A 55,515-nucleotide genomic window follows, 5' to 3' on the forward strand; every position below is an offset into this window, starting at 1 on the left:
CGGCGACATCACCTATCTCCCGCTGGAGGGCGGGAAGTTCCTCTACCTGGCCACCGTGATCGACCTCGCTTCGCGCCGTCTGGCCGGCTGGGCGATCGCGGATCACATGCGCACCGATCTCGTCACCGACGCTCTGGCCGCCGCCGAACGCACCCGCGGCAGTCTCGCCGGGGCGGTCATGCACACCGACCACGGGGCCCAGTACACCAGCCGGGCCTTCGCCGACGCCTGCCGCCAGGCCGGCGTCCGCCAGTCGATGAGCGCGATCGGCTCCAGCGCGGACAACGCACTTGCCGAGTCCTTCAACGCGACGTTCAAACGCGAGACGCTCCAGGGCCGCAAGCACTGGTCCAGCGAGCGCGAGGCCCGCCTCGAAGCGTTCGGCTGGCTGCACCGCTACAACACCCGACGCCGTCACTCCCGCCTCGGACACCGCAGCCCGATCGCCTACGAAGCAGCGTCCCGAACAACACCAACTACGCTGACCTCAGCCGCATAACCCGTGTCCAGGACTCGGGGTCAAGGCCCCGGTTCGCGGATCGGGGTCAGGAGGCCGTTGCCCTGGTCAGCCGGACCGAAGTGGTTGCCGCAGTGCGCGATGCAGTTGAACGCGAAGAGTGGGCTGAAGCTCTCGTTGCCTCATACGTGTGGGGCCAGGGAAGAACGGCATACGGGCCCCATCGCCTAGAGGACATCTTGGCGGCCGCTGCGGTCAACACGGTCATCGCGCGAGCTGTGGCAGCACTGCTCGAACAGGACGCGGTCGCCGCGTACAGAACCATGCGCGGAGCGGTTAAAGGCCTTGGCCCGGCGTTTTTCACCAAGCTCCTGTACTTCCTCGCCCTGGCGCTGCATAGTTCCCACCCACCTTGCGCGCTGATTCTTGACCAACGGGTCGCGAGGGTCGTGCGAACTCATGCAACCCAGGTCGGGATGGGTATGGGCCTTCCCACTCCTGCGGCAACGGCGGCGTGGATTTGGTCGGACTGGGGCTGGACGCCACACCGGTATGCCGTTTACCTGCGGTGGATGACCGCGGCAGCCGGCCAGCTTGTCTCGACCGGGGTCAGGTGGCCCGATTCGCTGAGTCCGGACCTGCTCGAGCTGGCGCTCTTCAGTGGAGTCTGGGATCCAACCAACTGAAGACCCGTTCTTTTTTCGCCCTTGGGACGGCCCCCCTTAAGCGGCTCCGGGGCGACGGTGCAGGTCTGCTCCACGCAACGTCGGGGATGGCCCGTGAACGACATCAGGCCGAACAAAGCCTGCATCCTGCTCCCCGCACACGCGGGGATGGTCCCGCGGCGCTGGCATGGGCGAGGTGGTGCCCTGGCCGCTCCCCGCGCACGCGGGGATGGTCCCGAACCCACCCCGGATGAGTGGCGTGAGATCTTCTGCTCCCCGCACACGCGGGGTGACCCCTCGGGCGGGTCGACGGGCGTGGGTGCCTGGCTCTGCTTCCCGCACACGCGGGGATGGTCCCCAGGCCGCCAACTTCGCCGACGGCAGCAAGGACTGCTCCCCGCGCATGCGGGGATGCTCCCGCCTTCATGTAGCGGGCGAACAGGTCGTCGGTCTGCTCCCCGCGCACGCGGGGATGGTCCCTTCGGTGAGGAGGGCGCGATGATGATGTACGGCTGCTCCCCGCGCATGCGGGGATGGTCCCCGGCCCTCGAAGCGCCGGACGACTTCGCCGAGCTGCTCGGCGCGCATGCCCTGACCTGCACAAACTGCTCCCCGCGCGTGCGGGGATGGCCCAACGACGACACCTTCTGCGGGCGCCAGGTCACCTGCTCCCGCGCATGCATGGATGGTTCTTGCTGGAGGGTGAAGGTGATCGTCTCGGTGCGCTGCTCCCCGCGCACGCGAGGATGGTCCCAGGTCGAAGCGGCCGAGGACCTGGTGATCGACCTGCTCCCCGCGCACGCGGGGATGGCCCCGAGCCACCCATGCACATGGTGGGGCGCGTCATCAACTGCTCCCCGCACATGCGGGGATGGTCCCCACCGCAAGGAGGCGGCCGTGGCCCAAGGAGTCTGCTCCCCCCGTATGCGGGGATGGTCCCGCGGACTCCTCCACGCCCGCAACTGGGCCGCCCTGCTCCCCGCGCATGCGGGGATGGTCCCAAGCGGGAGCGGCACAAGGCGCTGCGCATCGCCTGCTCCCCGCGTACGCGGGGATGGTCCCGCGGCGGACTACTGCGCTGAGGTCGTCCAGCGGGCGGGCGGCGAGCTCGGGCAACAGGTCCGTCCACGGCGCGGGCACGGCCGCCTCGGTCCGGACCGCCGCACGCTCGCGTAGCTGCTCCAGCCGAGCGGCCAGCAGGTACTGGGCGGTGCGCTCCCGGGCCGCGTCGGCGGCCTTGGTCGCGGCGGCGACGGCGTCCGCGCCGTGCGGGTTGTGCTTGTACCAGCGGCGCCCCTGCTCGGTCTTGTACGCCCGCCGCGCCTCCGCTTCGGCTTCCTCGGTCCGTCCGAGCCGTCCGAGGGCGCGGCTGCGGTACTCCGGCAGGGCCTGCTCCACGGCCTGGAGGGCGGTGAAGGCGAGCGCGGACGCCGACAGGACCGGGTCCGCGTCCAGCGCGCCGGGCTCCATGAGCTCCAGGAACTCACGCCGCGCCCGCTCGATGTCGGCCTCCAGCGATGCCCGGACGTGGGCGGCGACGGCGGCGACGTCGCCTGGGTCGTCCAGGTCGGCCGACCAGGTCGCGGCGATGAGCCCGGCCTCCACGATCGCCGCCTCGGTCCGGCGCCTAAAACCGCACGCCTCGCACAGGCCGGCCGACCGCTGAAGCTCGCAGTCCTCGCACGGCAGGGCTTGGCGCACCGCGTCGGCGGCGGCCGCGGCCTGGCGCTCGCGCTCCGCCTGCTCCTGGGCAGCCGCACGGGCCGCATCACGGCGGGCCTGCTCCGCGCGGGCCTGCTGACGCCGCCACACGAAGTCCTCCGCCTCAATGGCCGCCTGCTCCCGCAGCCGCTCCTCGAGGACCCGGCGGCGCTCGCCCTTGGTCAGGCCGGGCAGCTCCCGGTCGACCTCCGCCGCGATCTTCGCTCGCCGGGCCCGCCGGATGTGCACCACGTTGCAGCAGTTCTCGCACTCGCCGCCCGTGTCCAGCCGGATCCCGTCATCGCACCGGCGGTCCGAGCACGCCTGACGCTGCACCAGTCCACGCCGCATCAGCCATGGGAACGGGCGGTCGACCAGGGCTTCGCCGCCGGTCTCCCCCAGCCGGTCGGTGAACCGGTCGGCCAGCAGCCGCGGCGCCATCTCCGGCCGCTCCAGCATGCCCGCCAGCCGGGTCAGCTCCGCCTGAGCGGCCACCTCCACCTGGCCCTGCTGCCAGCCCGACAGCCGCTCCCACAGCCCCGCGACCGGCCCCAGAGCCACCCGCAGACCAAGATCAGCCGGAAGGCCCACCCTCCGCTGCTGCTGCGCCTTTTCCCAGCCCAAGGCCTTCGGCCGGTCACCGACCCCAATCCCCGCAGCTGGCCGCCGATTACGCCCTTCGACCAGGGACTCCTTCGGCTTTTCCCCGCGCAGCGGGCCGTCCTCGGCCACCGCTGGCGCCAACTCCGCAACGGCCCTCCCCCCGTCGGCGGCCTGGTCCTCGCGCACGCACGCGCGCTCCGGCCGACGGCCTTCAGCCCCACGGCCTTCGCCGGAAAAACCACAAGAGAGCTGCGGGGGACCTACGGGAGTAACCACAGAAGCGTGGTCTGCGTGGAGCTCTGCACCATCGGGACGCTCCTGATCCCCGGCCTTACCCGCCTGCTCAGCACCGCCGATCCCAGACGTACCAAGGGCACCAGCAGCACCGGTCAGACCATGATCTCCGACTGCACCACCAGGACGCTGCGAAAACACCGCTCCATGGCCCGAAACGGCCTCCGCAGAGGTCAGAGTGCGGCCGTAGGCGCGTGCCACTGGCAGCAGCATCACCTGGCCCCGACCGCGCATCCGCGTCGCCGTCGCCTTGTGCTGCCGCGCCACGACACCGGCCTCCGTCAGCCGCGCCAGGACCTTCCGCGCCCCCGAGGGCGAGCAGCCCAGCAGCCGAGCCAGGGTCGCGGCCCCGCGGCCTTCCCTCGCCTTCACCGAGCCGCTGCACAGCTGCAGCCAGCCCGAGGCCCGGGTGTTCAGCACCATCAGCAGCAGCCCGAGCCGGTCGGTGGCCGCACCCTTGCCCGTCCGGCCGGCCAGCAGTCCGGCCGGGATCGGCGCCTTGTCCTTCGGCGTCCAGCCCGGTCCGAACAGCACCTCACACAGGCGCAGCAGCGTGGCCAGCTCCGCCTTGTTCAGCGCCAGCGGGTGAGCGGCCCCGCCGCTCTTACGGGCCCTCCACAGCGGCATGACCAGGCAATCCAGCCCGGTCGGGTGCCCCTTTGCGTCCGTCACCACCCTCGTGTGCACGGCATCGGACTTCCGCAGCGGGGCCAGCACGTAGCGGTGGACACTCGACTCGCCCACCCCCAGCCAGCGGCCCAGCTCCGCCGCCCAGATTGACGTCTGGTTGTCGTTCTTCTCACCCTTCGGCGCCCGCGACTTCGCGTACAGCACCACGGCCGCCAACTTCGGCGCGTCCTTCAACCCGGCGATCGACGGGTCCGCCAGCAGCGCCTGGACCGCGGCGAGCAACCGCAGCCGCATCGCGCGACCAAGACGCAGCGGGTCCTCGGGGCCCTTGCTGTCCGGCTTCCCGGAGGCTGGCACGGACCGCAGCGCGGTCCGCTGCCCGGGAAGGACTGGAACGTCGACCAAGGCGTCGTTGATGGATTCCGGCAGCGTCGCGGCCGCCGCTGCGAACGCGCTCACCGTGGGCTCCGAGTCGTGCTCAGGGAGGCTGCGTCGGCACGAAGTGCCGTAGATGACAGGGCCCAGAAGTCGCGAAATCGAATCAAACGGGCGTAGCTGGGCTGGAAAACGGCATGACAGTCCTGCACAATGACTCCTGTCGTGGAGGCATCGCCAAAACGGCATGACGAAGCCCCCTAGAGGTGCTTCGTGGTTCTGGGAGAACCAGTACGAGTGTTCGGATCCGGCTGCTAACCGGTCCGGACGACCCCTTCGACCGGGGCTGCTAACCCGGTCGGTGACATTGGGGGCGCTCAGCCGAGGTGCGGCTAACACCTCGAGGACTGGGCGTCCCGGCGGCTATGGGTCCCGCAGAGGGCGCCGCCACGCATCACGTGGCTACGACGATTCGGCCTCCCGAGCGGAGATCTGCCCCTGCTGCCCACCAGCACGGAAGGCGGAGTGCCCGAAGGGCCAGAGGCCGCTCCGGAGCAGGGCGGTCACGAGGCCGCTGCTGGAACGCGGGCGCCCCCCCGGAGCGACGCGTGTGGGTCGCTTCAACGGCGGGGTGGTGTGTGTCCGCGTGCGGGTCCGGGTACCCTTCATCGCGCGACCTCCTTTCTCACCAAAGGGGGTTCGCCGGGCCGGGATCTCCCGGCCGAGAGCCCTCGGGACTTGCTCAAGGTCCAGGGGGCTTTTTCTGTTGCAGTTGATCAGGTCCAGGGACACCCTACTCCCCCTGCGTACCACCGGGTGACGGTACGTGACGACGTGTCGGGCGCGCTTGTGCGAGATCACCACACGGACGGGACGGGCAGCAGCATCGCCAGGAAGGTACGGTTCCTGCCCGTGGCCCGACTCGCCCTCTTCGACCTCGACAACACGCTCGTCGACCGGCAGACCGCCGTGAGTGACGCCATCGCAGCCCTGTGCCTCGCGCACGGCTACGGCACAACCATCGAGCAGCGGCTGCGCGACGAGTTGGCCGACCGTGCGAACCCAGGCGACTTCGTCCGGCTGCGCGCCGCCTTCGGTCTGAAGGAAGCCGCCGAGCGGCTGTGGCAGGAGTACGTCGACCTGATGGCGGCCGCCGTCACCTGCCCCCCGGAGGTCCTCAACGGCCTGGTGCACCTGCGCGAATCCGGCTGGACGATCGGCATCGTCACCAACGGAGCCTCGGACATCCAGCGCGCCAAGCTCACCGCAGTGGGCCTTGCCCATCTGGTCGACGGCGTCGCTGTGTCCGGCGACCTCGAGATCCGCAAGCCCAACAGGGAACTCTTCGACCTCGCGGCAACCCGCTGCGGCACGAACCTTCTTGATGGCGGCTGGATGACTGGCGACAACCCGGCCGGTGACATCGGCGGCGGCCGCGAGGCCGGCCTGCGCACCATCTGGCTCCGCGGCCGCCCCTGGCCTGACAGCCTCCCGCCCGCGGACCATGCCGTCGACGACGTCACCGACGCCATCAATATCCTGCTCAACGAGACCTCGGAGTAGCACCGTGGCCGAACCGACCGTCGGCATCCTCCACCCCGGCAGCATGGGCGCCGCCGTGGCGGCCTGCGCCGCGACGAACGCGGCCAGGGTTCTGTGGTGCTCGCAGGGCCGCAGCCCCGCCTCGGCGGCGCGCGCCGAGCAGGCCGGGCTCACCCCGGTATCCACGCTCCACGAACTGCTGGACCAAAGCGGCATCGTCATCAGCCTCTGCCCGCCGGCCGCCGCCGAAGACCTGGCCCGCGAAGTCGCCGGGCACGCCTTCGACGGGACGTACGTGGAGGCGAACGCCATCAGCCCGGACAGAGCGGAGCGGATCGCCAGCCTGCTCGGGCCGAACACGACCGCCGTGGACGGCGCCGTCGTCGGCTCCCCACCCGTACGCGGCAAGACGCCGACGCTGTATCTGTCCGGGCCGACCGCCGCGACGACCATGGTGGAAGCTGTCTTCGTCGGTACGGCGGTCCGCACGAGGGTGCTCGGAACGCAGGTCGGGCAGGCGTCCGCGCTCAAGGTGTCGTACACCGCGTTCCAGAAGGCGTCGCGCGTGCTCGCGGCGCTCGCGACCGGGATGGCACGCCAGTACGAAGTCGACCAGGAGCTCCTCGAGGTCGCCGCCCGGCGCAGCACCTCGTACCTGGCCGAGCCCGAGTACATCCCCAAGGTGGCGGCGCGCGCCTGGCGCTGGGGCCCGGAGCTGGAGGAAGCCGCCGACACGCTTGCCGCGGCCGGCCTCCCGCCGGAGATGCTGCGCGCGGCCGCCTCCACGATGGCACGGTGGCACGACGCCAAGGACGACAGCGACCTCAGTGTCGCTGACGCCCTGGAGCAGCTCGCCGAGCCGTAGCCCGCGCTCATCCCGTCGCCGCTCCTGCCCGCCGGACCAGTTGGTCGATGAGCCGCGCCGACTTCTCCGGCGCGGTGTCCGACGTGTCCACGTTCAGGTCCCAGGCCATGTCCGGGTGCGCGTCCAGGTCCTCGCGGGTCGCGTCCCACGCCGCCAGGCGCGCCGTCGTGTCAGCGTCGCCCCGGCCCTCGGACCGTTGTGCGGTCACCTCGCGCGGGCACCACAGCAGCACCACCGTCCAGTCGGCCGGGTAGCCGTCGACCAGGGCGCGGATGCCGTCGACCTGCCCGAGGTGCACCACCGGCACCCCGGCCGCGAATGCGTCGTCCAGGCCGGGACGGTCGATGACGTAGGTGTTGCCGTACCGGCTGTTCACGTAGACGACGTCGCCCGCGGCCTCCAGGGCCGCCAGCTGCTCGGCCGTGCCCATCCGGTAGCCGACGGCTCGGCCCGAGCCGACCTTGAGTCGCGCGAACTGCCCGTACCGCTGGTCGAGCTGGGCGAGCGCCGCGGTCACGGTGTCCTTGCCCGCCGCCGGCGGTCCGTACAGGACGACTCCCTTCAGCTGGCTCACGCGTACATCGCCCCCATCGCCTGCCGGGCCTGGTCCGCGAGCGAAACCGCGGCACCCATCCGGTTGTCGACCACCAGGTGCGGCACCGCCGGACGCAGGTCCAGGTCGATCGTGGACATGTACTCGTCCCAGCGCTGGAGCTTCCAGGCGTCCCGGGCCGCAGAGCGGAACGTGATGTATTCGCGCATCGACTCCTGGTCGCAGCGCACCCACACGGGGAACACATCGACGCCCATGGACGCCGCCCGGTTAGTCAGACGCTGCATCCAGGCAGGGTCGGTCAGCTCCGCAATGAAGGGAGCGCTGAGTACGGTGCTGATCCCACACCGGACGTTGGCCATGGCGGACTGCATCAGACAGTCGTACTCCAGCGGGCGGACCTCGTTCCGGTACAGGTCGGTGTGCCTGTCATTCGGGTCACCACCCAGCGCGATCAGCAATTTCTCCACCAGCGGGCGGGTTAGCGGGTCCTTGTCGAGCAGCGGCCAGCCGGTGAGCTGAACGAAGAACCTCGCCAACTCCGTCTTCCCCGACCCGGCGAAACCGCCGACCACGATCAGGACGGGGCGGTGCGGGTCACCGCCGGTGTGCCGGCGCTTCCACGCGTCGATGATCCGCTGCTGCAACGCGAAGTGATCGGCGTCCTCAGTCCCCGGCGCGATGCGATGGATCGCACGCTCCACCGCGAGAACGTGGTTGCTGGTCAGGCCGGCGTCGAGGGGGGTCACCTTGAACGATGTCTCCTCACCCGGCAGCGCATTGCGGAAGCCCAGGTCGGGCTCCGTGGCCCGGTAGAGGAGGCAGTAGGCGCGGCGGTAGTGCGGGCCCGGGTAGACCTCGCCCTGCTCGTGCTGCCACAACGTCTGAGGATTCGCGGCGGGGATGCCCTTCAACTGGGCCCGCTCGGCGACCTCACGGAGACGCTCGCCGGCCTTCTCCAAGGTCAGGCCGTGAGCCTCACGCTGCTCTCGCAGCCGGTCCGGCCTCCACCCCGCTCGGTGCTTCCCCACCCTGGCTCCCTCCGTCGTCGTCATGGCCGCGAGCCTAGGGCTACGCCCCGAAAACCCGTGTGTACGCGGGTGTTGAAAACCTGTGTACGACGCCGTGCACGGGCTTCGACAAGCCGCTGTGATGTTCCGTTCTCGCCGGAGCGAGTGTGATGGCCCCCACAAAGCGACGCATTGAGGGGGCACAGCACGGTGGAACGATCGAGCGCCACATCAGACTACTACCTTAAGTCGCTGGCGCTTAAGGTTTCGAGTGAAGGTTCTCGATCTGATGGGGACCGTGTGGCAGCGCCTTCAGGGAACCTTGACGGTGTATCGCATGCGGTACCGGTGGGCGGCCTTGGCCAGCAACGAGACTTCGATCGGGCGCTCGTTGTTCGAGTACACGACGCGGAATGTCATCATCACCGGCATGTCCTTCGGCAGCTCAAGCGCGACCACCTCTTCTTCGGTGGGGATCTCCGAGGAGACCTCGTCGACGAACGAGACGGGCGGGTAGCCGAGACCGGCGAGCAGGGTGGGGGTCCCACCTCTGATCTTTCGGCGCTCCATCATGGCCGTCCCCTCCGCCAGCTCAAGCGGGTAGTACGACCGTGTCAGCTCTGTGGGCTCGTCGTCCAGGAACAGGATCTGCTTGCGAAGCAGGGCCTGGCCGTCGTCGTCGAGGCCGAGGGCCTGGCGAACTTCGTATGGCGGCAAAACGGTCTCGACGTCCAGCAGCGTCACGGATCCCCGCTGCGAACGCTTCTCTGCCTCGCTAATCCAGCGGTACGGCTGTCCCTCGCCCGCAGGAGCCATGTAGACCTCGGGCGCAATGGATCGCTGGGTGCCGCCCCGCACGAAGACGCCTTTGCCCGGCTGGCCGACCAGGAGCTGCTCCTCCTTGAGCATCTGCAGCGCCTTCTGCACCGTGGTGCCGGCGACGCCGTACTCCTCCATCAGGGCTGGCGTCGAAGGCAGCTGATCTCCAGGGCGCAGGTCCCCCCGCGTGATCTGCCGCCGCAGTCTTGCCGCGATCTTTTGGTGAGCCGACCTCGGGTCTGTGAACGGCCTCGCCATATCTCAGCTCGCCTCCTTCCTCTGTCGGTAGCGGAGATGCCGCGTCATCGTCATGACGCTCACCTCCATGGGCTCTCCGGTGGTGGACCTGGTGAAGCGCGTCAAGATCAGGACGGGCGAACCAGGTCGCAGGCCCAGCGCCTCGCAGTGGCTGGGAGAGGCGATTTCGGCAGCAACATCCTCAAGCGGGCTGTCCTCCGGGATGAACCCCATGCTCGCCAGAAGCGTGATGGCACCGCCCCGGATCTTTTCGGCCTCGGCGAGCTGCGTGCCGCGGGCAACGCGCGCCGGGTAGTAGGAGTCGGCCAGCTCGACCGGTTCGCCATCCAGCAGGATCAGTCGGCGTCGGACTACTGCCTTTTCCTCCGGGCCCATCTCGAAGAAGTCACGCACGGCATTCGGGGGGTCAACCTCTTTCACTGCGAGCAGCCGCTGGGTGCCGCGGCGTCCGCGCGCAGCGGCTTCCGAACTCCAGGCGTCACGTTCCCCCTCCCGGCGGGGCGTGAGGTACGGCTGGGCGTCCCCGATCCACGCATCATCGCTGCTCACGCTCATTCCTCTCAGCCAGCCGACCTGTGCCAGAACCCTAATGCTCTGCGACTTGAACCAGCACGGTGCACCGTAAGCCTAGCCACCTTAAGGCTTATCGCCTTATGGTCTCATGCAGGTCGACCCGGAAGGGACAGGCCGCCGGGAGGCGCTCGTTCCGCCTGCCTTAGCGCACCTGAACGACGGTGTCCTGCCCTACGGCGGACCCATACCGAAAGGAGCACCGCACCGTGAAGATCACCCGCCGCCCCACCGCTGGCCTTGCCCACGAGGTCTTCGACGCCGAGACCATCGCGCTCCTGAACGCGCTCGAGGTGGAGCTCCCGGACTTCGGCAACATCGACCTGGACGTCGCGTTCGGCACGCCGCTGGAGATGTACGAGGCCGGAGTCCTGCCCCACGAGCAGCTGGACGGCCTGGACATCTACGCCGCGATCGAGGCGATCGAGGCCCGCGAGAACCGACTGGCCGCCGCCCGCGACATCGCCACCGACGCGGCCGTCACCGCCCTGGTCCGCGAGCGCCTGGTCGACGTCCTCGTCCCGTACGCCGCCCAGCTCAACCTCACGAACACGGACGTGTCCGCTTCCCGCGGCATCGTGACCGCCGCCCCGCTCGCCGCCTGACCACCCGCCGCTCCGCCGAACCGAGGGGACCCGATCGCGATGCAGACCCCGGACGCTTTCCGCGCCGCGCACGGCGACGTCACCACCTGGTCCGCCGCAGACTTCGACAGCTACGAGCACTCGCTGGAGGCCACGAGCCCGGCCTTCGCCGACGCCATCGCCACCGGCCGGTTCGTCCTCGGTCGTCACGCCGAGGGCGACCAGGTCGTGGTCGACCTCGCCACCGCCGAGGACCTGGCCCAGCATCGCGACGTCGGCACCCTCCACCACCTCATCGGCGGCACCGCCCGCAGCGACAAGACCGGCCAGGCCGTGCTGTTCGCACAGATGCGGCGCCTGGCCAGCTGATCGTTCGACGCCTTCTATCGGGGCCGCGCCGCGGCACGGCCCCGGTGGTGGGCGCCGGACCTCACGGTCCCGCAGCTCCTCAACTTCATACGTCTGGCTGTCCGTGCTTACACGCAGGCCGGGGTGACGAGTACGACGCGGTCCCCCGAGAGCAGCAGCCAGTTGCGCCACCCGCAGCCGTTGCGCTGCCTGTCCGTCACAGACCGCCCGCCTCCGCGGGGACGGCCTGCGGCGGGCGGAGAACGCAACAGCAAGGGAGACGAACATGCGTCACAACGGACGTGCCCCCATCCCGGCCAGCCAGATGCGGCCCGAACACCTCAGCCTCCGCGAGAACGAGCCGGTCCTCGTTGTCTGCCCAGACTGCGACACCTGGCACCGCCTCAAGAGGTCGATGATCCTCCCCCACCGCGACGGCACCCCCGTCGAGAAGACCGAGCGCCGCTACCTCGGCGACAAGCCCTTCGGCGGCCGCCGCTGCGACGGCAGCGCGCAGCGCATCATCATCGACATCACCTCCGAGGAGTGGACCGAGCGCCTGCTCGCGGCCGAGACTACGGCCGCCGGCCGCCGCACCACCCGCCCCATCCGCAAGCCACGCCCCCAGGCCCCGCCCGCGCCGGTCCAGATGCCCGCCGCCACCCGCCCGTTACGCGAGCAGCTCGCCGAGCACCTGCAGAGCGACTGCCCCCGCTGCCGCGCCGGCCGCTGCGCCCGCGTCATCGAGCTGCGCCAGCGGATCCGCCGCACCACCCAGATCGCCACCGCCCCACCCGCCCCGATCTACGGCCAGCTCCGCACTGCCTTCCGGGAGCACCACGCCTCCTGTCCGCCGTGCAAGAGCGGCGCAGCGTGCGACGCAGGGCGCAAGCTCGCCGCCCGGATGACCAGCATCGCTCGGGGGCAGCTGGCCCGTACCGCCTGACCTCGGACGATCGCCCACGGCCGTCCCCACCTTGTCTCCTTGGTGGGGGCGGCCGTGGCTGCTCGTATGACAGCCAACACGACGACAGCCCCGGTGACTTGGAACCCCCCGGGGCTGTCCAGGACCTGACTGGAGGACCTGATGCAGCACAGCATGGCACGCTCCGTGCCGCAGCCGTTGGGCGGGATCATCGACGACATCGAGCGCGAGGACGACTCGAAGGGCTATGAGCCCGAGGACGCAAGCCATGTCGACGTCGCCCTGGTGTTCCTGGCCGCCACCGCTCCGGCGCTCGCCGGTTGGGAGGTGGCCGCGTGATTACCAGCCTGACCGACGCTGAGCGCGAGAACCTGTCGAAGAAGAACGCGGAACAGAACAAGAGGTCAGAGGCCAACCGCCGATGAGCGCCCGCCCGACCGACGACCTGTTCGTCCGCTACACGCAGTCGTCCGAGGACTCCACCAAGCACACCGCCGACTGCCCGGCCTGCCAGGGCGAGACGCCGTGCGCGGAGGGGGCGCCGATCCATGATCGGTTCGCCCGCCTCCAGGACACCTACACCGCACGCCCGCGCCTTCCCGGCCGGGGTCGGCGGAGAGCGCCGGGAGCTCCCGCCCGCTCCGGCCGTCAGGCCGCCACAACACGCAACAGCCCCGGGGTGGCCTCCCCGGGGCTGTCTTCTCGCTCTGGACCTTCTGGGAGGCCCCTGATGAATCGCACGTCCATCGTACGCACCAGCTTCGCCCCCTCCGCCGACCTGCCGGTCAACACCAACTGGCGGGAGGACAGCGCGTGCCGCGAGGAAGATCCTGAGCTGTTCTTCCCCGTCGGCAACACCGGCCTGGCGCTCCTGCAGATCGAGGAGGCCAAGGCGGTGTGCCGTAGGTGCCCGGTGCTGGAGCGCTGCGCCTCCTGGGCGCTGGAGATGGGCGAGGCTCACGGTGTCTGGGGCGGCATGAGTGAGGACGAGCGCCGCCGCATCAAGCGCCGCGCCGCCCGCAGCCGCAAGGCTGCCTGATCCGCTCTGACGGCTGCCTGATCCGCCCGCACCGGCCCCCTGCACCACGGCGGCCGGTGCGGGCGGTGACGGGGAGCCGGACGGCCCGGACCGACAGTCGAGGGAGGCCCTCATGGCTACGACGATGACCCCGCTCCAGCCCGGCACGCAAGCCGCCGCCCAGGCGTGCGCTTTCGCGATCTTCGGCAGCGACATCCCGCCGATCGAGCCGGAGGACTGCAAGGGCAGCTGGCGCACCACCCTCCACGTCATCGCGCAGGAGTTTCGAGCCCGCCCCGTGACGCTTTGCGAGACCGGTCGGCCTCCCCGGGCCGCCGGCCTTTTCTTGCGCGCGGCGCGGGTAGAGCCGGTGTCAGTTTCGTGATCAACCGACCGCACGACCGTCGCTTCGGGGACGCACCGCGGTGTTTCGGGAGCAGCCCCCGCCGTTTCGCGCACGCCTGGACGACCACCTCCGGAGGCCCTGATGACCCTCACCGACTGGCCGCGCACCGCGGCTGAACCCGACCCCGAGACGGCTTCACCGGCCGCCGTTTCGGGAACGCCCAAGCCGGTTTCGCGCACACCTGGCATCGTTTCGGATGCGCCGGAGTTCGTTTCGGGGACGGAAAGCGGAACCGGAACGGAAGACTCGCTGGCGAAGCTGACCGGCACCCAGAAGTGGACGGCCGGAGCGATCGTCGTCGCCGCGCTCGCTCTCGCGGGCATCGGCCTGTACCTGTCCTTCGAGCACGTCGCGGAGTTCGCCTTCAAGGAGCTGCGCTTCGGGTCGCTGGGCAAGGGCCAGCTGTTCGCGGTCGGCGTCGACGTCGGCATCATGGTGATGATCGCGGTCGACCTGCTGATGGCCTGGCTCAAGCGCCCCATCAGCTGGATCCGCTACCCGGTGTGGCTGCTGACGGCCGCGACCGTCGTCCTCAACGCCGCGTCCGGCGCCCCGGAGGGGGCCTGGAAGCTGCTCGACTACGTCGCCGCCGGCGCCCACGGCGTCGTGCCGGTCCTCTTCATCATGGTGGTGGAGCTGGGCCGCACCTCGATCGACCGCGTTGTCCGGCCTGACCAGGAAGAACGCGACTCGATCCCGTGGCTGCGCTGGATCCTCGCCCCTGTCGCGACGGCCCGGATCTTCCGCCGGATGCGACTGTGGGGCGTCACCTCCTACCCGGAGATGATCCGCCGCGACCAGCAGCTCATCGCCTACGAGCAGTGGCTCAAGCGCAAGTACAAGGGCGACATCGCCCAGGCCAGCGAGGACGAACTGCTGCCGATGAAGATGGCCCCCTATGGCTACACCGTCGACCAGGCCCTGGCCATGCCCGATGAGCAGGAGCAGGCAGCCCAGGAGCGGGAGGAGGAAGCTGAGCGCCGGCGCCTGGACGCGGAGACGCGCAGCGAGGTCGCCAAGGCGGAGTCCGAAGCGGAGCGGCTGCGCGCCAAGGGCAAGGTGGAGGCGGTCCGCGCAGAGGTCGACGGCCAGACCGGCCAGGCCCGGGCCCACGCCCGAGCCCAGGTCAGCGCCGCAGAGCGGGCCGCTGAGTTGGAGGAGGCGGCGCTGGAGACGGCCGTCATCGCCGAAGCCCGGGCCCGTGAGGCGGAGGCGGAGCGCAAGGAGGCCCAGGAGCGCGAGGCCAAGGCCGAAGCGGACCTGCGGGCAGCCGAGCTGGAACGCCAGGCAGCGGAGAAGCGGAAGGAAGCGGCGGAGGCCGACCGGGTTGCCACGGCGGAGGCGCAGGCGATCGAGACCCAGACCATCGCTGAAGCCCGCGAGGCTGCTGCCGAAGCGAACCGGCGTGCTGCCGAAACGGAGAGGGCCGCTGCCGAAACGCAGCTCGCCACTGCCGAAGCCGCCCGGAAGAAGGCGGAGGAGGAGCGCCTTGCGAAGGTCGCGCTCGCCGATGCCGCGCGTGCCGAGAAGGAAGCCGCTGAAGCCGAGCGGGCTGCTGCCGAAACGCGGCGGGCCGCTGCCGAAGTCGAGCGGCGCGCGGTCGAAGCCGAGGACGTCGCGAAGCTCAAGCCGCGCGAGCGGGCGGTCCGCCGGGTCGCCCGGATGATCCTCGTGGCCGGCGGCGATGCCGACCGGCTGCCGCTGGCCGACATCCAGCACGAGTTGGCGGTCACCTCGCCCGGCACCGCCTCGGAGTACCGCCAGGAGGCAGCCGAGTTGCTCGCCGGCGGCTACCGCCCCTGATCCACCGTCCGGCACACATCAGTGAGGGCCAGCCCGAAGGAAGCGGGCTGGCCCTCGCTGCGACTGCCGGAAGCAGTCACAGCCCCACCCGTACACCAGGAGGGAATCCCCGCCGTGAACAGCAATGACGACCCGAACTACTCCCCTCTGCGTGACGTCGCGCAGAGCCCGGAGGCAACCGCTCGGTACCTGGCCGACGTTCAGCGGGTCCTGCTGGACATCGGCAAGAATCTGGAGACGCTCGCGCACGAGACCCGCGTGCACCTGCGCGACACGCACGTGGAGGGCGACCGCTGGTACCACGCCAGGCTGCGCGCGATGCCCGTCGAAAAGGCCCTCGGGAGCGTGCTCAAGAACCTGAACAACCTCACTGTGGGCCTGGAAAAGAGCGCCTATAAGCGCCGCGCTCACGACGAGGTCGTTGTGAATACGGCACAGGGAAGGAAGGAAAAGGAGCTGGAAAGGCAGCGTAAGAAGAATCCGCAGCTGCTCCAGGCCGCGCCGAATCCGCCGCAGCAGGGTTCGCAGAGCCAGAATGTCGGCTATGGTGGTCCCACGTCGCTTTACGACATGGGTCGGGAGTCGGCGTGAACCGCCCCCTCAGCAGCGCCGAACGCTCCGCGCAGCGGCGCCAGAACTGGCTGAAGGAAGAGGCGACGAAAGCCCGCGAATCTCGCGGCGAGGCAGGGCAGATGGAATTCTGGCTCCGCCTGGCACGATCCCGAATGGCCAAGGACGTTAAAGCCGGTCGCGGCGACGTCTACTCCGGATTCGCGCTGATCTGCCGCCTGTTCATCGCGGCGATGGACGAGCGCGTGGTGGGCAACGGACGGATCTGGAACGACCTGCTGCAGTACGCGGAGCAGGTCGTGGCGAAGTACCCCCCGCGTCACTGAACGTCAACAGCGAAGGCCCCGCCGGGCTCCGGCGGGGCCTCGCGCGCGTAAAGCGTGCACACGTGCACGTGCACACGCGTGCACACAAGACCCCACGCTCTGTCAAGTCCCAGGAGGGAGGCGCACCGTGTCCGATGAGGACGGCACCGGGACCTTGGTCCAAGGCCCCTGGAGCGGTGATTCCACGTACGTGCCACCGCCGATCCCGGATTACGGCGACACCATTCCGCCGCCGGAAGACATTTCCCCGGCACCCCCGGAATCGCCGGAAGAGACGACAATGGAACTGCCGACGATTCCGGCTGCACCGGACCCGTCGACGGCCTTGCGTTCCGAAGGAATTGCGGCGCCGGAAGCCAGTGAAGATGACGGCGAATACGAGGAAGGCGAATACGGGCAGCCTCGTTCTCTCGCTGACCGTCTCGGTGACTGGCTGGAATTCCGGCTGGAAAGGGCGCGGGCGCTCCATGAGGGCGAAGCGCCTTTCCGTGAGGCCGAAATAGCGCGGAAGGCTGCGCTGCTGGAGGGGCGAACCGCGCAGGAAGTCGCGATGATGGAGCAGAACGGAAAGCTCCACGCCGCGATGATGAAAGCGAAGGGCGACAAGGCGGCGGCGCGCGGAAAGTCGGACGCCGACCGCGCGAAGTCGTCCGCTTCCGGCCTGGGGTCGGACAAGGGCCGTTCAAAGGCCGGCGGCGGGGGCGGGTCCTTGCGCGGCGGTGGTGGCAGCGGGCCGTCCCGCACCAACTCCGGCTCGGGAGCGAACCGGTCCGGGGCGTCGCGCGGCTCCAACTCCGGCGGCCCCGGCGGTCGTTCTGGCTCTGGATCGATCGGGGGCGGCGGAGGCGGCAAGGGCGGCGCGAAGGGCTCTCAGACGGGCTCTGGCGGCCGTGCAGCCGGTTCCGGGCGCAGCGGTTCGTCTGGGGGCTCGAAAGGCTCTCAGACGGGCTCTGGCGGCTCCGGCCGCGGCGGCTCGAAGGGTGACGGCGGCCGGACGCAGCAGGGTCCGGCGTCCGGCGCTCGTGCCGAGCGGGCCCGCGGCCGCCAGGAGCGGGCCGGGGTCCGGCAGGCCGGGCGGCAGGAGCGGCGCAGCGCCGGGCACGCCGCCGGCGTCGCGGACCGGTCCAGGGACCGCGACCAGGCCCGCGCCCAGCGGCAGCAGGCGTGGGAGGACCGCCGGGCCAAGAAGGCGGAGCGGGCGGAGGCACGGAAGGCGAAGCGGGAAGCCGCGGCGTCGGCCACGCCGGGCCGCACCACGTTGGGCCAGGCCGTGGGCGAGGAAGCCCAGCGCCGCTGGGACAAGCGCCGCGCCGACGCGGAGGCAACCAAGGCCGCGAAGGAGGCGAAGGCCGGCACCGAGAAGGTGAGCCTGTCCAAGGACAAGGACTCCAAGGACAAGGGCACCGACGGCAAGGGCGGAAAGACCGCCAAGGAAGGCTCCGACGGGGCCTCCAGCGCCGCGAAGGACGGCAAGGCGACCGATGAGCCGGGCAAGGAGCCCACGGCCGGTGACGGGGCGTCTGACGGCTCGAAGAAGCGGCGCCGGTTCCGTCGTCGGCGTACCGGAGCGGGCCGGACTGCACGCCGCGGACGCGCCCGCCGCACCGGACGCGACGGCCGGGCGGGACGCAGTCGTACGGGCCGGGCCGGTCGGCGCGGCCGTCCGGCGGACAGCCCGTTCGGCGAGGAGGACTCCACCCCGACGGTGGAGTGGCCCGAGCACGACACCCGCCCGCCCAAGCGCACCGCGAAGGGCGAGGACGACATCGTCGACGCGGACATCGTCCCCGACGCGCCCGCGGCCGTGACCACCGGCGTGAAGGGGCTGCCGCCCGCGCCGGAGAAGCACACCGAACGGCCCGGCACCAGCCGACCCACCAGCACGGAAGGGAGCAGCGTGAGCAGCTCGGAGGTCAGCAGGCCGTCCGGCGCGAGCGGCCTCGCCGCCCAGCACCGCACGGACATCACGTTCGACCAGTACCTGATGGAGATGGCGAACATCGCCATCAAGGCCGCCTCCGACCAGGAGCGCGCCGAAGCCCTGATGGAGGCCCTCGCCAAGGTCGCCGACGCCCTGCGGGAGATGGCCGCCGACCTGGTCGGCGACCACAACATCTCCACCGCGGTGACCGACCTGATCGCGGACCTGGCCGACTCCGCGGCCCGCATGAAGGCGCAGGCCGAACGGTGTGCCGAGCAGTGCGGCATCGCCAAGGAGGCCGCCAAGCTCGCGGCCGTGATGGTCGCCCGGATCTACGGCGAGGACATGGCCGCCAAGGAAGACGCCGGCCTCAAGCACGCGTCGGCCGCCGCCCACCACGACTGAGTACGGGAGGAACCCCGCGATGAGCAGCGACCTCGCACCCCGCAACGGCAGCGCGGCACCCGCCGTGGCCGATGACGACAACCGGTACAAGGCCGTCCAGGCCAAGCTGGACAAGCTCGGCCAGGCCATGGACGACGCCACCCTCGAACTCGAGGGACTGCGGCGCAGCATGCAGGCCAACGCCAAGCACACCGACGGCGTCGCCACCGACATCGAGAACGCCGACCTGGACCCGAAGTTCGTCGGCCTCACCGCCAACGTGGCCACCGCCCTGGACGGCGCCGCCCGGGAGGTGAGGACGCTGTCCGACACCGCCCAGGAGACCGCCGACCTCACCCACGAGACCCGGCGCACCCACGCCAAGCTCTACGGCGCGCTGGACGACATCCGCTCCAACCGGCGCGAGAAGACGCCCAGGCCGGGCTTCTTCAACCGCTGACCCCACTCCCCCACCCCGCCACGGGCGGCCCCGCAGCTTTCGCGGGGCCGCCCGTGCCCGTTCCCGAAGGAGAAGCCGGTGACCACGCCGCGCAGTGTCGCGCTCGAACGCCTCGCCTACACCCTCGCCGCGCCCGTGCTGGCCGTGGCCCCGAACCTCTACCCCGACAGCCCCGTCAACTCCGTCGTGCAGCTGGCCGGTGCCGCCGGGATCGGCGGCATCTTCCTCGCCGCCAAGGGCGACGAGACCGGCGCCGGACGCAAGATCCTGCGCTGGACCCCGCTGGTCCTGGCCGCCGCCGTCGACGTCGCCGCCGGGCACACCACCGGCTTCGGCCCGTACTGGCTGGACGGACTTCTCGCCGCCGGATGGGCAGCGGCCGGCTCCTTCGTGCTGCCGTTCTCCCGGCACACCCGCCGCCGTCACCGCCCCGCGCTCGCCGCCCCAGCCCCGCAGCCGGCGCCCGCCCAGGCCGCGGAGCCGACCGTGGCGCAACCGGACGACGGAGCCGACCAGCTCACCCGCGAGGCGCGGATGCTGTGGGAGCGCGCCGGGATGCCCGCCCGCACCCACGTCGTCAAGGCCACCCGGCACACCGCCATGCGGCACGACCTCACCCTGCTGCTGCGCGCCTCGGAGACCGGACGGCCGATCACCGGCCTCTCCCCCGAGATCGTCGGAGCCGCGTTCGGCGTGTCCGCAGCCGACGTCACCCTCGCGGACGTCGCCATCCAGCCCGGCCGCCAGGGCGGCCCCGGCTGGATGGAGGCCCTCATCACCCCGGAGGCCAACGCCCGGCGGCGCACCAAGCCGACCGACGCCGAACGCTGGGTGGACCGAGTGGCCGGCCCCAAGGGCGGCGCCCCCGGCTCCGAGCTGGTCCACAAGACCCGCGACAACGAGCGCGGAGTGACCTTCTACCGGGCGAAGATGAGCGACTCCACCGAGACCCCGCGCATCGACCTGCCCAAGGTCTGCCGTGCGCTGGACCTGCCCGAGGACGACTCCTGCGTGTTCGTCCTCATCGACGGCTCGGAGTTCCTGATCAGCGCGTTCGACACCCCGCCGCTCAGCGCGATCTTCCCCGCCACCCGCGAGCTGCTCACCCCGGACGCCAAGGGCATGTACGTGTGCGGGTTCACCATCACCGGACAGCCGGTGAAGACCATGGTGTACCAGCACGACAAGAACGCCCCGGCCCACGGCCTCACCCTCGGGGTGTCCCGCTCCGGCAAAACGCAGTTCTTCGCGATCAACATGGCCGCCCAGTCTCTGGACGGCCACGTGGTGTGGCTGTCCACCGTCCGCAAGGACGAGAAGACCACCGCGCTCGGCCGGTACATCGACCGTCAGGGCTCCAACGCGTTGTGGATGGCCCGTTCCCTGCGGGCGGCGAAGGCGCTGTGCGAGATCCGGGCGGAGATGCCCTGGCCGCACGACGGCCAGCCGCACGACTACAAGCCGGGCGACACGCGCTGCCCGTACCGGCAGCTCAACGTGTACGCGGATGAGTTCATGACCGCCGCCCAGGACTCGGACTTCGGCGAGTTCATCCAGAAGGACGGCGAGGACCTCACGGTCACCGGGCTGAAGTACGGCATCGGCTTCAACCCGGCCGGACAGAGCCCCTTCGCGCACAACGGGTTCTCCACGGAGATGAAGGACAACCTGCGGCAGAACAGCCGCCCGGTCATCTTCAACATGGGTTCGCCCGGCGCCACCCGCAAGGCGGCGGAGGGCACCATGGAAAACCCGTACGACGTGCCGACCATCCCGGCCCGCTACTCCCGCAGCGAAGGCTCCGCGATCGAGCGGGCCATGCGCGGCGAGGCCGACCCGGAGAACGGCGTCAGCACGGGCGGCGTCGCCGTCATCGTCCTCGACAACGGCCGCGCCGTCCTCATGCGGTCGCTGTACGCGGACTTCGACGCCGACCTCGCCGACCTGTTCCCCGACGAGGTCAACCGGCTCACCGACTACGAGGTCAGCGAGCTGGAGAAGCGCGGCCTGTGGTTCGACTGGAACGAGCCCGTGCGGCCCGGCGAGTTCTGGCCCGAGCCCGACGAGGACGACGAGGGCGAGGGCCGATCCCGCCGGCGCGGCGGCGGAGGCGGCGGCAAGGGCGCAGGCGGGCGCGGCTCCAAGAGCGGCAACCGCCGCTCCGAGCAGGTCGCCTCTCCCCGCCAGGCGCTGGAGGCCATCAAGAGCCTCACCGACGCCTGATCACACCCACCCATCCCCGGGGCCGGCCTGCCCGAGCGCGGCCGGCCCCACCGGACCCCTCGTGAAGGAGCACCATCACCGTGGCCCTGTCCATCTCCGCCGCCGTGCTGCTGGGCATCATCGTCTTCGTCCTGGTCAAGGGCGGCTACGTCCGCGTCGGCTCCGCGCTGGCCTGCACGTTGTTCGGCTTCACCCTCGCCGCGACCGGCCTGGCCCCGACCATCAACAGCGGCCTCGCCTCGCTCGCCGGGCTGATCTCCAGCCTCTGACTACGCCTCCGTCCACGGCGGGTCAGGGGTGTAGTTGAGCCCGTCGCAGAAACGGCAGTCCCACTCCGAGGGCACTTCCCACTTGTCGACCCAGAAGCCGACCTGCTTGCCCACGAAGTAGTTGTCCCCGCCGCACCACCCGCACTCGAAGACGAACTCCACTCCATCCCCTTCCCCGCGCCTGATGGTCCGAGGATGCCCGGGACACGGGTGCGTCGACACCCAAACGCCCACTCCACCCGCTACACAACGCCGAAGGGCGCCGCCGGAGACCACAGCCCGGCGGCGCCCTTCGGCGTCCGCTGCCTGGAGTCCCGATGTCCCATGCCTCGCTCTCCCCCGCCATAGACCACCCCGCCCCGACCACCCCGGCCGCGCCGCTGGCGGAACTGACCCTCGAGGAACGCCTCACTCTGGTGAACGCGGCGATGACCGCGCGCCTGGACGAAGCGGCCGTCGCCTACGAGGTCAACACCGCGCACATCCCCACCGAGGCCGTGGACCTGGGCGACGTCGTCACCGTCCCGCTGACCCCGACGCTCCAGCCGCCGCCGGAGTCCTACCCGACCCCGGTCGCCGCCATGCTGCAGCGCGCCCATCACCGGCTGCTCACCGGCGGCTGGTGCTCCGGCGCCCTGGTCGACGAGGACGGCGCCCGCTGCATGCTCGGAGCCATCCGAGCCGAGGCCCGCGGCGACAGAGGTCTGGAAGCCAGCGCCGCCTCCGTGCTCCTGGACGCGATCCGCCGCAAGTTCGGCGAGGTCGAGTCCGTGCCGTCCTTCAACGACGCCCACGGATCGGCCCGCGTCCCACTCCGCATGGTCGAGCAGGCCGCCAGCCTTGCCGACGCCCGCGGCCTGTAACCGCTCCGGGTCCCCTGCCTCGCGCCCGAACCTCGCCTGTCCGGGGGCCGGACGCGGGGGCAGGCCGACCGGCCGGACATCCACCACGCGCACCACCGGCTTCCCAGACGAAGGAGCGACTGCACCATGTCCCACAACGACAGGCAGATGAACGGTCAGCACCGCCCGAACAGCATCCTCGACCAGTTCGAACTGCCACCGGCCAAGAAGGGCAAGCAGCGCCTGGCGCGGCTGCGCACCGTGTGGCGGGAGTCCTGGGAGGAGGGCGGCTTCCTCCACCAGCGGTGGGAGGAGGTCTTCCAGGCCCGGCACGCCAGCTGGCACGAGGTCGCCGTCTGGATCAAGACGGCCGCGCTGTTCGGCGGACTCAGCCTCGTCGTGATGATGCTGGACGCCGCCGGCGACATCACCTCCGCCGCGCTCAAGGGCCTGTCCGACGTCCCGGCCACCAGCGCCAGCGACGGCAGCGGCCTGTGGGGCACGGTCGACCACCCCGTCCGCGTGTTCCTCGCCGACCAGGCCGCCCACCTCGCCGTCGCCCCCGCCGCCCTGTACGCGTTCTGGCAGCTGACCGGGCTGCTCGGGCTGGTCGGCGGGTTCTTCGGCAACGCCGGCGCCCGCATCGCCTGGACGCTGTGGGGCCTGGCAAGCCTCGCCATGATCTGGTCCGCCGCCCCGGCCGGGGGCTGCGCCGCCGCTACCGGGCTCGCCGCCCTCATGTGGGCACTGGCCAGCATCTTCGCCCTGCGCGGCCTGACCCTGCGGCCCATCGTCCACAACCACCCGCCGCAGTACCAGTTCAGCCCCGCGCCCCACCTGCACGCCACGATCCCCGCCCCCACCCCGGCAGGCGACGACTACGGCCCCGACAACGTCCACCCGCTCCAGCGCTGACCCCCCACTCGCACTGTCCGGCACCGCCACCGGGCACCGATGAAGACGCAGCTTGAGCAGACCGAGTTCTGGCGGCACCTCCCACGGGAGCCACGACGGCCTCCCCGCCAAGGTCACTGCGACCCGCGACGGCACTCGCCCCGAGCCGTACGCCTGGACGGGCACCTGCGGCGCGTCCCGCTCCTTCCCCACCGAGCCCGACGTGTTCCCCACCGCCTGGCGGCACACCCACCCAACCCGCTTCGACCGGCTGCGGACGCGGGCCGCCCGCCTGCTCACCGACCGCACCGCCCGCTGACCTGACGCTCTGCCTGGCCCTCGCCCGCCCCGCACCCGGAACTGGTGAGGACCGGACAGGCCGCCCGGCCGCACGCACCACCCCGCCCACGAGAGAAGGAGACCCCGTCTTGGCGAAAGCCCCGACCGTCATAGGAGTGCTCACCGAGCCCCCGGCTCTGACCTGGTGGAAGGTCAACCGCCACAAGGTCTTCGGCGTCACCGGGCTGCTGATCGGCTACGTGGTCGGCACCCACCTCCACGGCGCCCCCGAGCAACAGCCGGACACACCCCGGCCGGGCCACACCACGCCCGCACCGACCACGCCCGGTGAGCACGCCACGCGCACGGCCCACGGCCTCGCGGCATAACCCAGCAGCACCACCCGCTGCGCCCCGCCGACACCAGCGCGACGTCGGCGGGGCGCAGCGCTGTCCACCGACGACTGGAGGAACTGCTCGTGCTCGTCCCCCGCCCCCGCTGCCGGATCGGCCGGCCCCGCCCGCAGCGCCCCGGCCCTCGCTACCCGCACCGCCCCGACACGGCTGCCCGGCACCCGGAGTAGGTGATGGCCGGCCAGGACCAGGACCGGGACCTGGTGGACACCCGTACGACCCCGGCGACGGATCCTTACCGGTCTTCCGGTGGAACCAGGCCGGGCAAGCGAACCTCGCGACCCGCCGCCATGCGAACTACCGCGCCGCTCCACCGTTACGGAGTCTCGTCGGTGCACTCTTCTGAGGGCAGACTGCTCCGCTTCGGCTGCCCTTCGTAAATCCCTTGCGCGTAGCCGCCTGGAAGATCCCAGGTCCCGCCGTCGGTGAGCCCCTCCCCGCGGGTCCACAACAGACCATCACGGTCGTAGAAAACGGCAGCAACGTCGGCAATGTTCTCGTAGGCGAGACGTCCGTAGCCGTGACTCTTGTACCAGCTCATGTCGTTGGTGACGTACTGCTGCACCTTGGCTGGGTGGCCTCGCGTCGATGCCCACAGAGCTCGCGAAGTCAGCGTGAGTTGTGAGCATGGCGACATCGTTTGTGCCGAGATATCGAAGGCGGTACGTACTGCTTCCTTGCCGACTCTCCCCTTCACGAGGAAGCGGACCTCGGTGTCACTGATGGCATCACGGGACCTATTGAGTACGTGAATGGCTATGTCATCATTTGTGTCATTCTCTGCCCATACCGAGATAAGTCGCGCCTGGGACTTCTTCGCTCGTTCCGCCGCTTCCCTTGACTGCTGCAGCTGGTCCCGCGCCACTTCGGCGCTGAAGTAGGTGGCGACGCCAGTGAACATAAGGGTGCCGATAGCGGCGACAGCGCCGGCAATCGTGCCCACCTGAGACCACGGCACGCGGCGCCACCAACTGCGACGCGGTGCTGAGGTATCCGGCTCCGGCTCTGGGTCTGGCTGGGCCCCCGTCTGAGGCTGAGGCTCCCGCTGGTCAGGCTCCGGCTGTGGTTCGGGAGGCCCCTGCCGGACCTGTCCGCGTACCCGAATTTGGGCTGTGCGCTGCCTAGCAAGCCGTAACCGGATCTGCCGCTGTGGTTCGTTAACCACACACGCCCCCCTCACTGCATCAACAACGAGACACGTTCGCACAACCCCACAACGTCCTGACAGCCCACTCGTGGGCCATCACCAACACGCAGGTGACCGCCCTGGCCGTCACCGCGCAGCGGGCTCACCTGCATGGGCGGGCAGCCGCGTGTGGCCTGCAGACTCGGAGGAGACGAGTTCGCTGTCACGGCCCGGATCGCACCGGCCCGCCGCGAACTCCGGCTCGCGCAACCGGTCACTCTGCTCGCGCAGCCCATGGCGCCCTGGTCGAGGTCGCCGCGTCGGTCGGCACCGCCTCCCCCGACGTCCTCGGCACGACGGACCTGGCCCTGCTACAGGGGGCCGCCGACGCCGCGATGCACGCGGGCAAGCACACCGGCCGCGCCGCGCTCGCCGACCGCTCCCAAGCCACCGTGCCGTCTATCAACGCCCGGCACGCCGGGCGGCCCGGCACCCACAGCTTCGTAGCCGCCGCGCGAAGTCGCCGACGCTCTACGCCCCGGACTCCGAGATGGAGACGTGCGGCTGCTGAGCGAACCGGGCGAGCTGCGCGTCCGGCTCATGTCCGTCCCGGCCTGGCCGGACGAATCCCCGTTCTGAACGACCCGACCCCGGGCCGGTGTGGCCGGGGTCGGGACCGCCGGGTGGCCGCGCAACGGCAAAGGGCCGGCCACCCCGCTCCCTCACCCGAATTCGAGATCAGGAGACCTCCAGCATGCACCGTCCCGCCGTCTTCGCCGCCCTGCTCGGACTGACCCGCGCCGCCAGCGCGATCGGCGACTTCTGGGTCCAGAACGACTTCTGCGCCCGCGTGAAGGGCGCCTCCGACGACGCCCCGGTGACCTACGAGGACCCGGCCACCAAGGTGAAGACCACCCACGGCACCGCCGACGGCCGCAAGGCGTGCCTGCACCACTGCCTCACCTACACCGCCACCCAGGCGGTCGTCGCCGGGCTCGGGGCCCGCGCGCTGGGCATCCGAGTCCACCCCGGAGCAGCTACGGCCGCGCTCGCCCTGTCCTTCGGCACGCACTACATCGCGGACCGCCGCGTGCCCGGCCACGGCGTCCTGGAGAAGCTCGCCGACAAGACCGGCAAGACCAACTTCTACAAGCTGGCCGACTTCGGCATGAACGGCGCCTTCCACCTCGACAACTCCTGGCACCACGGCTGGGAGACCGTCGCCGCGCTCATCGCCACGACCAAGGCCACCACCCGATGACCGGTCCGCGCCGTACGCGCATCGAACGCGTCGGCGCCGCAGCCGGGATCGTCTCGCTAGCCTTCCAGCAGATCGAGGACGACCTCCGTGCCGACGACGTCGACCAGGAGGAGCTCGCCGCGATCGTGCGCGAACTCATCGAGGACACCGACCCGCCCGGCGGCTTCCTCGCGACCCTGGCGCAGCTGCTCACCGCCGTCGTGCGCCGTGCCGAGCAGATCGAGCCCGACCGCGATGGCGACGCCTCCTGCCCGCTGCAGGAGGCCGCCGCCCTGGTCACCGACGACGCAGGGCAGCGCCTGATCTGGTCTGCCCGCGCCCATCACTCGGAAGGAGCCAGCTGAGATGGCGAGCGCGAAGGCGACGAACCCGCCCCGGTGGCTGTGCACGCAGTGCTGGTTCCACGCGTACGCCAGCCGCGAGGCCCACGCCGGGCTCGGTCCGCGCGAGGACTGCCCGCAGTGCGTGGACCACATGAAGAACGGACGGCCACCCCGCCCACATGATCGTCCGCTGACGGCGCTGCGCGAAGCCGCCGTCCTGCTCACCCCCCACGCCGGGCAGCGCCCTATCCAAGCTGCCCGGCACCTCTGACGCCCAAGGAGAATCCGCATGACCGAGCTGATCTACCCGGAGATGCCCGAGCACAGCCTGGTGGTCCTCATCGGCCCGTCCGGCGCCGGGAAGTCCACGATCGCGCGCACCTGGCCCGCCTCCCAGGTCCTGTCCCTGGACGCGCTGCGCGAGGTCGTCAGCGACGACTTCTCTGTCAAGTTCAACGTGTTGAAGTTAAGTAGTCCGCTTGGCCGCTCAGCCGATGACCGGGCTGCGGCGTTCGACCAGGACCACGTCGCGCCACTGGTCGAATGCGCTCGCGCGTACCGATGACCCGGAACCCGGAACCCTCGTTCTCGTCTCCGCAGGCACCCCTTGGACCGCACCATCAGGAGGAACCAGTGTCATACCCGCAACTGCTCACCCCCGAGGAGAAGCTCGCCGCCGCGAAGAAGCTGTTGAGCCTCCCGCATATCGTCGTGATCTGCGGCTCCACCCGCTTCATGACCGAGATGAACGAGGCCGATCTGCTGGAGACCAAAGCCGGAAAGATTGTCGTCAAACCGGGCATTGACATGAAGTCGCCGCACGACCTTTGGTCCGATCCTGTCGAGGCCGAGGCGCTGAAGGCTCGACTCGACGGTCTGCACCGGGCGAAGATCCGGCTCGCTGATGAGGTGCTCGTAGTCGGCGACTACATCGGAGACAGCACCCGAGCCGAAATCGCCTACGCCCGGTCGCTGGGCAAGCCCGTGCGGTTTACGCACCCCGAAGTCGACCCTGACGCCTGACCGCCCGCTGCCACCGGCGGTGGGTGGCCGAGCGGAATCGCAGTTGCCGACCAGATCACTCCGTCATGGGCAGGCACTCGGCGAGCAGGTTGACGACGTCACGCCAAGCTCGCTGCGCGTGCCGGGGGTGGTAGCCGACGCCGGGGCGCACGGTGTGGTCGACCGGTGGGTGGTGGAAGGCGTGCAAGGCGCCGCCGTAGACCACGAGGCGCCAGTCGACGCCTGCGGCCTGCATCTCGGCGGTGAATGCTTCCCGTTGCGCGGGCGGCATGATCGGGTCTTCCGACCCGACCCCGGCCCACACTGGGCAGCGGATGCGCGCCGTCTCGCCCGGTCGGCCCGTGGTCAGTGCGTTGACTGTCCCGATCGCGCGTAGGTTGACGCCGTCGCGCCCGAGTTCCAGCGCGATTGCGCCCCCGGTGCCGTAGCCGACGGCGGCGATCTGGTCGGGGTCGGTCCGCGGTTCGGCGCGGAGCACGTCGAGCGCCGCGTGGCCGATGCCTCGCATCCGGTCGGGGTCGGCGAGCAGCGGCATGCAACGGGCCAGCATCTCCTCGGGGTCGCCCAAGTAGCGCCCTCCGTGGAGGTCGAAGGCCAGCGCCACGTATCCCAGCTCGGCGAGCGCATCGGCCCGGCGGCGCTCGACGTCGCTGAGCCCCACCCCCTCGGGCCCGACCAGGACCGCGGGCCGGCGGCCGGAACCGGCCGGGAGCGCGAGGTGCCCGATCATCGTCAGGCCGTCGGCCGCGTATTCGACCGTGCGCGTTGTAACCGTCGTCATGAGCCTGGACTGTAGTGATCGCCGAGCCCGGTGGGGCCGGTGTTCTGCCGCTGGCAGAAGACACGTCTCTGGCGTATTCCGGAACCACCCCGTCAGCTGTTCAGCTGAGCCATCAAGTCCCGGTTCGCGGCGCGTGCGGCGGAGACGTCCTCGTCGCGCTCGGCGAGTTCGGAGCGGAGGCCGAGGATCCACTGCTCCAGCTCGCCGATCCGGCGGGTGCCCCGACGACGTCAACCAGGAGGCCGACGACCACGACCTGGACGACGGCCCCGAGGGCCACGCGGACCTGGAAGCGCAGTACGCGGACGCGGTCGCGTGAACCGCGCCGCCGACGGCCCCCACCCCCACCCGCTCACCCCGGCCGAACTCCCGGCCAGGGATGAGTGGTGGCACGGCTGCCGGGACTGCCACCTGCCGATCCAGGGCGGGGCCGCCGGCCTCGCCGCGCGCCGGCGCACCGTCCACACCAGCGCCGGTGACCATCGGCGCCTGATCACGATCCACCTGGAGTTCTGACCCGCCCTCACCGGCGTGACGGACGCTCCGTGCCGCCCCGGCCCTTCGACGGAAGCCGGGGCGGTCGCGGTGGTCCCTCACCACCGAGTACACGAGAGGAGCTGGACGTCATGCACCTGCGCATTTACGAGGTCGGCGTCCCGATACACGACAGCACCGACCCCGGCCGGCGCGGTTGCACGTCTTCACCGGCGTCGCCGACTCCCCGGCCGCGGCCCTGCGCCGCGCGCATGAGCTCGCCGCGCACACGGCCGGACTCGAGATCCCCGGCAAGCAGCCGGACAGATGGGGAGCGCGCGGGCTTCGGCCCGGCTGACAGATGGAGTGGCCCGCCGCGAAGGCCGGCCTCTGGCACAACCCCGTCAGCTGGACCAGCCGCAGCGACTTCGCGCTGTAGATCCGCCCCGGGACAGGCGAACGGCGGACAACCAAACCGCCTGCCCCGGGCCCATCCATCCCGTACGAGACGAGACGGAGAACCCAAGTATGTCGTCCTTCCTGCGCGTTCAGGGCCGGTTCGGCCAGCGCACCCTCTTACTGACGACCGCTGCCGTGCCATTGACCGGCTGGGCAGTCCACGCGGTCGCCCTGCACAAGCAGCTCGCCGCCACCCGCAAGGATCCGCTGACCGGCCTGCTGCGCCGCGACGCCTACACCGCCCGCGCCCGCCGGCTCCTGGCCCGCCACGGCGACGACACGGCTGTGGTCCTGGTCGACCAGGACCACTTCAAGGCGGTGAACGACACGATGGGCCACCCGGCCGGGGACGCCGTTCTGGCCGCCACCGCCGCCCGGCTCACCGCGTGGACGGGCCCGCATGCCGCCGTTGGCCGCCTCGGAGGCGATGAGTTCGCCGTCGTCCTGGCGCTGCCCGCCGACCGCCTGGAGGAGCGCCTCGCGCAGCTGGTCCGCGTGCTCCACATCCCGGTCGTCCTGGATGACGGCCGCACCGTCGACGTCGCCGCCTCGGTCGGCGCCGCGACCCCGCACGCGGTCGGCTCCCGCGACCTGACCGTGCTGCAGCGGGCCGCGGACGCAGCGCTGTACGACGGCAAGCACTCGGGCCGCGCCGCGGTCGCCTCGCCCGCGCACGCCACCGTGCCGTCCATCAACGGCCGCCGCGCCGGGCGCCCGGGAACAGCCGTATGGGGGCGGGCAGCATGAGCACCGCGACTCTCCCGCAGGGCGACTGGATCCGTGGCATCAGCGTCCAGCAGCCGCACGCCACCTGCATCCTGACCGGCGCCAAGGGCATCGAAAACCGTCCCAAGCCCTGGAGCTGGCGCGGCTGGATGCTCCTGCACGCGGGCCAGCGGATCGACAGGCCCGCCCTGCGCGTCCCGCTGATCGCCCGCACGATCCGTGGCCGCGAGCTGACCACCGGAGCCGTGATCGGCGTGGTCCGCCTGGTCGACTGCCACCAGGACCCCGAGGGCTCCGAGCCCTGCACGTCGTGGGCGCAGGCCGGCACCTGGCACCTGGTCATCGAGGACGTCCAGGAGCTGCCGCTGCCGGTCCCCGCCGCCGGGCAGCTCGGGCCTTGGAAGCCGACGCCGGAGCTGCTGGACCGCGTGTTCCAGCAGCTGCCCGCCTTCCGGCCGTGACCGGCGCGGAACGCACGAAACAGAAGCCGCCGTTCGAGCCGGGCCTGATCCGGGCTCCCGGTGAACTTCTCGTCTGGCGCGACGGCCAGCACTTCGACCGCTGGCAGGCCCTCCCCTGCACGCTGTGCGGCCAGCCCACGCCCATGCGCTCCCGCTCCGGCGAGCCCGTGCACAAGGCATGCGCCGAGGACTGGATCACCGCCAACCCCGTTGAGGCCCGCCTCGGGCGGTTCGCCTCCGACCTCATGCCGAAGCCCAAGTCCAAGGGCCAAGGCGACCACTCCTGACCTCCACCTGGAGGACCTCCATGAGTAGCACCGACCGCGACGTCGACCACGCCCTCGCCTACCCCGAGCCGCCGGCCTCCCCGCTCTGGCACGGCCACGGCGCAAAAGCCCGGCCACTCACGGCCGCCCAGCAGCGGCGCAACCGCGAGCTGCTGGACATCGCCCAGCGCACCACCCGACCCCGCTCTCCCCGTCTCACCGAGACCCTGGCGGAGGCCAGCTGATGGACACCAAGCACTGCGCCGTCGACGGCTGGGTCGACGCGATACCCGCCCGCGGCCCGCGCATCGGGACCGCCACCTTCGACCTGATCGTCCGCCCTGCCGACATCGAGGCGCTCGCCGACGACGCCCTCGACACGGTCGTCACCTGCACCAGCGCAGACCCCCGGATCACTCACGAGCTGCTGAACGGCATACAGCCTGGCGACCTGCTGCGCGTCACCGGCACCCTGGTTCAGCCGCTGGCGCCCGGTGAGCCCGCCCGGCTCACCGTCGATGCCCTGGAGGTACTGGACACCGCACTGGTGCCAGTTCTGCGGGACATGGTGATGGACCGCTGCGGCGACTACTGCGTCATCTTCGACGCGGACCGCGACCAGGTCCCCGTCTTCACCGCGCTCGGGCAGTGGGTCGGCCTGGCGGACAACCCCGACGCCATCGCCACCCTCATCGACGTCCACGAGCGTGTGAACGGCGGTGACGCCTGATGGACGTCCTCACCGACGTCCCGAGCACCACTCCCCCAGGCACGAGCCCCCGAGCCGCCGCCCGCCGCGCCCCCGGCGCCGGCGACGGACGACGCCGTCGTCGGGCTGCGGACAGCCCAGCAGGAGCACCTGCCGCAGCTCACGCTCGCCACGCTGCGCTGGGCTCGCGCCAACGACCCGGACGTCCCGCCCTCCGTCGACAAGCGCGGCGCCCAACTCCCCTACCGCGTCGGCGACCTCAAGCGTGGGGCACGCAGCCGGCCCCCGCGCCACTGTCGGCACCACCGACCCGTCGTGAGTCGAAAAGTTCTTACGTCAGCGGTAGTTGGCGTATCGCGCAGGCCGTAGGGGCATACCGGGCATGACGCATGAGGCCACAACGGCTGAGGGAGAGGTACAGGGATGGCAGCTGGGCGGCGACGCAAGGTGGGCGCGGTGCGGCAGATCGGCGGACGGATCGCCCCGGAACACCGCAACGGCGTCATGAGCCAGGTTGTCGCCTCCCGGTTTCCGTGCCCGGTCTGCGGATCGGGCAAGCTCCGAGTCACCACCAACGGCCAGGAGTGCGAGGAATGCCGCCGGACACGGGAGCAGCGGCGCAAACGGCGCACCGTACTCAGGAGAACAGCGGTGGAGCGGCCCGTGACATGGCTGATCAAGGAACGCGGTCGGGAGGCCGGCCTGATGCTCTCGCGCTACTCCGCCTGGCAGGCCCTCGGCTCCAACCCGCTGCTGCGGGGGCGCAAAACCCTGGACCGGCTACGTATGCACCTGGATGCGGTGCACGTCCTGGACATGGAGCTCAAGCGCCACTACACCGCAGGAGCTTCTGCCAGCCTGGTGGGGATCACTGACCGGCAAGCAGCTGCGTTCCGCCGGCGGCTGTTCGCCGACCTCGCTTCCGGACGCCGCAGCATCAATGAGCTGCAGCAGCCTCATGACCGCCTGGGAGACCAACAGGCGCTGATCGATGCCACCCATGCCTTCGCCATCTTCAGCGCCCAGTACGGACACCGTGTCGCCGCGGCCGCCTTCGAGTACGCGCGGGTGCCGGTGAGCCTGTCCTGGCGGGCGGCCGGAGCCCACCTGCCCGCTCTTGTCCAGGCCACGGGACTGGTCGCTGCCACGTTGTCCGCATCGCCCGACCACGTGGAAGAGATCACCCGTATCGACTCGGCAGTGGAAGCCGCTGCTGCGCGGCCGCGCGGATAGCGTCTCGCCGGCCGGGCGGACCGAAGCGTCCTGACCCGTTTCACAGGCGGGTTGGACCGGCATACCCTGCGTAGATGGCGAAGGAGTCTCGTGAGGCCAAGCGGGCTCGGAAGGCTGCGGCGAAAGCAGCCGCGCGGGCCCGTGCCGTTCGCATCGTCGCCGGCGAGATCCCTGACTACCTGCAGCAGCCAAACACGGCTGGCCGGGAGCCTCGCCCGCCCAAGCCGCAGCACAAGGTGGTCCAGGCCCCGCCCGAGCGGCCTGCCCGGGCGCTCATCCCTCCCTCGAACACCGAGCTGCGGCCCCGTGAGCGAGAGCACTTCGCGGACAACGCACAGCCGGTCTGGGTCAGAGAGGAACGCCATGCCTAAGATGACTAGCGGCCCGGCCCGGCCGTGGCACCCGGGGATGACCACAGCCTCGAAAGAGGACATCCAGCACATGAGGCCGAAACAGCGGAACAAGTACCGCCGCCTCGGCTTCACCTGGTCAGAGATCAAGAAGATCGATCGCGCTGTCGGCCGCGGGGAGAGCACCCTCACCCTCAAGACCACTGCTGGCGAAGTGACGCTCACCCTTCCTCCGGCCCCGGACAGGCCGCAGGCTCAGAGAGATCAGCCGTGACCTCGGAGAATCCCTGTCTACGTCTTCTCGTTGGGCCCGGCATCACGACGTACGACGCGGCTCCGCGCCGCGCCCCGAAAGGCAGAGGGCGCCATCCCGCTCACTGTTCGCTTCGACCCGAGCGAGTCCCTGGAGATTGACCGGTGGATCCTGGGGCTGCGGACTCAGACCGGCATCGGCTGGGACAAGGCCGAAGTGGTGCGTGAATTGCTGCGCATGGCCGGCACGCCCGACAGCATCCTGCGCGACGCGCTGACCGCCCGCGCCCGAAGGGCCGACGCCTGACAGCCCGCGATGCGCAGAAGTAGCCGCGTGGCCCGACAGCACCGCGATGTCCGCGATCGCCGGTTCCATCGGGCGTCAGCTCCAGATGACCCACCGCACCGTCAAGAGCCTCGCCGACGCTGCGAAGCCGGAACACCTCTTTCGCGGCCAATGGCAGCACTACAGGACCTCCGTCCTCGACGAGTACAAGCCCTACCTGGACGAACGCTGGGACGAGGGCTGCACCAACGCCTGGAAGCTCTAGGAGGAGATCGTTCCCTTGGGCTATCAAGGCAGCTACGGCCGGGTCAGCGCCTACCTGCGAGAGAAGCGAACCTCGCCACGGTCGGTGATCGCGCAGCCGCCGGCACCCCGCGTGGTGACGAGATGGATCCTCAGCCGACCCGAGACGCTGACCGAGATCGAACCGATCCGGCTCAAGGCCGTCCTGGCCAACTGTCCCGAACTCGATGCCCTGACCGGTCACGTCCGGTCCTTCGCTCACATGCTCACCGAGCGCCAGGGGGAACGACTCCCGCAGTGGCTCGACGCTGTCCGCCAGGACGACCTGCCCAGCCTCCACACTCTCGCGGCAGGAATCGACCGAGATCGCAACGCGGTCATCGCCGGCCTGACGCTGCCATGGACTCCGGAGTCGTCGAAGGCCACGTCAACCGGATCAAGATGCTCAAGCGCCAGATGTTCGGCCGCGCAGGCTTCGACCTCCTGCGCAAACGGGTCCTGCTCGCCCCGTAGTCATGTTGTCAGTCCCTGATGCGAGGATCCGGGCGACCTTACGCAAGGGAGATCAGCATGGGCACCTGGGATACCGGTCCCTTCGACAACGACACAGCAGCGGACTTCGCCAACGCTCTCGATGACGCTGAGCCCGAGGCGCGCGAAGCCCTGATCCGAGGCGTCCTCATCCGGACGATCGACGCCACCGGCTATCTCACGGAATCAGAAGAGGCGGTGGCCGCCGCTGCACTCATCGCGGCGCAACGCCCGGGAGGCGAACCCGTCGACACGTCCTACGGTCCGGAAACACCTATGCCCGTGTTCCCTTCCGACCTTTGGGCACTTGCCGACGAAGCCCTCGCCCGCATCGCCAGCGACGAGGCTGGGCCGGCTTCAAACTGGGTCGACCCAGAGGACTGGAAGCAGTGGCGAGCCATACTCACCCGCCTTCGCGCAGTGCTTGCCCCGCCCCCATCTTCCATCGCTCTCTTCGATGTCCAGCCATAACGGAGCATCACTCGGCACGAAAGCTGAGCCAGAACCCGTTCAGCAGCAGCGTTTGTCTGCCGGTTTGGGCGTCAGTTGGTGATCACTGGGCCTCGGAACGTTCACGAGAGATAGCGTCAGCGCATGGACCAGCGCGGCCTGACCACCGGCTCGGTATCAGGGGGACATGTTGGTGCCCCGGAAAGACGTTCGCCGCCCGCCGTCTAACCTCTCTTCTTGAGGGGTGGGATTATGGAAAAGTCGATCTTGGTTGAGTCCATCAGGTACTCCGCTGTGTGCCAGGGGTGCGGTGCCGAGGCGGAGTGGTGCGGTGTTCAGGCGCTGGTCGGCGAGGCACTGCGGTGGGACGTTGAGTCGACATGTCCGGCCTGCGGGTTTGCCCTGGCTGTGTGTGCCGGTGACCTGCCGGAGGAACTGCGTGGCCGACTGCTCACCGAGCACGGGCGGGCAAGGTTGCGGGTAGCCCCGCCGATGAGGAACGCCGCCATCATGCGGGTGCTGCGGGCGGAACTCGGCATTGGCCTGGACGGCGTCCGGGCCGTGCTGGAGCAGGTCTTGACCGGGCAGTACTCAGGGACCCTGCCCGAGATGGAGCTCCTGGCGCGGAAGCTGCGGGCATCAGGCATCGAAGCGGCCGCTTCACGGACCGTGGATTGAGTGAGCCTGCCGGACGGAACGACCGGGTTGGGTGAGGACGGCCCGCCGCCCTCCGGGCGGCTGGCCGTCGAGGTAGGTCGTGGCAGGGATCAGCCGGCCTTGGCTGCCTCCTCGCTCATCGGCCTCGGCCAACAGCCCGCCCTCCGCGTACCCCTGGCCGCACGAGAACTGCCTCTGCGCGGCCGTGTCGTCCCCGGGGGGAAGCGGTGCCGACGAGAAGCAGCTGAAACAAGACCATCGCCCGCTACGGCCGCGTCGACCTGCTCTGCATCGACGAGCTGGGCTACATGGAACTCGACCGTCGCGGCGCCGAACTCCTCTTCCAGGTAGCGACGGGACCCACCGCCGTTTTGTTGAGGCCCGCAGCGACCTGGAGCTGCTGGACCGCGCGGTTGCGCCTACGGCCTACTCCCTGGAACGAGACAACGACCGCATGGTGTCCGACGAACTCGCGGCCGCGCCGGAAGTTTGCAGCCCGCCGCCCGATCACGTCGGCCAAGACCGGGAAGGTGTGCGCCGGAGCGCTCTGCAGCCGTACGGCAGGACGCGTGCGAACGGCGCCGAGTGCCTGTTTGTGATCCGCGCATGACATGTCAGCCCGTGGCGTGTCGGTGTTTGCCCAGCTCAGAATTCGAACGGAGGGGTTTGGGGTGGCGAGGTCGGCTGGTCGACGGTTGACGGGTCGGCCTCGCTGTTGGCTTCGAACGACTCCTCGGGCCCCAGAGTAACGAGTCTTCTGGCCCCGATCAGCGATCTTCGGGGCCTGCTGTGATCGAGTCGATTGGCCCCACCTGAGCCCGTAAGGAGCTGTGTTGGGTCCTGACATGACAAGTGGAATCGCGTCCGGTACAAGGCAGGGGCTTGTCGCGGGCCCAGCCGACGCGGCTGGCCCAGGCCCGCGATTCACCTCTCCAGTCGTCGCCCCCCGGGCACGGGAATCAGTGGTGCGACCACCTCCGGTGCGCCATCCACCTGCCTACTCCCATGATGACCGGACCCTCGAATGGCAGGTTCAGTCCGCGACCGCCCGCTCCCCAGCCGGGCGCCTGCGCCACGCGCGCTCGGTGAGCGACGGCGGCTGCCAGGCACCGTCGGCCTGATAGAGATCGGCGCCAGGAGCCACGATGTCGTCGATACGGTTGAGCACGCCGTCGTCGAGCAGCAGGTCAGCTCCCTTCAGCAGCGAGGCGAGGTGGTCCATGGTGCGCGGACCGATGATCACCGACGTGACGGCCGGGTGCGCCAACGGAAAGGCGACGGCCAGTTCCGGCAGGGTGCAACCCACCTCCTCAGCGAGAGTGACGAGTTGCTCGACGGCAGCGAGCTTCGCGGCGTTGCCCGGGACGGCAGGGTCGAAGCGGTGCGGAGTGTGCTTGGCGCGGCCGGTGGTCAGGTCGACGGGTCGGCCCTCGCGGTAGGTGCCGGACAGAAATCCCGAGGCGAGTGGTGACCAGGTCAGCACTCCCATGCCCAGGCGCTGCGCGGTGGGCAGCACGGACCGTTCGATGCCGCGCGCGAGAATCGAGTACGGCGGCTGCTCCGTGCGCAGCCGCATCAGTCCGCGCCGCTCCGCCACGTGGTGAGCCTCGACAAGGTCCTCGGCGGGGAACGTGGAGCAGCCGAACATCCGGATCTTGCCTGCCCTGACCAGGTCGCTGAGGACGGACAGCGTCTCTTCGATGTCGGTGGTGTGGTCAGGACGGTGCACCTGGTAGAGGTCGATCCAGTCCGTGTCCAGGCGCCGCAGACTGTCCTCGACGGCCTTGAGGATCCAGCGGCGCGAATTGCCGCTGCGATTGCGTCCCTCCCCCAGCGGAAAGTGCACCTTCGTGGCGAGCACGACGTCGTCGCGTCTGCCTTTGAGCGCCTTGCCGACGATCTCCTCGCATTCGCCGGCCGAGTACATGTCGGCGGTGTCCACGAAGTTGATGCCGGCGTCGAGCGCAGCGTGGATGATGCGTGCGCTGTCCTCGTGGTCGGGGTTGCCGACGGCACCGAACATCATTGTCCCAAGGCAGTGGGTGCTGACCTCGATGCCGGTCTTACCAAGGACTCGATAGCGCATACCGGTGCTCCGTCGCAGGCGGGGGCGGGTTGGAAGCGTCACTCTAGGACTTGGAGTGCACTTGACGGCAAGGGCCCGGGGAGGTTCAGCGGGCCGCGTCGTCAGTACCGCGCCCGAGGCGGTCGCCACCGTCCTCGCAGCAGCTGCCGGAAGATCCTTACCGTGCCAGAACCAGACCCCCCGCGTCGTCTGACTGCCGAACGCCAGTCGAATATCCGAACCTGTCGGCAATCGCCCACGCCATTGGCAAGGGCAAGTTCTACACCCTGGGCGGTCCGCTGGGCGACGCCTACGCCCTTGACCTTCTCTGCACTATGACTCGTGGGCTGGTCCTGGCAGCCAGCAGTAGTCAGTGTCGGAAGCGGGCCGTCTCTCCGTTGATCCGGATTAGGAAATCTGTGATGGGGTCGCCGCCTCCGTCGGGGACGAGAGCGAGCCCCTCAGCATGGATCGCTTCATCGGCTGCCAGGGCGGCCTCTTCGTCACCCCGAACCCATGCATCCCGCGAAGCGGCGAAAAGAGGACGGAGGTCGTCCCAAGCGGGAGCAGGCTCGAAGTGACAGTCCGACCAGAACATGTCGATCTCTTCAAGGGTCAACGTCCCTACGAGGCGATCTTCCTGCCTGAGCTGCCAACTCTTCTCTGCCACGTCACTTCCTCCCCCGATGCGAAGGGCACTCTAGCGCCCCAGCGGCAGACGGATACGTCGCATGGGTGGCTCGACCTCTGCGATCCGCGCGGTCATCACATCACCGACGCGGACTTCCCCTCCTGGCGCACCAGAGACTGGCCGCCGTCGGCTACGTCTGGGCCTTCAACTCTCTCACCAAGTCAACCGGCGCCAGAGCCCACTAGGAACGCCGACAAGCAGTCGGCGACCGCCACGTCGCAGCACAGCGCAACCTCTTCAATCGCTTCATGAGCATGCTGTTCCACTGCCTCCAGACTGGTCACACCTACAACGAAGCGATCGCTTTCCCACAGGCCCCAGCGGAGGTCCAAGCAGCGGCGGTTTGACGCTTATCCGCGTGGGATGTCTTGTCCGCCAGCACCAGATCCGGCCGGGTGCGAGGCCGTCCGCGTGGTCGGGGAACGCGCAGGCGGGCCATGATCTCGGTGAAAGCGGGTGCGTCACCGGCCTGTCCGGGGGTGAGGTGGAAGGCCAGGGGCCGACAGCGGCCGTCGGCGGCGAGGTGGATCTTGGTGGTCAGCCCCCCAACGCGACCGGCCGATGGCATGGTCGTCGGGCTCGCCGGCCGGGGCCCCTTTTTCAGCGCGGTGAACACTCGCTCCCAAGTGCCGTCGATGGCCCACATCCGCAGCCGGTTGTAGACGCCTCGCCAGTTGCCGTACTTCTCCGGCAGGTGCACCCACTGCGTTCCCGTCTGGAACTTGAAGGCGATCGCATCGATCACCTCACGGTGATTCCGCCAGCGGCCACCCCGCTTTGGCGTCCGGTCCGGGAGCAACGGCTCAATATCGCCTAGGGGCGGCCATCCCTGCCAGCCTCTGCAGTCGTCGTCGCTGCTTGATGGCTGCTTCCACATCCTGCTTCTGCAGGAGCGCCGTGACGTGCCCGTGGAGGTAGCTGAGTTCCTGGCTGGCCTTCTCCGCTCCCCCAAGCAACATCACGGGGCGAAAAGCCGTGTTACCCCGATTTGCGTCAAGGGCCTGCCTGATACGGGCAACGAGGCCCTCGATCTCGGCACGCAACTCGTCAGCAGCGGAGACGGGTTTCCGGTCCTGCTGGTCGGTCATCCCGCTATTTTGGCTGTGGTTGCCAGGGCGTGATCTTCGGGATGTGCCGAAAGGCCGGGGACCAGCGTCGTACGCGCGGAACCGGACCTTTCGGCCTCGGACGACCGATCATGGGGAGGTCTAACCCGGCGCAGGTCATGTTGGCGTCCTGGTGATTGCGGCGCAATCAGTCACCGGCGCGTGAAGCCCAGAGCCTGGGTCACAAGGTAGTAGTCGTCTGTCGCTGAGGACGCCGTTGCGTCCGACAGCTTCGTCGGATTTTCGGTGACAGGGTCGTAGAAGCGCAGAACTTTCTGCGCTGCGTAGGCCTCGGGAATGCGGGGGCTGCGGCGCACGGTCGGCAGGACCAGTTCCTCGTAGGCTTCCTTGGCCTGCTGCTGGCTGTCGTCATACACGGCGCCCTGGTTGCGGGTGGTCGGACAGTCCACGATCAGGATGTTCGCGAGTTCGGCCTGCGCGCCCATGGCGGAGAAAGTGTCCCTGATGTCGTCGATCTTCGCTTCCATGCGGGTCAGGGCTCGCAGTTCCTTCCAGCCTGGCTTGACGCAGGCCACGATCTCGTCTGAGGCGACGATGGCGTTGACGACGAGCAGGCCGAGGTTACCCGGGCAGTCGACGAGGATCAGGTCGTAGGCGTCACGGATGCGGTCGATCTGCTTCCTCAGCCAGAACTCACGACCGGTCTTCGGTCCGAGGAGTTGCTCGGCCTCCTCAAGTGCGCCGGAGCCGAGGACCAGGGACAGGTTAGGGATGGTCTTGGTGGCCTCTTCCCCGTGCGGGCCGGCCAGAGCGGGAACGATGGCTTCCTCGATTTTGGCGGCGCCGGTGAGGACGTCGTAAAGATTCGCCTGGTTCGTCATCGTGTCGGGCTCGTCGTATCCCAGGGCTGCGGACGCATCGCACTGGGCGTCGGCATCGATGACGAGAACTGAGTAGCCGAGGTCCGCAGCACAGGCGCCGATGTTGACCGCGGACGTCGTTTTGCCGGCACCTCCGCTCTGGTTGGTGAGCGAGAGAACGCGGGTGATTCGGCTGGAGCCTGCGGCGTTAGAAGCCTGGGAGGTTGCTGGCACGGTGGTGATCCTTCGTGGGTGATTGCGGCGCAATCGCGCAGGAGCGGATCGCGCGGGGCAGGGAATGTCTCGTCGGGGAGGCTTGCTGCTCGGAGCGGACGTGATGGGTGTGGTGATTGCGGGGCAATCACGGGGCCGTCGCAAGCAGCGAACTGATGGCCGCCCCGGAGCGGTGCAATGCCGGCACGCACGCTACCCGCGCCTGCTGGTGAGAACCAGTCGTTCCTGGGAGGCGTGTGTGTGAGGCATGAGGGTGGCTACGGTCTAGGAGGTGAGCAAGTTCTTCAGCTCCTCGATCTCGTCCCCGCTGAGCAGTTCCTTGATCTCGCGGGCCAGAGCCTCCACACCGCGAACGACGATCACTCCACGAGGTTCCTCTGCAGTCGCTACGGGAGCCAGGACTGCTGCCGGTGCCACTGCCTGGTTGTCGTCCCTGCTGTTCTGCTGCCTGTCTGCGGGCTGCGCCGAAGAAGGAGATGCTGGACGTGCCGGCGAGGTATCCCCCTCGCTGCTCTGAGAGGCCGAGTCTTCCGAGCGCTGCTCGGGGACGTGAGTTCCGTGTCCTTCGTCCGTGCTTGGCGCGCCATCACCGGTGGTGTCCCCGTCAGCTGCAGGGATGGTCTGTTCGTCGATCGGCTCCTTACTGATTAGCGCAGCCTGTGCCGACGTCAGTTCGCCCCGTACGTATGACTCCTGGAGGTCAGGGCGCAGCCTTGCGTACACCGTTGCGGCCTCGCGGACAGGCAGCAGGAGGCGTCGCTCGGTCTCTTCCTCGCTCGCCTCGTCCTCGAGCAGGCGCTGCTCCTTGAGCCAGTGGTCGATGACGGCCTGCTGCAGAGGCGGCACGAGCTTGAGGAGTGCCAGCCGGTGGGACACGTATGTCTGTGAGCAGCCAACACGGCGGGCGAGTTCCCGCTGCGAGAGCTGCTTGCCTGACTCGTCCTTCTCGGCGAGAGCTCCGTGGAACTCCATGCCTTCTTCGATGGGGTTGAGACCCATCCGCTGCAGATTCTCCTGGATTGCTGCAATCCGAAGGCTTGGTACATCGTTCCGGACCAAGATCGGGACTTCGGTCAGTCCGGCCAGCTTTGCAGCGGCCAGGCGCCGGTGCCCGTGATGGACGACGAAGAGGACACCTTCGGCGACATGCTTGTCGACCGTGTCTTTGTGCTGTGGGTAGATGGTGGTGTAAACGTCCGGCGGGATCACCGTCATGGCGGTGTTCATCCCGTCGGTGATGAGTGTCTCCGCCAGTTCCTCGATCTTCAGCAGTTCCTTGCGGCCGTTCTCCGGGCTCGGCATCAGCTTGTCCGGGTGGACGGTGGGCAGGCCCTGCGGGACGAGACGCGCCTGCTGAGTAGCCGCCTTGCGTGCGGCCCTTTCCGCGGCGAGGTTCCGGCTGAGACCAGGCTTTTGACCCATGGGCATCTCCGTGTGGGGTGGTGCAGAAACTGGGGGCGCGGCGGCGAGCCTATAAGGCGAAGGCAGGTGAGGTGCGTTGGCGCGAGGTGATTGCGGCGCAATCACCTCTGCAACCAGCCCGACCAGGCCGACTGGCGCTGTATGTCCAGATGGTCCCCTACGCGGCCTGCCGACCCGCGATCACATTGTGATCCATCTTTACAAGTCCGGAACGCCGAGGGGGTAGGAGGTGGTCACTGTTTGCTGACGATCGGTGCTCGGGAGCTCGCACGATGCTGAGACGGTGATCAAGTCGTGGGAGTCTGAGACCGGCACATCAGTAAGACAGGGCATGGGGGAGTGGGACGTGGCTGCGGGGAACGGTGTGATGCCCCAGCTGACCCGAGCGCATCGGGTCCTCATCGGTGTGGTCGTGGCAGGTGCCGTGATCATCGCTGGTATCGGGTTCGCCGGCTCGTACGCGGCAGTCCGTGAACTGGCGGTGAAGAAGGGCTTCGGCGACTTCTCCTACGTCTTCCCGATCGGCATCGACGCTGGCATCTGTGTCCTCCTGGCTCTCGACCTGCTGCTGACCTGGATCCGCATCCCTTTCCCGCTCCTTCGGCAGACGGCCTGGCTCCTGACGGCCGCGACCATCGCCTTCAACGGGGCAGCGGCATGGCCTGACCCGCTGGGTGTCGGCATGCATGCGGTGATCCCCGTCCTGTTCGTCGTTGCGGTCGAAGCCGCGCGCCACGCCGTCGGCCGGATCGCCGACATCAGCGCCGACAGGCACATGGAAGGCGTCCGCCTCACTCGCTGGCTCCTCTCACCGCTGCCGACGTTCCTGCTGTGGCGCCGAATGAAGCTGTGGGAGCTGCGCTCCTACGAGCAGGTCATCAAGCTCGAGCAGGAGCGCCTCGTCTACCAGACGAGCCTCCGCTCCCGTTTCGGCCGCGCCTGGCGTCGCAAGGCTCCGGTGGAGTCGCTGATGCCGCTCCGTCTGGCCCGCTACGGAGTTCCCCTGGCGGAGACAGCGCCGGCCGGGCTGGCTGCCGCGGGCATTGACGAGCCGCCAATACAGTTCACCGTCGAGAGGACCCTCGTTCCGGCGCAGCACCAGATCCCCGAGCACGAGGCCGCTGTCGACCCGCAGAGGGAACTGCCGCCGGTGAGCGACGCGGACCCGCAGCCGGGGAAGCAGACGCGCCCTGAACACCTGGCGCCTGAGAACGACCCCGGAGACAGAAAGAACGCGCAGCGCTTTGCAGGCGCCTATCAGGACTGGATGGCCGCCTTCGGGATCGAGCCCACCAGTGCGCAGTTCGCTCTATGGCTCCAGGACCAGTACGGCATCGCCACCGCGGTCGGTGGGCCGCTGTCCGACGAGCAACTCGAACCGCTGCTGCGGCTCCTGAAGCAGCGTCACACGGCCTCAGCTGAGAACAGCACCGACCAGGCCCCTCAAGAGGCGGATGACGAGTGGAGCGACTACTTCTACAACGCCTGGCTTGCGTACACGCAAGAGCACGGTGCCTACCCTGATGCCGCCGCCCTCGCCGCATACGTCTACGAACGCGACCAGATCACCAGTGCCGTCGGCCGACCCGTCATGGGGGAAGAGCTGGAGGGGTTCGTCGCATCTTTCCGAGAGCGGGAGTTCGCCGGTAAGGAGTCGCCCGCTGACGAGGAAGCCACCGGGCCTGCTGCAGATGGGCCTTCAGGTGACCGCGTCCCGAACGAGGAGGGGCATGAGTAGGGCTCCGGTCGGTGCAGGTGCTCACCCCGCCAAGGAGAACCGCAACCACGGGGTGAGCGCTGCCATCAACGACTCGGCGGGGGCAGACGACCCGGCCTGGGAGTCCACCCCGCTCACCACCGTCGACCGCTACTACCTCGCCTGGACGCAGTACCAGACCGAACACGGTGAGGAACCCAAGGCCGAGCAGCTCTCCGCCTACCTTGCATCCGAGAAGGGCATGACCGGACGGGGTGGGAAACCGGTCAGCCCGTCCACCCTGCGCCGCTACCTCTTGCCGTTTCGGATCTACAACGTCTGGGCGGAACACCGCCTGCGCAACCAAGCTCCGTCACTCGACGCCATTGTGCAGGAGTGCGCAGCCCACGGGATCACTGCGCAGCACAACAAGCCCCTCACCGCCGACTACATCGCCGAGCAGGTCGTCGACTTTGAGCGGCGCTGGCAGGCACTGACCCGCCACCAGGCGCAGCAACAGCAGTGACAAGTCGCGCCTTGTGAGTTGCTGTACACCAGCGACCAGTCAGAGTCAACGGCTGCGCAATCGAGAAGCCGCAGGTCAGGCCAGGATTGCGCAGCTGGGATGCCCCGTGCGCAGCCAGTGCACACAGTGGTGTGCGCAGCCGTCACTGGGCTTGACCGCGGGATCCGGCGGGATCGGTCTCTGGACTGTTCGTCCCGGAGGTCATCGTGACCGCCAGGCGCCCCACCACGTGAGGGAGGGCGCCTGTGACTGTGCAGCAGCCCTTATGGGCCGGGCGGGAGAAGCGAAGGAGGCAGAGGGCAGGGCCGGCCGAGTTGTGCGCATCGGATCATGAAACCCGGCGGCAGCCATCCGCCGCTGACCAGGCGAGGATGGGAAGGGAACGTGCTGAGCGCGGCGAGAACGAACAGAAGAGACGCCCACGGGGTTCGCAGCTGTGCCAGCAGTGGCCGGTTGTCGAATTGATCGTGGAACGCGACTTGGCAAAGGTCAGGGGCAATCAAGTCGATGCTGTCGAGCCCGGCATAGTGCACCCGCATGCCGGCCTGCGGGTGGCTGAAGTGGAAACCGAGTGTGGTCACGGTGAGGTAGCCCATCCCGGAGTGGACCCAACGAGGCCGAGCCGCGTCCTGGGCTGCTCGACGCCGGGAGGCGTTTCCTACTGCTGCTCCGGCCAGGGAGCCCAGTACGAAGGCGGGAGAGCCGAACGCGAACACACTGGTGTGGTTGTAGGTGCCATTGCCCACTGCCTGCCAGGTCATCCGCTCGCTGTGGCCGACGGCCAGTGGCAGCTCTCCTTGCGACAGGGGAGCCGGGGTGGCGATGCGCGGCCGCAGATGCAGACGATCGGCGACCCAGTCAGCGAGGATCGCACACGTATGCCAGAGGTGTTCATCGAGCTGCGTCCAAGCCTGGTACGGGGGAGCAGGTTCCTTTCGTCGGCGCCAAGTCATCCGGTCGCCTCCTGGGCCGCGGAGCCGTTGAGCAGGTCATTGATGAGTTGCGCGGTTTCCAACTCCAAGTCGCAATCGAGGGCACGATTGACCTGCTGAACCCGGGTGATGGCGATATGCAGTCCCGAACGGTTGCCAGCCGCGTGCTCGATCCTCATCCAGTCGCGGTAGAGCAGTTCCGCCGACTCATCGACGTCGAGACCAGTTGCCACGGCTTGTCGGGCCGCGCTCAGGTCCCGATGCGGCCCCACGCGTAGGCGGTAGGTGGCCACAGTATGAGCGACATCGGTGATCCGGGTGATCATCTCCTGCTGCAGGGGTTCCGCCCACGGAAGGGGCTTGCCCCCAAAGGGCCTGCCACGCACGAGAGCCGAGGCCTTCTCGAGATCCTCCAGACCCGCCGGCCCCAGCGGCAGGGCACGTTCGACGAGCCTAAGGAAATTGCTCCAGTCGCAGCGCACGCCGGACGCGAGTCGGTAGGGGTCTTCACCGGAGCTGCGCCGCGGGACATACGGATTGCCGTCAGGGTCGCTACCGAGCGAGCGTCGCAGGCCTTGGTAGCGGGCGTTGAGGGTGCTCACCGACCAAGGGTTAACGGGATCCATGTCGGCGCACAGCGCATCGGCGCTACGCGCGCGCCGGAAGTACAGCAAGGCAGCGAGCTGCGCCATCCTCGGGCCGTGCCCGGTGCTGTCGACCCCCGTCACCTCAACCGGCCCCAGAACCCGGATCTCCGGGGCGTGCAGATCCTGCGCTTCCCATCCTTCCGCCTCGGGCACCATCGGCTCCTCGACGGCGGTCGCCGGGACGTCGGCCTCCGCAGCTTGCACCGTCTCGCCGCAGTCCGCATCGGCCCAAGACTCTGGGGCCGAAGGCACCACTGGTTCGGTATCCGGGTCGGCCTGGCCGTCGACCTCCATCGACGACGTGGTGGGGGAGAGAAGACGGAGTCCAGCCGGATCAGCGGTTAGTAGGGTCGCTGCGGTGACGGCAATGCGGGGTGTCAGCATGACTTCCCCTGGGGCTCATCGCTGGTGACGCGCCATCCTTCCGGGTACTTCTCGACGGTGCTGATGATCAGGAACTTCGTCAGCCGGTTCTTCGGGAGGGACACCGGCATCTTGGTTTCGGCATCGAGGGTCTGCCACTTGGAGATGTCCAGGCAAGTGGAGACCGTAGCGTTAGGGATCTTGCCCGAGATGTCGGCCTTGGTAACCGTCTGGTCGGTCAGGGCGACGCTACCGGTGTAGATGCGGCCGCGGTCATGAGCGCGTTTGGCGTCTGCCTCGGCATTCTTCAGGGCGGCGGATGCGGCGTACCGATCAAGGTGCGCCCTCTTGCCGGTCGGGTCGGCGTAGAGCTTTTCCATCTCCTGCCAGTAGGACCCATACGCGGTGATAGCTTCCTTCTTCGCCGTATCTACCGGATCGGCGGTGGCAGTCGCCGCGGGGGACCGCGTGACGTTCGGAGAGTGGTCCGTCGCCTCATCCTTCTCATTGGAAGAGCTGCACGCGGCTAGGGTGAGCGCAGCGCACAGCGTGAGTGAGGCGGTGGCGGCTACCTTTCGGAAGTGCACAGCGAAATAATGGATGTGTGCGCGACTTTTCACGATGACTCCCCGTACAGCGCGGTGTGATACGACCGCTGCTGAGCCGCTGGCGGACGGTAGCCCCGTTCCATGGCCTGGTCCAGCTGCGGTGATCCATTTGCGTAGCGGCAAGATTACGCATAAGCCGATCAACTTCCCAGCTCGATAGTTGAGTTCACTCGTACAACTCGGGACGAAATCGGCCACCGCAGCAGTCAGATGTCGACATGTGGTTCTGTGTCTTTACTCGTTGCTCCAGCACATCTCAGTACGTGGTCGCCGGATCGATCGGACCATCCGGGGCTGTTGTGGGTGAGAACGAGATCTCCACCCCGCCGGAGCGCAGTCTCGCGGGTAGGTCGGACGGGGTGTCATAGTTCTGTCCACGGACGCGGTTTCCCGCTGGCGAGCGGTCCCACATGTCAGAGGTGGGGCTGTGCTCGTCCAGGTCCTTCAGGACGGCCGCCGAGTGCCATGTCGGCCACGAGCGGGTGATGGGCGGCCATGGCCTTGAGGTCGCTGAGCCGGTTGTTCATCGCCTGACGTCCTGTGCCGGTCAGCACGAACAGGACCCGGGGAAACATCGGGTACCAGCGCAGCCAGCCGGGCCCGGCCGCCTGCCGCCGCCGGCCGACGGTCTGTGGCTCGTATTCCCCACAGCCTCGCGTACTCGATCAGTTTTGCCGCCAGACGTTCGCTGCTCATGGTGGCGCTGTCGACCTCGACGAAGGCCCGGAGCTTGCGCCTGCTGGCCGTCAGTGAGCGTGTAGTGCATGACCGCGTCGGCGACGACGCGCTCTCCGTCGCCGATTGCGTGGAACACCTCGGGAGTCCAGTCCAGGCACCTCGGTCACCACCTGCGTGCGGTTGCTCACTTGCAGGAGTACCGCAACACCTCAGCGCCAATGACAGGGCGATGACACCCGGCCGGCGCCTACGCGCCGATACCCGAGGCGGTGCCACTGGGCCGGGCACCTGGCTTTGCGGGTAGATCCCGTTCACAGTCGCCGTGCTTGTTCGTACGTCGAAGCAAGGACGACGCCTAGCAGGCCTGCTGCTCTGGTGTGACGTCGAGGATCTTCCACTGCTTCCGCCACTTCTCAGCTTTGACCTGGTTCACGTAACGGGTGAGACGGTTGGCCGGCATCGCTACCGGCTTGCCGGATCGCGCGTAGATGAGCTTCCAGTCCGAGACGTCGAGGCAGTCCGTGAGCCGGGCAGCGCCGCACCGGAAAAGCCGACCAGCGCAACTACTCCGGCAAACACCACCATCACGGCCTGTAAACCGGCCGTCGGGCAGTTTGCGCAGCCAGCCGCGATCAGCGAGTCTGAGCAGCTTGCCGCGCAGCGGTTCCAGCTTCGACCGAACGCTGACATCGGTTCCCAGCGAGTCACCGACCTGCCGGGCCATGACAGGCCCTGCTGCCTGTCGCACGGCGGCGAGAATGCGCTGGTAGTCCGGCGGGAGCATGGCCTCGTTCACGTCCTGCGTGCGCGGCGGGATCAGCATCACCGCACGCCCGCCCACCTGCCCGGGCGCCGGCGAGGCCGAGGCGCGTTCGTCCGCGAGCTGCCCGCTCACCCTCTCAAGGACCTGCTCGGCGGCGGCGAGCTCGTCCCGCTCGTCCCGCACCTCCGCCAACTCCTTGGCCAGCCGTTCTTCGGCTTCGTCCAGCTCCGCGCGCCGCGCGGTAATCCGTTCCAGCAGCTCGGGATCCAGTATGCACGGGATCGTAGAAGCCGACCCGGCCGCAGTGGACGGGGATGGTGAACCGACCTGCACGCACGGCGGTCAGCGTGCTACGCCCAACGAGTTAGGTCGTAGACCGTGTCACAGTTCGGGTCGTATGCGTCCGGCAACTGGTGCACGGCGAGAGTGGTTGGCTCGTCAGGGGTGAGGATGGCGTTGAGCTTGGCCGAGGCCCACCACCCTGTCGAACGCGGCTCGCCCGTTTCGTCATCGACAACAGCCAAGTCCACGCCGATCGTACGCCGAGAGTAGGGAATTTCCAGGTATACCCGGATGCGGTCTTCCGTCATAAGGTCGAACCCGATGAGCTGGTACAGCTCAGGAGCGGGACTGTGCTGACTGTGCCAGGCAGGGTCAGCGAGGAGATCGCCGATCACGTAGTCCAGACTGTCGTCCGCGGTCGTCTCGGTTGCAGCGGGAATCACTCCTTCTGCCATCAGAGTTTCGCCGTCGAATACCTGCGCCTCATGCCCTTCGGGGGACAGTCGGCCGGCGGTCTCGGCCCATCGCGCCGCATGGCGGAGGGCGCCTACATACCACCAAGTAGGCATCGGCACTGCCTCATTGGGCTGGAACACGGGCAGGGTGAGCACCAGCTGGCGGCGTTCTGGGTCTGCCAGACGCAATCGCAGAATGTCGCCTGACCTGACGAATCCACGCAGGCGTAGACGGGTGTCCGGAACAGGGACGCCGATGAAGCGCCGCAGCGCCAGCAGAACGTCGGTGGTGTGCATGTCCTTCACAGCAACTCCTACCCTCGAATGCTGGCGCTGCGGGCTTGGGTCAGAGGTTGTTGACCCAGTCGGGGCACACGGTCTGTCCGCGGCAGAAGGCGGTCACCGTGCCGATGGGGCGGCCGTCGGGCGTGTGGACCCCACCGGGACCCTTTTCGCCTTCCTCAGCCACGCTGGTAGTAGTCATCCTGACGCTCGAGCCATCGGTGACGACACCGTCGTACTCGAGCCGGGTGCCGTGCTCCCTGTCGGGCTCGCCGTTATAGGGAGCGGTGATCGCTTGCTTTCCGCACATATTGTGCTTCGTGCAGGCATGGTGCAGGCCGAAGTCGTTGTTCCCGTGGCGCGTCGGTATGTCGCGGTGTTCCCAGTCGAGCGACGTCCAGTAGACGTGGTACCAGGGAATGCTCGGATCCCGAGGCACGGCTGGGCTGTTCTGGGTGGTGCCGGCTGGCAGCGGAACTCCCTGTTCCAGCGCCTTCTTCACACCGAAGCGCGCGACGTACTCGTCGTTCGACATGACCTGAAGCTTGGCTGGAGAGGCGCTGCTGTGGGGAGCCGGCGCCGGTTGTGCATGGGCCCCACCAGCCAGCGCAGAGCCGAGGATGCAGAGTGTGGCGGCGCTTGTGAACGTCGTCCTCTTGAAGAGTGAACGCATAGATCCCTCCCGTTTTACCGGCGTCCAGGACGCCCGGGCCAGCCCGGCTTGTCCGGGCGTCTCCGCATCCGCACCCGTGGTCAAAGGGCTGGCAGAGGTGCCTGCGGCAGCAGAGGCCAGCGCAATCTACAGATCGCCAAACAGCGGCTTCAAGCAAAAAGAAGGCGTCGCGGCGTCATCCGGCCATGTCAGATGCTGACAAACGATCTACACCGCAGACCACCGCGCATGACCAGCGTGAGCACCCCGGAGGCCCGTCACGCCAGCCCTTTGACCAGCGGCTTCAGGTTGGCGGAGGCTCAGTGGTGCGCACCGCGATGTTCACCCGCACCCGGTGCGCACCACCCGACGATGCCCAGCACTTTGGCGCGCATGCGGTGCGCCGCACCGCATTGGTGCGCGCACCGGCACCCCTTCTCCAGGTGCGGCCGGGTGCGCATGTGACCCCTTGTCCAGGTCTGCTACCTGGACGCCGCGCCCCCTTGACTACTTCTGCTACCCGGCCCATTTCTCCTTGCCTCAGCGCCTTCCGGCCGCCGATCAGACCGCGGTCAAGGGGGTGCGTGATATAGGAGCCCGCCGCCCGTGGCGCGCGCATGGAGCGGTGCGCTGGCACCGATGGCGCGCACCCGCGATGGACAGCGCGGCGCGGTGGTGCGCGCGCCGCGCGGCAGTGGTGCGCACCGCCACCGCGCGGCGCGCGCACTACACGGCGGTGAGGCGCACCGGGTGCGCACCGGTCGGTGCGGGGTACGCATCAAGGGCCTGGCCCACGCCGACGGCCTCCAGCTGACGCAGGGTGTCGGCGATGTCCTCGTGGTCCTCGGTGAGGAACTGCGTGGCGAAGTCGATGACCGCGCGGGCGATGCCCTCCGCCGTGTCCGGCCCGGATTGCGCCCCAGAGCCGCAGCGAGGTCACGAAGACGCTCCCGAGGGCCTCCAGGGCGAAGATGTCCTCGCACGGCTCGCCGGCCTCCGGGCCGGGCAGCGCGGTGACGGGGATGACGATGCGTTCGGCGACGTCGGCGAGCAGTTCGGGTATCCGCGGTTCGGCGCCGGCGAGCGGCGTCGACGTCGTCGGCCTGGACGGCCCGGTGGTAGTTGAAGGCGCTGATGGCCGCGTGCGGGGTCATCGGGGTGAGCGGCGTGGTGTCGGGCATGTCGGCTCCTGAACTTACGGGCCGCCCCGCTGATCGCGGCGGCCTCAGAACCGATGCTCGGATCGCGGCCCTGTGGACAGAGTCCGGCGCCGGCGGGGGAGAACTCTCCCCCTTCAGATTGATCACGATGTGGTCACTGCGGAGAGGTTCTTCAAGACCGGCGTCACACGAGAGCCGAGAACCGCACCTGTAGAAGGTGAATGGCGGGATGGGCCCGCCTCACCTTCCAGGAGCACCCTGTGGCGAGCACCGCAGACGAGCCCGAGCAGCCCCTTGACCGGACCGGAGAGGCCCCCTCCGTGGACCCCTCCATCACCCCCTCCGCGCCCCGTCGTCAAGGGCCGGGAGTTTCCGCAGGTCCGCCCCGGCGGACAGGGGGTCGCCGCAGGTTCGACAACCCTCATGTCCAAAGGCGTCCTACTCACAGGAAGAACTCGACAGAGCCCCGGCGCAGGGAACTGCTGCAAGCGCTGGGGATTTTCCAGAGGGCTACGCCGGATCAGTTGTGGAAGCTGACCCGCCCGGACAACCAGCACGACAAGCTCACGCGGGACAACCTCCTGGATCTTCAGGACCACCACCTGGTGAGGATCGAATTGGTCCGGGAGGACCAGCGGCAGGTGTGGGTGCTGACCAAGCGCGGCCATGGCGAGGCGAAGAAGCTGCTGGAGCCGAAGGGCATACGAGTCTCGGCGCTGCGCGAGGAGAAGTACGACCTGGTCACCGGGGAGCTGCTCGGCACCAGCTACGACGACCACGCCGCGGCGGTCACCTCGACGGCCGCTGAACTCCACCGTGCCGGGATCGGTCACCGGCTCGGCTTCCAGACGGAGATCGGTCACCGGCTCGCAGACGGCTTCGTGCAGCGGGCGGACCTGGTGGTGCGAGCGCCGGCGGCGGGGGTGCCGGTGTTGCTGCTGGAGATCGACCGCCGTACCGAGGACGCGCACGACCTGGTTACCAAGCTGCGCCGGTATTGGGAGTGGGGTCGGCTGCTGCCGAGGGACGCGGACAAGCACACCGTGGATCTGGTCCGTTCCCGGCCGGACGCGATCGAGCACGTCGACCACGAGATGCGGCTGTGGCGGCGGATCTACCCGCCGACCGGCCGTGAGGGCCTGGTGCCGGTGGCGTTCGTGTTCGCGGACACCACCGAGGCGAAGGTCGACAACACAGTCGCCGTGCTGGAGGAGGCTGGCCGCCGCTACTGGGCGCCGCGCCGGTACCGGAGTCTCTACCGCGAGGCGATCACGGCGAAGGACTACAGCCAGGCGGTGCCCGTCGTCGTCACCACCCTGGAGCAGCTCCAGGAGCACGGCGCGGACGCGGCGGTGTGGCGGCGGCTGGGACGGGAGGGCGAGCAGACGCTGACGGCCGCGCTCGACAACCCCGACGGCGATGCCCTTTTCCGCGAGCAGGAGGCCCGCGCCGAAGCGGAGGACAAGCGGCGCCGTGCCGCTGAGCGGGAGGCGGAGCGCCCCGTGTGCAAGCGGTGCGGGCAGAAGTTCACCGACCAGCGCTGGGAGGAGACCACCGCGCACAGGACTGCCTGGAAGGCCGGGGACGTGTCCGTGTGCGGCGACTGCCACGCCGACGACGTCGCCGGCGAGGAAGCCGCCGCCGAAGCCGCCCGCCTCAAGGCCGCCACGCCATCGGAGCCGGAGCACGACCACGAACAGGAGCCGGGCAAGCTCCGCGGTCTGTTCCGCCGCCGTGGCTGACGCCCCACAGGGCGTGCCGCCACGGACCGGGCTAGTCCCCGTGGTTGGGCCGACCACAGGCCCGACCATGAGGCCGACCACGCCTGGTGCGGCCCCCGACCACACATCCGGTCGGGGCGTGTCCGAAGTGACACTGAAATCGAACAAACGATCCAATGCTGGTATGGACACCATCGACTTCCCCAACGACCTGGTCCAGACGCAAGCCGCCTGGAACGCCACCTACAACGCGCTCGCCGCGCCTTACCGCCGTGACTCCACCGCCCTGCGCCGCCGCCTTCTACTCCTGTCGGTGCGGCTGTGGCGGCAGCCGTACTGGGAGACCACCCGCTCAGCGCCGGCGGCGCGCACCGAGCTACGGCAACTGGCTCGCGCCCGGGGAGCAGCACAGGCGGCGTGAAGGCCCGCTCAGGAGCCGCCAGGAGGGGTTGCGACAAGGGTTGCACCAACTGTTGCGCCCTCTGTTGCACCTACTGTTGCGCGGTCTGACGGACGGCTCTCGTATCCATGCAGGTCACCACGCTATTTCAGCGTGGTCGGGGCGCTGACATCCCCGTTGCGGCCGCTTTCGCCAATGTGCCTGGCTGGAGTGAGGGGGCGGGGTGGGCGGCGCGGCCGCGGCCGGGGACCGGGGAGCGCTCAGCCGGTTGCGCGTCGGCCGGGGCCTCCGCGCGTGCCGCCGTCGTGCGGCGGCGTCGTCAGGCGGGGAACGTCGGCGGGGGAGAGGTCGGGGCGGGCGCGGTGCCAGCGCGCAGGATGGCGCCACCGGCCGGAGGCGTCACGGGCGACGTCGACGCCGGCTTCCACCACCAGCTCGGGTTCGACCAACGTGACGTCCAGTTGCTCCCGGCTGCCCCACCCGGCGGAGAACGACCAGCCCGTCCACGGATGCCCGCGCCGGCCCGCCTCGAGCAGGCCGGCGACTGCCGTGCCTGCCGCTCGGGCGAGGGTCGTGGTGCGGCCGACGTACTGGAGGCGGCCTTCGGCGTCGTACCTGCCGAGCAGCAGCGTCCGCGGTTGGGCCAGGGAGCCGGTGACCGCGCCGACGATCGCCTCACTCGTCTCGCGGACCTTGTACTTCTGCCAGCCCCTCACCGACGGCCTATAGGCATCGGTGAGCCGTTTGAAGACCACGCCCTCCATCCCGACCGACGCCCAGGACAGCCACTCGCGCACGGTGTCCGGGTCGGTGGTCGACGGGCACAGTGCCCACGGTGCGAAGAGCCGGTGGGCGGCGAACACCAACTCCAGCGCCGCCCGCCGTCTCCGGTACGGCCATCCGGTCGTCACGGTCCCGGACAGCCTGAGCAGATCGAACGCCACGAAGTGGGCCGGCCACTCCTCAGCTGCCCGGACCGCACCGGCCCCGCGCCGGGCAAGCCGGTTCTGCAGCCGCTCGAAGGCGAGGCGACCCGCGGCGTCCCATACGACCAGCTCGCCGTCCATCGCGGTCGCATCCGGCAACTGCACGGCCCCGGCCACGACCTCCGGAAACGCTGGCCCCATTTCGGTGCCGCGCCTGGAGCGCAGCACCACCCGGCCCTCGTCGACGGACACGGCCGCCCGGAACCCGTCCCACTTGGGCTCGCCCGCCCAACCCGGCCGCAGATCAGCGCTGGATACAGGAGTGCTCAGCATCGGCTCCGGCAGCATCCATGTCACGGCCTATGCCTTCCACCGGCCGGGTGCGCCGCTCACCGTGATCAGCGGCCAAACGATTCCCGCGTGCTCGCTTACGGCGAGCGGCCGCGGCGGGTGGTGTACCGGTGGCTGGGGGTGGCGGCCCCTGGCGAACACGTGAACGGCAAACGTGATGTCGGTCACGCCACTTTGCGTGTTCCCAGGTCACACCGTGAGTCACAAATGGATGGTTGCGCTCCGTCGAAAACATGTGCCGCAGAGTTAACTCACAAGGCCCTTCCCAGCGGTGAAGGGGTGAAGCCGTTGAGCTTCCCCCCGCGCAGTAACCACACCGCGCGGGGGCCGAGTTGAGCAAAGGAGGGTCCGTGGGGCTTCACTGGGCCTGGCACGCGCTGGCAGTGGCCGGCGCCTGCCGGATGACCGCAGTTGCCTTCGACGCCGCCGTCCGGCGCGTCGTCCGCATCGCCTCGCTGGCTCGCGACGAGCACCGCTCCCGCGCACGCGTTCCCGCACCACCTTTCACCCTGCCCGCCGGACTGGCACCCATCACGGGGACTGCCGTTCCACCGCCCGCCGTGGAGGAGCAGTGACCAGCCCTGACGAGCAGGACTTCGGCATCATCGAGCCCGCCGAGCTCCCGGCGGACTTCGAGGCGTTCTTCAGCCGCCACAAGAGCGAGTTCCTACGGGCCGCCGGCGCCCGCACGCGCAACCCGCACGACGCGGAGGAAGTGCTCATGGACGCCGCGCTGGTGATGTACCGCAAATGGGAGCGGATCCTGGCACATCCCAACCCCATCGCCCTCGCCCACCGCATACTCGACAACGCGATCGTCGACTTCTACCGGCGCCGCGCCCGCACCGCCGACAGGGAGGTCAGCTACGGCGAAGTCAGCTACGCCGACGTACCCACGGCCGACGACCTGCTGCAGCTGCGCGGCCACGACAGCCTCGACCGCGCCCTGGCCGAACTCGAACAGCGTGCCCCGCTCCAGGCGAACTGCGTACGCCTGCGCTACTTCACGGAGCTCGACTTCGCCGAGATCGCCACACGCCTGGACATCACGCCAGGCGCCGCGAAGGCCAACGTCCACCTCGGCCTGAAGAACCTCACCCGCCTCATCGGTCTCCC

At 69.3% G+C, this 55,515-nt stretch carries 62 protein-coding genes and 5 pseudogenes (1 of these 67 only partly in view); 46 read left to right on the plus strand and 21 right to left on the minus strand.

The window, feature by feature from the left end:
• The 4 genes from AB0J12_RS35245 to AB0J12_RS35260 all read left to right on the plus strand — a co-directional run.
• On the plus strand, positions 1-499 hold a 499-nt coding region (locus AB0J12_RS35245), incomplete at its 5' end, for an IS3 family transposase (protein WP_363268753.1).
• A 92-nt stretch (positions 500-591) separates the two neighbouring features.
• Positions 592-1,143, plus strand: a complete 552-nt coding sequence (locus tag AB0J12_RS35250; protein WP_363268754.1) for a hypothetical protein — start codon at positions 592-594, stop codon at positions 1,141-1,143.
• 4,494 nt (positions 1,144-5,637) lie between these two features.
• Entirely contained in the window at positions 5,638-6,288 is a 651-nt protein-coding gene (locus AB0J12_RS35255) for an HAD family hydrolase (protein WP_363268820.1), read from the plus strand.
• 4 nt (positions 6,289-6,292) lie between these two features.
• Entirely contained in the window at positions 6,293-7,132 is an 840-nt protein-coding gene (locus AB0J12_RS35260) for a DUF1932 domain-containing protein (protein WP_363268755.1), read from the plus strand.
• A gap of 7 nt (positions 7,133-7,139) precedes the next feature.
• On the opposite strand, the gene AB0J12_RS35265 is transcribed toward AB0J12_RS35260, so the two are convergent.
• The 4 genes from AB0J12_RS35265 to AB0J12_RS35280 form a co-directional block, all read right to left on the minus strand.
• Positions 7,140-7,706 (minus strand): guanylate kinase, encoded by a 567-nt coding sequence (locus AB0J12_RS35265; RefSeq protein ID WP_363268756.1) that lies wholly within the window; start codon positions 7,704-7,706, stop codon positions 7,140-7,142.
• Positions 7,703-8,740 carry an AAA family ATPase gene (locus AB0J12_RS35270; protein WP_363268757.1) on the minus strand — a complete coding sequence of 346 codons (1,038 nt, stop codon included), beginning with the start codon at positions 8,738-8,740 and terminating at the stop codon, positions 7,703-7,705. The genes AB0J12_RS35265 and AB0J12_RS35270 overlap by 4 nt, the downstream gene beginning before the upstream one ends.
• A gap of 267 nt (positions 8,741-9,007) precedes the next feature.
• Positions 9,008-9,772 (minus strand): GntR family transcriptional regulator, encoded by a 765-nt coding sequence (locus AB0J12_RS35275; protein WP_363268758.1) that lies wholly within the window; start codon positions 9,770-9,772, stop codon positions 9,008-9,010.
• Positions 9,773-9,775: 3 nt separating this feature from the next.
• A complete protein-coding gene (locus AB0J12_RS35280) occupies positions 9,776-10,321 on the minus strand; it encodes a UTRA domain-containing protein (protein ID WP_363268759.1) in 546 nt (181 codons plus the stop codon).
• 230 nt (positions 10,322-10,551) lie between these two features.
• Here AB0J12_RS35280 and AB0J12_RS35285 point away from each other — a divergent pair, with 230 nt between their 5' ends.
• From AB0J12_RS35285 to AB0J12_RS35345, 13 genes are all read left to right on the plus strand, one after another.
• Positions 10,552-10,947 (plus strand): hypothetical protein, encoded by a 396-nt coding sequence (locus AB0J12_RS35285; RefSeq protein ID WP_363268760.1) that lies wholly within the window; start codon positions 10,552-10,554, stop codon positions 10,945-10,947.
• Positions 10,948-10,986: 39 nt separating this feature from the next.
• On the plus strand, positions 10,987-11,295 hold the full coding sequence (locus tag AB0J12_RS35290) for a hypothetical protein (protein ID WP_363268761.1): 309 nt from the start codon (positions 10,987-10,989) through the stop codon (positions 11,293-11,295).
• A 265-nt stretch (positions 11,296-11,560) separates the two neighbouring features.
• A complete protein-coding gene (locus AB0J12_RS35295; protein ID WP_363268763.1) occupies positions 11,561-12,220 on the plus strand; it encodes a hypothetical protein in 660 nt (219 codons plus the stop codon).
• A 141-nt stretch (positions 12,221-12,361) separates the two neighbouring features.
• A complete protein-coding gene (locus tag AB0J12_RS35300; protein ID WP_363268764.1) occupies positions 12,362-12,538 on the plus strand; it encodes a hypothetical protein in 177 nt (58 codons plus the stop codon).
• A 391-nt stretch (positions 12,539-12,929) separates the two neighbouring features.
• Positions 12,930-13,238 carry a WhiB family transcriptional regulator gene (locus AB0J12_RS35305; protein WP_363268765.1) on the plus strand — a complete coding sequence of 103 codons (309 nt, stop codon included), beginning with the start codon at positions 12,930-12,932 and terminating at the stop codon, positions 13,236-13,238.
• A 112-nt stretch (positions 13,239-13,350) separates the two neighbouring features.
• Positions 13,351-13,602 carry a hypothetical protein gene (locus tag AB0J12_RS35310; protein ID WP_363268766.1) on the plus strand — a complete coding sequence of 84 codons (252 nt, stop codon included), beginning with the start codon at positions 13,351-13,353 and terminating at the stop codon, positions 13,600-13,602.
• A 102-nt stretch (positions 13,603-13,704) separates the two neighbouring features.
• On the plus strand, positions 13,705-15,426 hold the full coding sequence (locus AB0J12_RS35315; protein ID WP_363268768.1) for a DUF2637 domain-containing protein: 1,722 nt from the start codon (positions 13,705-13,707) through the stop codon (positions 15,424-15,426).
• 114 nt (positions 15,427-15,540) lie between these two features.
• Positions 15,541-16,017: a hypothetical protein gene (locus AB0J12_RS35320; RefSeq protein ID WP_363268769.1), complete on the plus strand. Its 477-nt coding sequence runs from the start codon at positions 15,541-15,543 to the stop codon at positions 16,015-16,017.
• On the plus strand, positions 16,014-16,322 hold the full coding sequence (locus AB0J12_RS35325) for a hypothetical protein (protein ID WP_363268770.1): 309 nt from the start codon (positions 16,014-16,016) through the stop codon (positions 16,320-16,322). Before AB0J12_RS35320 ends, AB0J12_RS35325 begins: the two co-directional genes overlap by 4 nt.
• A gap of 550 nt (positions 16,323-16,872) precedes the next feature.
• Complete coding sequence (locus AB0J12_RS35330) at positions 16,873-18,648, plus strand: ATP/GTP-binding protein (RefSeq protein ID WP_363268771.1); 1,776 nt, start codon at positions 16,873-16,875, stop codon at positions 18,646-18,648.
• Between the two features lie 19 nt (positions 18,649-18,667).
• Positions 18,668-19,087 carry a conjugal transfer protein TraB gene (locus AB0J12_RS35335; protein WP_363268772.1) on the plus strand — a complete coding sequence of 140 codons (420 nt, stop codon included), beginning with the start codon at positions 18,668-18,670 and terminating at the stop codon, positions 19,085-19,087.
• Between the two features lie 78 nt (positions 19,088-19,165).
• Complete coding sequence (locus AB0J12_RS35340; RefSeq protein WP_363268774.1) at positions 19,166-21,310, plus strand: chromosome segregation protein ParM; 2,145 nt, start codon at positions 19,166-19,168, stop codon at positions 21,308-21,310.
• Between the two features lie 80 nt (positions 21,311-21,390).
• The gene (locus AB0J12_RS35345) at positions 21,391-21,579 is read left to right on the plus strand and encodes a hypothetical protein (protein ID WP_202279311.1); all 189 of its coding nucleotides are present in this window, start codon (positions 21,391-21,393) and stop codon (positions 21,577-21,579) included.
• Here the strand turns inward: AB0J12_RS35345 and AB0J12_RS35350 are convergent, their stop codons facing one another.
• A complete protein-coding gene (locus AB0J12_RS35350) occupies positions 21,580-21,741 on the minus strand; it encodes a hypothetical protein (RefSeq protein WP_189594258.1) in 162 nt (53 codons plus the stop codon).
• Positions 21,742-21,896: 155 nt separating this feature from the next.
• On the opposite strand from AB0J12_RS35350, the gene AB0J12_RS35355 reads away from it, so the two are divergent.
• The 4 genes from AB0J12_RS35355 to AB0J12_RS35370 all read left to right on the plus strand — a co-directional run bounded on the left by AB0J12_RS35355 (position 21,897) and on the right by AB0J12_RS35370 (position 23,983).
• Positions 21,897-22,442 (plus strand): hypothetical protein, encoded by a 546-nt coding sequence (locus AB0J12_RS35355; RefSeq protein ID WP_363268775.1) that lies wholly within the window; start codon positions 21,897-21,899, stop codon positions 22,440-22,442.
• Between the two features lie 126 nt (positions 22,443-22,568).
• Positions 22,569-23,336: a hypothetical protein gene (locus AB0J12_RS35360; RefSeq protein WP_363268776.1), complete on the plus strand. Its 768-nt coding sequence runs from the start codon at positions 22,569-22,571 to the stop codon at positions 23,334-23,336.
• 52 nt (positions 23,337-23,388) lie between these two features.
• The gene (locus AB0J12_RS35365; RefSeq protein WP_363268777.1) at positions 23,389-23,634 is read left to right on the plus strand and encodes a hypothetical protein; all 246 of its coding nucleotides are present in this window, start codon (positions 23,389-23,391) and stop codon (positions 23,632-23,634) included.
• A gap of 109 nt (positions 23,635-23,743) precedes the next feature.
• A complete protein-coding gene (locus AB0J12_RS35370; RefSeq protein WP_363268778.1) occupies positions 23,744-23,983 on the plus strand; it encodes a hypothetical protein in 240 nt (79 codons plus the stop codon).
• Positions 23,984-24,323: 340 nt separating this feature from the next.
• Here AB0J12_RS35370 and AB0J12_RS35375 read toward each other — a convergent pair whose 3' ends face one another.
• Positions 24,324-24,950 carry a hypothetical protein gene (locus tag AB0J12_RS35375; protein WP_363268779.1) on the minus strand — a complete coding sequence of 209 codons (627 nt, stop codon included), beginning with the start codon at positions 24,948-24,950 and terminating at the stop codon, positions 24,324-24,326.
• A gap of 937 nt (positions 24,951-25,887) precedes the next feature.
• Between AB0J12_RS35375 and AB0J12_RS35380 the strand changes: the two genes are divergently transcribed.
• The 5 genes and pseudogenes from AB0J12_RS35380 to AB0J12_RS35400 all read left to right on the plus strand — a co-directional run bounded on the left by AB0J12_RS35380 (position 25,888) and on the right by AB0J12_RS35400 (position 27,740).
• Positions 25,888-26,394 carry a hypothetical protein gene (locus AB0J12_RS35380; RefSeq protein ID WP_363268780.1) on the plus strand — a complete coding sequence of 169 codons (507 nt, stop codon included), beginning with the start codon at positions 25,888-25,890 and terminating at the stop codon, positions 26,392-26,394.
• Positions 26,391-26,738 carry a hypothetical protein gene (locus AB0J12_RS35385; RefSeq protein WP_363268781.1) on the plus strand — a complete coding sequence of 116 codons (348 nt, stop codon included), beginning with the start codon at positions 26,391-26,393 and terminating at the stop codon, positions 26,736-26,738. Before AB0J12_RS35380 ends, AB0J12_RS35385 begins: the two co-directional genes overlap by 4 nt.
• 1 nt (position 26,739) lies before the next feature.
• Positions 26,740-26,886 (plus strand): annotated as a pseudogene (locus tag AB0J12_RS35390) (pRL2-8); the annotation flags it as partial.
• Between the two features lie 120 nt (positions 26,887-27,006).
• Positions 27,007-27,156, plus strand: a pseudogene (locus tag AB0J12_RS35395) (AAA family ATPase); the annotation flags it as partial.
• Between the two features lie 194 nt (positions 27,157-27,350).
• On the plus strand, positions 27,351-27,740 hold the full coding sequence (locus tag AB0J12_RS35400; RefSeq protein WP_363268782.1) for a hypothetical protein: 390 nt from the start codon (positions 27,351-27,353) through the stop codon (positions 27,738-27,740).
• A gap of 55 nt (positions 27,741-27,795) precedes the next feature.
• Here AB0J12_RS35400 and AB0J12_RS35405 read toward each other — a convergent pair whose 3' ends face one another.
• Complete coding sequence (locus AB0J12_RS35405) at positions 27,796-28,521, minus strand: dienelactone hydrolase family protein (RefSeq protein WP_363268783.1); 726 nt, start codon at positions 28,519-28,521, stop codon at positions 27,796-27,798.
• Positions 28,522-28,836: 315 nt separating this feature from the next.
• Here AB0J12_RS35405 and AB0J12_RS35410 point away from each other — a divergent pair, with 315 nt between their 5' ends.
• The 14 genes and pseudogenes from AB0J12_RS35410 to AB0J12_RS35475 form a co-directional block, all read left to right on the plus strand.
• Positions 28,837-29,037 (plus strand): hypothetical protein, encoded by a 201-nt coding sequence (locus AB0J12_RS35410; RefSeq protein ID WP_363268784.1) that lies wholly within the window; start codon positions 28,837-28,839, stop codon positions 29,035-29,037.
• Positions 29,038-29,147: 110 nt separating this feature from the next.
• A pseudogene (locus tag AB0J12_RS35415) lies at positions 29,148-29,434 on the plus strand (hypothetical protein).
• A gap of 89 nt (positions 29,435-29,523) precedes the next feature.
• Positions 29,524-30,201, plus strand: coding sequence for a GGDEF domain-containing protein (locus AB0J12_RS35420; RefSeq protein ID WP_363268785.1), 678 nt, complete (start codon positions 29,524-29,526; stop codon positions 30,199-30,201).
• The gene (locus AB0J12_RS35425) at positions 30,198-30,641 is read left to right on the plus strand and encodes a hypothetical protein (RefSeq protein ID WP_363268786.1); all 444 of its coding nucleotides are present in this window, start codon (positions 30,198-30,200) and stop codon (positions 30,639-30,641) included. Before AB0J12_RS35420 ends, AB0J12_RS35425 begins: the two co-directional genes overlap by 4 nt.
• Positions 30,638-30,928 carry a hypothetical protein gene (locus AB0J12_RS35430; protein ID WP_363268787.1) on the plus strand — a complete coding sequence of 97 codons (291 nt, stop codon included), beginning with the start codon at positions 30,638-30,640 and terminating at the stop codon, positions 30,926-30,928. Before AB0J12_RS35425 ends, AB0J12_RS35430 begins: the two co-directional genes overlap by 4 nt.
• A 20-nt stretch (positions 30,929-30,948) precedes the next feature.
• A complete protein-coding gene (locus tag AB0J12_RS35435; protein ID WP_363268788.1) occupies positions 30,949-31,152 on the plus strand; it encodes a hypothetical protein in 204 nt (67 codons plus the stop codon).
• Positions 31,152-31,637 carry a hypothetical protein gene (locus AB0J12_RS35440; protein WP_363268789.1) on the plus strand — a complete coding sequence of 162 codons (486 nt, stop codon included), beginning with the start codon at positions 31,152-31,154 and terminating at the stop codon, positions 31,635-31,637. Before AB0J12_RS35435 ends, AB0J12_RS35440 begins: the two co-directional genes overlap by 1 nt.
• 435 nt (positions 31,638-32,072) lie before the next feature.
• Positions 32,073-32,849 (plus strand): hypothetical protein, encoded by a 777-nt coding sequence (locus AB0J12_RS35445; protein ID WP_363268790.1) that lies wholly within the window; start codon positions 32,073-32,075, stop codon positions 32,847-32,849.
• Between the two features lie 408 nt (positions 32,850-33,257).
• Positions 33,258-33,473, plus strand: coding sequence for a hypothetical protein (locus AB0J12_RS35450; protein WP_363268791.1), 216 nt, complete (start codon positions 33,258-33,260; stop codon positions 33,471-33,473).
• A gap of 30 nt (positions 33,474-33,503) precedes the next feature.
• Positions 33,504-33,758 carry a hypothetical protein gene (locus tag AB0J12_RS35455; RefSeq protein ID WP_363268792.1) on the plus strand — a complete coding sequence of 85 codons (255 nt, stop codon included), beginning with the start codon at positions 33,504-33,506 and terminating at the stop codon, positions 33,756-33,758.
• Positions 33,759-33,804: 46 nt separating this feature from the next.
• The gene (locus AB0J12_RS35460) at positions 33,805-34,002 is read left to right on the plus strand and encodes a hypothetical protein (RefSeq protein WP_363268794.1); all 198 of its coding nucleotides are present in this window, start codon (positions 33,805-33,807) and stop codon (positions 34,000-34,002) included.
• A 548-nt stretch (positions 34,003-34,550) separates the two neighbouring features.
• A complete protein-coding gene (locus tag AB0J12_RS35465) occupies positions 34,551-34,982 on the plus strand; it encodes a DUF4259 domain-containing protein (protein ID WP_363268795.1) in 432 nt (143 codons plus the stop codon).
• 231 nt (positions 34,983-35,213) lie between these two features.
• Positions 35,214-35,639: a hypothetical protein gene (locus tag AB0J12_RS35470; RefSeq protein WP_363268796.1), complete on the plus strand. Its 426-nt coding sequence runs from the start codon at positions 35,214-35,216 to the stop codon at positions 35,637-35,639.
• Between the two features lie 230 nt (positions 35,640-35,869).
• A pseudogene (locus AB0J12_RS35475) lies at positions 35,870-35,974 on the plus strand (ATP-binding protein); the annotation flags it as partial.
• 677 nt (positions 35,975-36,651) lie between these two features.
• On the opposite strand, the gene AB0J12_RS35480 reads toward AB0J12_RS35475, so the two are convergent.
• The 6 genes from AB0J12_RS35480 to AB0J12_RS35505 form a co-directional block, all read right to left on the minus strand.
• The gene (locus tag AB0J12_RS35480) at positions 36,652-37,704 is read right to left on the minus strand and encodes an aldo/keto reductase (protein ID WP_363268797.1); all 1,053 of its coding nucleotides are present in this window, start codon (positions 37,702-37,704) and stop codon (positions 36,652-36,654) included.
• Positions 37,705-38,053: 349 nt separating this feature from the next.
• Complete coding sequence (locus AB0J12_RS35485) at positions 38,054-38,353, minus strand: hypothetical protein (RefSeq protein WP_363268798.1); 300 nt, start codon at positions 38,351-38,353, stop codon at positions 38,054-38,056.
• A 307-nt stretch (positions 38,354-38,660) separates the two neighbouring features.
• Entirely contained in the window at positions 38,661-39,251 is a 591-nt protein-coding gene (locus AB0J12_RS35490) for a transposase (RefSeq protein WP_363268799.1), read from the minus strand.
• Entirely contained in the window at positions 39,178-39,462 is a 285-nt protein-coding gene (locus tag AB0J12_RS35495) for a hypothetical protein (RefSeq protein WP_363268800.1), read from the minus strand. The genes AB0J12_RS35490 and AB0J12_RS35495 overlap by 74 nt, the downstream gene beginning before the upstream one ends.
• 170 nt (positions 39,463-39,632) lie before the next feature.
• Positions 39,633-40,535 carry an AAA family ATPase gene (locus AB0J12_RS35500; protein WP_363268802.1) on the minus strand — a complete coding sequence of 301 codons (903 nt, stop codon included), beginning with the start codon at positions 40,533-40,535 and terminating at the stop codon, positions 39,633-39,635.
• A 264-nt stretch (positions 40,536-40,799) separates the two neighbouring features.
• Complete coding sequence (locus tag AB0J12_RS35505) at positions 40,800-41,957, minus strand: ParB/RepB/Spo0J family partition protein (protein WP_363268803.1); 1,158 nt, start codon at positions 41,955-41,957, stop codon at positions 40,800-40,802.
• Positions 41,958-42,324: 367 nt separating this feature from the next.
• Between AB0J12_RS35505 and AB0J12_RS35510 the strand changes: the two genes are divergently transcribed.
• Both AB0J12_RS35510 and AB0J12_RS35515 read left to right on the plus strand, forming a co-directional pair.
• A complete protein-coding gene (locus tag AB0J12_RS35510; protein ID WP_363268804.1) occupies positions 42,325-43,695 on the plus strand; it encodes a DUF2637 domain-containing protein in 1,371 nt (456 codons plus the stop codon).
• Entirely contained in the window at positions 43,688-44,179 is a 492-nt protein-coding gene (locus tag AB0J12_RS35515; RefSeq protein ID WP_363268806.1) for a hypothetical protein, read from the plus strand. The genes AB0J12_RS35510 and AB0J12_RS35515 overlap by 8 nt, the downstream gene beginning before the upstream one ends.
• A 263-nt stretch (positions 44,180-44,442) precedes the next feature.
• Here AB0J12_RS35515 and AB0J12_RS35520 read toward each other — a convergent pair whose 3' ends face one another.
• The 7 genes and pseudogenes from AB0J12_RS35520 to AB0J12_RS35550 form a co-directional block, all read right to left on the minus strand.
• Positions 44,443-45,132 (minus strand): hypothetical protein, encoded by a 690-nt coding sequence (locus AB0J12_RS35520; protein ID WP_363268807.1) that lies wholly within the window; start codon positions 45,130-45,132, stop codon positions 44,443-44,445.
• Positions 45,129-46,142, minus strand: a complete 1,014-nt coding sequence (locus AB0J12_RS35525; protein WP_363268808.1) for a bacterial transcriptional activator domain-containing protein — start codon at positions 46,140-46,142, stop codon at positions 45,129-45,131. The genes AB0J12_RS35520 and AB0J12_RS35525 overlap by 4 nt, the downstream gene beginning before the upstream one ends.
• On the minus strand, positions 46,136-46,708 hold the full coding sequence (locus tag AB0J12_RS35530; RefSeq protein WP_363268809.1) for a hypothetical protein: 573 nt from the start codon (positions 46,706-46,708) through the stop codon (positions 46,136-46,138). Before AB0J12_RS35530 ends, AB0J12_RS35525 begins: the two co-directional genes overlap by 7 nt.
• Before the next feature lie 383 nt (positions 46,709-47,091).
• A pseudogene (locus tag AB0J12_RS35535) lies at positions 47,092-47,558 on the minus strand (replication-relaxation family protein); the annotation flags it as partial.
• A 204-nt stretch (positions 47,559-47,762) separates the two neighbouring features.
• On the minus strand, positions 47,763-48,503 hold the full coding sequence (locus AB0J12_RS35540) for a hypothetical protein (protein ID WP_363268810.1): 741 nt from the start codon (positions 48,501-48,503) through the stop codon (positions 47,763-47,765).
• 17 nt (positions 48,504-48,520) lie between these two features.
• On the minus strand, positions 48,521-49,213 hold the full coding sequence (locus tag AB0J12_RS35545) for a hypothetical protein (protein WP_363268811.1): 693 nt from the start codon (positions 49,211-49,213) through the stop codon (positions 48,521-48,523).
• 40 nt (positions 49,214-49,253) lie between these two features.
• A complete protein-coding gene (locus AB0J12_RS35550; RefSeq protein ID WP_363268812.1) occupies positions 49,254-49,724 on the minus strand; it encodes a hypothetical protein in 471 nt (156 codons plus the stop codon).
• 1,801 nt (positions 49,725-51,525) lie between these two features.
• Here AB0J12_RS35550 and AB0J12_RS35555 point away from each other — a divergent pair.
• The gene (locus AB0J12_RS35555; protein ID WP_363268813.1) at positions 51,526-52,743 is read left to right on the plus strand and encodes a hypothetical protein; all 1,218 of its coding nucleotides are present in this window, start codon (positions 51,526-51,528) and stop codon (positions 52,741-52,743) included.
• Positions 52,744-52,906: 163 nt separating this feature from the next.
• Positions 52,907-53,143: a hypothetical protein gene (locus AB0J12_RS35560; protein WP_363268814.1), complete on the plus strand. Its 237-nt coding sequence runs from the start codon at positions 52,907-52,909 to the stop codon at positions 53,141-53,143.
• Positions 53,144-53,382: 239 nt separating this feature from the next.
• Here the strand turns inward: AB0J12_RS35560 and AB0J12_RS35565 are convergent, their stop codons facing one another.
• Positions 53,383-54,396 carry an ATP-dependent DNA ligase gene (locus tag AB0J12_RS35565; RefSeq protein ID WP_363268821.1) on the minus strand — a complete coding sequence of 338 codons (1,014 nt, stop codon included), beginning with the start codon at positions 54,394-54,396 and terminating at the stop codon, positions 53,383-53,385.
• Positions 54,397-54,749: 353 nt separating this feature from the next.
• On the opposite strand from AB0J12_RS35565, the gene AB0J12_RS35570 reads away from it, so the two are divergent.
• A complete protein-coding gene (locus tag AB0J12_RS35570) occupies positions 54,750-54,974 on the plus strand; it encodes a hypothetical protein (RefSeq protein WP_363268815.1) in 225 nt (74 codons plus the stop codon).
• Positions 54,971-55,515 carry the 5' portion of a sigma-70 family RNA polymerase sigma factor gene (locus AB0J12_RS35575; protein ID WP_363268816.1) on the plus strand. It continues 25 nt past the right edge of the window, so 545 of the gene's 570 nt are visible here — the first part of the coding sequence; the start codon lies at positions 54,971-54,973; the stop codon falls past the right edge of the window. The genes AB0J12_RS35570 and AB0J12_RS35575 overlap by 4 nt, the downstream gene beginning before the upstream one ends.

Source organism: Streptomyces sp. NPDC049915, assembly GCF_040656475.1.
Lineage (GTDB): Bacteria > Actinomycetota > Actinomycetes > Streptomycetales > Streptomycetaceae > Streptomyces.

Bases quoted from the DNA above. Each gene is read 5' to 3' on its own strand.
- AB0J12_RS35270 (WP_363268757.1), bottom strand. From the start codon at position 8,740: ATGACGACGACGGAGGGAGCCAGGGTGGGGAAGCACCGAGCGGGGTGG.
- AB0J12_RS35275 (WP_363268758.1), bottom strand. From the start codon at position 9,772: ATGGCGAGGCCGTTCACAGACCCGAGGTCGGCTCACCAAAAGATCGCG.
- AB0J12_RS35290 (WP_363268761.1), top strand. From the start codon at position 10,987: ATGCAGACCCCGGACGCTTTCCGCGCCGCGCACGGCGACGTCACCACC.
- AB0J12_RS35295 (WP_363268763.1), top strand. From the start codon at position 11,561: ATGCGTCACAACGGACGTGCCCCCATCCCGGCCAGCCAGATGCGGCCC.
- AB0J12_RS35300 (WP_363268764.1), top strand. From the start codon at position 12,362: ATGCAGCACAGCATGGCACGCTCCGTGCCGCAGCCGTTGGGCGGGATC.
- AB0J12_RS35305 (WP_363268765.1), top strand. From the start codon at position 12,930: ATGAATCGCACGTCCATCGTACGCACCAGCTTCGCCCCCTCCGCCGAC.
- AB0J12_RS35310 (WP_363268766.1), top strand. From the start codon at position 13,351: ATGGCTACGACGATGACCCCGCTCCAGCCCGGCACGCAAGCCGCCGCC.
- AB0J12_RS35315 (WP_363268768.1), top strand. From the start codon at position 13,705: ATGACCCTCACCGACTGGCCGCGCACCGCGGCTGAACCCGACCCCGAG.
- AB0J12_RS35330 (WP_363268771.1), top strand. From the start codon at position 16,873: ATGATGGAGCAGAACGGAAAGCTCCACGCCGCGATGATGAAAGCGAAG.
- AB0J12_RS35335 (WP_363268772.1), top strand. From the start codon at position 18,668: ATGAGCAGCGACCTCGCACCCCGCAACGGCAGCGCGGCACCCGCCGTG.
- AB0J12_RS35355 (WP_363268775.1), top strand. From the start codon at position 21,897: ATGTCCCATGCCTCGCTCTCCCCCGCCATAGACCACCCCGCCCCGACC.
- AB0J12_RS35360 (WP_363268776.1), top strand. From the start codon at position 22,569: ATGTCCCACAACGACAGGCAGATGAACGGTCAGCACCGCCCGAACAGC.
- AB0J12_RS35380 (WP_363268780.1), top strand. From the start codon at position 25,888: ATGCACCGTCCCGCCGTCTTCGCCGCCCTGCTCGGACTGACCCGCGCC.
- AB0J12_RS35385 (WP_363268781.1), top strand. From the start codon at position 26,391: ATGACCGGTCCGCGCCGTACGCGCATCGAACGCGTCGGCGCCGCAGCC.
- AB0J12_RS35405 (WP_363268783.1), bottom strand. From the start codon at position 28,521: ATGACGACGGTTACAACGCGCACGGTCGAATACGCGGCCGACGGCCTG.
- AB0J12_RS35420 (WP_363268785.1), top strand. From the start codon at position 29,524: ATGTCGTCCTTCCTGCGCGTTCAGGGCCGGTTCGGCCAGCGCACCCTC.
- AB0J12_RS35425 (WP_363268786.1), top strand. From the start codon at position 30,198: ATGAGCACCGCGACTCTCCCGCAGGGCGACTGGATCCGTGGCATCAGC.
- AB0J12_RS35435 (WP_363268788.1), top strand. From the start codon at position 30,949: ATGAGTAGCACCGACCGCGACGTCGACCACGCCCTCGCCTACCCCGAG.
- AB0J12_RS35440 (WP_363268789.1), top strand. From the start codon at position 31,152: ATGGACACCAAGCACTGCGCCGTCGACGGCTGGGTCGACGCGATACCC.
- AB0J12_RS35450 (WP_363268791.1), top strand. From the start codon at position 33,258: ATGACCACAGCCTCGAAAGAGGACATCCAGCACATGAGGCCGAAACAG.
- AB0J12_RS35460 (WP_363268794.1), top strand. From the start codon at position 33,805: ATGTCCGCGATCGCCGGTTCCATCGGGCGTCAGCTCCAGATGACCCAC.
- AB0J12_RS35465 (WP_363268795.1), top strand. From the start codon at position 34,551: ATGGGCACCTGGGATACCGGTCCCTTCGACAACGACACAGCAGCGGAC.
- AB0J12_RS35470 (WP_363268796.1), top strand. From the start codon at position 35,214: ATGGAAAAGTCGATCTTGGTTGAGTCCATCAGGTACTCCGCTGTGTGC.
- AB0J12_RS35480 (WP_363268797.1), bottom strand. From the start codon at position 37,704: ATGCGCTATCGAGTCCTTGGTAAGACCGGCATCGAGGTCAGCACCCAC.
- AB0J12_RS35490 (WP_363268799.1), bottom strand. From the start codon at position 39,251: ATGTGGAAGCAGCCATCAAGCAGCGACGACGACTGCAGAGGCTGGCAG.
- AB0J12_RS35495 (WP_363268800.1), bottom strand. From the start codon at position 39,462: ATGACCGACCAGCAGGACCGGAAACCCGTCTCCGCTGCTGACGAGTTG.
- AB0J12_RS35505 (WP_363268803.1), bottom strand. From the start codon at position 41,957: ATGGGTCAAAAGCCTGGTCTCAGCCGGAACCTCGCCGCGGAAAGGGCC.
- AB0J12_RS35510 (WP_363268804.1), top strand. From the start codon at position 42,325: ATGCCCCAGCTGACCCGAGCGCATCGGGTCCTCATCGGTGTGGTCGTG.
- AB0J12_RS35515 (WP_363268806.1), top strand. From the start codon at position 43,688: ATGAGTAGGGCTCCGGTCGGTGCAGGTGCTCACCCCGCCAAGGAGAAC.
- AB0J12_RS35520 (WP_363268807.1), bottom strand. From the start codon at position 45,132: ATGACTTGGCGCCGACGAAAGGAACCTGCTCCCCCGTACCAGGCTTGG.
- AB0J12_RS35525 (WP_363268808.1), bottom strand. From the start codon at position 46,142: ATGCTGACACCCCGCATTGCCGTCACCGCAGCGACCCTACTAACCGCT.
- AB0J12_RS35550 (WP_363268812.1), bottom strand. From the start codon at position 49,724: ATGTCGAACGACGAGTACGTCGCGCGCTTCGGTGTGAAGAAGGCGCTG.
- AB0J12_RS35560 (WP_363268814.1), top strand. From the start codon at position 52,907: ATGGACACCATCGACTTCCCCAACGACCTGGTCCAGACGCAAGCCGCC.
- AB0J12_RS35565 (WP_363268821.1), bottom strand. From the start codon at position 54,396: ATGCTGCCGGAGCCGATGCTGAGCACTCCTGTATCCAGCGCTGATCTG.